Source organism: Bradyrhizobium sp. SZCCHNRI3052, from assembly GCF_032484895.1.
Classification (GTDB): Bacteria; Pseudomonadota; Alphaproteobacteria; order Rhizobiales; family Xanthobacteraceae; genus Bradyrhizobium.
This window is the reverse complement of sequence record NZ_JAUETW010000008.1, coordinates 285,476-339,052: the sequence shown is the minus strand read 5'-3', so window position 1 is coordinate 339,052 and position 53,577 is coordinate 285,476. Positions and strand designations below refer to the sequence as shown.

The following is a 53,577-nucleotide window of genomic DNA, read 5'->3' as shown; positions in this document are numbered from 1 at the left end:
GACGTGGTCGGGCAGCGCGAGACCGTTGGTCGACAGGCAGAGCTTGATGTCCGGGGCGGTCCGGGCGATCAGCTCGAAGGTCTTGAACGTCTTCTCGGGATTGGCGAGCGGATCGCCAGGGCCGGCAATGCCCAGCACGGTCATCTGCGGAATGGTCGAGGCGACGGCGAGCACCTTCTTGGCGGCCTGCTCCGGCGTCAGCTTCTCGCTGACCACGCCCGGACGCGACTCGTTGGCGCAGTCATATTTGCGGTTGCAGTAGTTGCACTGGATGTTGCAGGCGGGCGCGACGGCGACGTGCATGCGCGCGTAGTGATGATGCGCCTCCTCGCTGTAGCAGGGATGGTTCTTCACCTTCTCCCAGATCTCCGGCGGCAGGTCGTTCTCGCCGGCGCCCGAGCCGCAGCTCGCCTTGCCGCTGCCGCCCGAGGTGCCGCAGCCCTTGTGCTCCGCGATGGTCTGCATCACCGAGCTCAGCTTGTCGCCGTCCGGTATCGTCGCCTGTTCGTGCTGCACTGACGCGTCCATGTCCGCTCCTTAACGTTGCTGGCGAGCCGCAAACCGCCTTGGGCTAGGGTTCAGCAACTCGCGTGCCACGCCGCGGACAAGATCATTTCGTCAGACTATCAACGCCTTAGCCAAATCATCGCGCCTGTCGCCTTGCCAACATGCGAAAGGCTCTCGTTTCGGGCGTTGTTAGAAATGTTACAGACTCGAATTGGGACACAGGACGAACGGCAAAGCAGCGCAGCTTGCGGCCGCGCTGTTCGATTTCCGGTGTCGTGGTTTCGCTCAGCCGCCGATGATGATCTCGCTCGCGCGGGCCAGCGGAATCGCGATCGGCGTCAACCGCTCGGCGATGAAGAACTTCAGCTCGTTCTTCGACAATGAGTCGGGCTCGACCAGGACGTAGTGATCGGCGCCGGAGCGCTTGATGACCTGGCGGCCATAGGTGCGCAGCAACTGGTCGTTGAAGCGGCAGCCGATGAACAGGAAGCTGCGGTCGGTGCGCCGGTCCTTGACCGTGTCGGGTATCGGTGTCTGGATGTCGATGTCGGTCAGCACCTCGACATAGTCGGCATCGGTGATCAGGAAGTTCCTGGCCGGTGTGATCCCGCCATGCGGCTTGTAGAGCAGCGTAGTCCAGCTTGCGGCCTTCTCGCGATCGCTCTCGGCGCCCGCGGCGTCGTAGAAGCGATACCAGCGGTCCTCGCCGATTCCGGCCCGCGTGATGCCCTGCACCTCGCCCCAATCGTCGCGCCCGGCGAGCGCGGTTCGCATTGCGCCGTCATACCAACTGTCGACGATCATCGGCAACGGCAGCGACGCCAGATGCTGCTGCAGCGGTGTCGGTGCAACGGGCGCGGCAAAGGCTTCGGCCATCAGCGCGGTCACCGTCGAGCGGTGGCGCGTGCTCTCGATGTGCTGGGCTGAAGCCCACGCATTGCCCTTGGCTCGGCGCGGCAGCGCCACCTTGGTGCCGAAGAACGCAGCCAGCGCTTCAGGATTCATCGGCACCGTGGCGCCGGACTGCTCGGACACGGCGGGACCGAGGAACGGGACGACCTTGCCGGCCTTCAGTCCGGCGACGACGTCCTTGAGCAGGGCCTCGGCATCGGCCTGCTTGACGATGTCGATATGAGGAAGCGGCGCATTCATCACTCGTCCCCTTCGCCACCGCGCTTGCGCGCATTGATCGTGATCGGCAGCCGCGTGTCGGCAGCCATCTGCGGCAGTTCGAGGACCCATCCGTTGGCGATGCGGATCCAGCCGCCCCACAAGGACTCGTGCTCCGACTCGACGATGGGCTCCTCGAGATCCTTCTTGGGGACGTAGATCGACAGGCCCGTTTCCGGCGAGCGGCGGATCATGACTTTCATTGCGTGAGCTCCGTAGGGCGAAGGGCGTCCGCCGATGGCGATTGACGATGCTGCAGCCAGGCCGGCGAGGTCTCGCGGAGCCGGCCGACGATGTCGGGCAGGATCTGCAGCACGCGATCGATGTCGTCGTCCGTGGTGTCGCGCGACAGCGAGAATCGGACAGCCCCGCGCAGCAGATCCGGCGGCGCGTTCATCGCGCGGAGCACGTGCGACGGCTCCATCGAGCCCGAGGCGCAGGCCGAGCCGAGCGAGGCGGCGATACCGGCTTGGTTCAGCCGCATGACGATCGGCTCGCCCTCGAGATGCCGGAAGGCGATGTTGGAGGTGTTCGGCAGCCGCGCAGCGAGGTCGCCGAGCACGACGCAATGGCCGACGCTCTGGAGGATGCCCTGCTCCAGCCGGTCGCGCAGCGCGCGAACGCGGCCCTGCTCGTCCGTGAGATGCTTTGCCGCGAGCTCGGCCGCCTTGCCGAGCCCGATGATGCCCGGCACGTTCTCGGTGCCGCCGCGCCGGCGGCGCTCCTGCGGGCCGCCGCGCAGCAGCGGCGCGAACGGTGTGCCCTTCCGAACATAAAGCGCACCGATGCCCTTGGGGCCGTGCAGCTTGTGGCCGGACAACGACAGCATGTCGACGCCAGCGGATTTCAGATCGATCGCGATCTTGCCGGCCGCCTGCACGGCGTCGGTGTGGAACAACGCGCCGGCCTCATGCGCGAGCCTGGCCAGATCGGACACCGGAAACAGCGTGCCGGTTTCGTTGTTGGCCCACATCACCGAGGCGATCGCCGTGCGCGGGCCGAGCGCGCGCTTGTAAGCCTCGAGATCGAGCCGGCCGGCCGCATCGACGCCGATCAGATGCACCGCGACGCCGCGCTTGTCCATGAGGTATTCGACGAGCGACAGGATCGCGGGGTGCTCCACCGCCGTCGTGACGATCTCGTCGCGGCCCTCCTGCGTCTCCAGCGCCGACAGGATCGCGGTATTGTCGGATTCCGTTCCGCCCGAGGTGAAGACGATTTCGTGATCGAAGACGGCACCGAGCAGCGCCTGCAGGCTCTTGCGCGCCTGCCTCACGGCCCCGGCGACCTCGCTGCCGAAGGCATGCGAGGATGAAGCATTGCCGAACTGGTCCGTAAAGAACGGCAACATCGCCGCGACGACCTCGGGATCGGCTCGTGTCGTCGCGTTGTTGTCGAGATAGACCGGACGCAAGGCCGCTCCTTAATGCCGCGCCTTGGCTGCGCCGGCCACCGGAACGAGGCGGACGAATTCGCCGAGCTTCTCGATCATGCGCGCCTGGATGCCCTCCAGCGTCGCGCTGGCGAGCTTGCAGAAGATGCAGGCGCCGGCGAGCTTGACCATGATCTTGTTGCCGTCAATCTCGACGAGCTCGCAATCGCCGCCGTCGCGCTTGAGGTTCGGACGAACCTCCTCGATCACGGCCCGGATGATCCGCTCGCGCTCGCTCATCTGCGACGGCGCTTCGACGATGCCCTGGGATTCGACCAGCATGGTTTCACTTCTCGCGTGTTGGATGATCGAGCGAAGACTCAAGCGAACGACTTGCCGCAGCCGCAGCTCGACTTGGCATTCGGGTTCTCGAAGGTGAAGCCGGAGCCCTCCAGCGCGATGACGAAATCGATCGTCGTGCCTTCGAGATATTCGAGGCTCTTGTGATCGACGAGCACGCGTACGCCCTCGCGCTCGATCACGGTGTCCTCCGGCTCGCTGCCGCTGACGAGGCCCATGTTGTATTTCAGCCCGGCGCAGCCGCCGGCTTCGACCATGATCCTGAGGCCGTCGACCGGCTTGTCGGAGGTCGTGATCGCGTTGCGGACCGCATTGATGGCGCTGTCGGTCAGGTTGATCATCATCGTCTCGCCTTTCCCATTCGGCTGTTGTGAACGGAATTGGCAAGTCTCATGCCATGCAGCAATCGCCTGAAAGACCTCAACTTTTCATGTTGTCGCTGTGGCGTTTCCGACGCGTGTCGGCTTTCCGACAGGCGCTGTTCACGCCGTGTCGCGCGGGCGTCGGCGCGATGTCGGGGCGCAAACCCGACAATCGACTGGCGCGAGAGGCAAAAGAACCAAGCAAATCAAGCCGCAGCACACACCGGCAGACAATTTGCATCACGCCCCTTTCGACCGCGCCGTGCGGCGAACGGCTGACAAGGACATGCGAGGGGATTGCTGATGACGACATTGGAGAAGACGGTTGCGATCGAGATCACCGCGCTCGCGCAGCTCGACAAGGAAGGGCGGCTGCTGAACGCCGTTCTCAAGGCGCCGACCACCAAGCCGGGACGGTTCGGCTTCCGCGGCGATATCGCGCTGAAGTTCCAGACCCAGGTTGCGGACGAGAAGCGTCCGCCGGACTTCTCGATCGAGCAGGTGCTGACGATCGCGCAGGACGGCGCATCGACGATCCCGGTGCTCGCCGGCTACATCCACTCGCTGGCCTATCTCGAGACCGCGGCCGAGGTGCTCAAGGGCCTGCTGACGCCGGACGGCAAGTACTTCATGTTCTGCAACAACATCGATCTGCTGGCGAAGTACCGCATCAAGATCGACGACATCACCTTCTACGTGCTGCCTTGCGACGAATCCACGGTCTGGAAGGAGATGCTGGAGCTGCTGTCGATCGACAAGAACGACATCAAGAAGCTCGATACCGCCGGCAAGCTCGATTACGTGCTCGACGCCGCCAAGGACTTCAGCGAGAACTACGATCTCGTGCCCTACGCGGATGCACTGGCCAGGATGGAGCCGGTCAAGAACCGCAACGAGAACCGGCCAGTCTGAGACCGTTCGTTTCTTCAAATTCAGGATGAAGTCCCGGCAGTTTCCGTCGGGACTTCACCGCGATCGCCGCCTCAGCCTTCCTCACACTGCAGGCCGGTCTCACCCTCTTCCTCGTCATCCTCGACCAGGGTCACGCCGGTCACGCAGATGTCGCCATCCAGCACGCTCAGCGCGACCGGCGTCAGGCTCTCGCCCCTGCACGGGCCATCGACGCAGAGCCCGGTACCGATCTCGAACAGCGAGCCGTGCTTGCCGCAGAGGATGCGAAGGCCGTTGCCGTCCAGGAACTGATTGCGCTCCCAGTCGAGATTGACCTTGTCGTGCGGGCACATGTTAAGATAGCCGAACACCTGCTTGCCCCAGCGGATCACGAAGATCGGCCACGGGCGGTGGCTGCCGTCCTCCGCGACGATCATGAGCTGGAAGCCGATGGCGCGGCGGCTCGGAATGTCGTTGAAGCTGCAGATGGCGTAGGCGACGTCGGTCGTCATGTCGGGCCTCATCGATGTCTGGCGCATCTCCGACACGGCCGCTTCGGCGCAGCAGGAGCGGCGGTCGGCTCGCTTGCGGGCCGCGTTGCAAGATTCGCGCAACTCCGCCTGTCCGCCTCGCCTTCTTTGCTACTGCGATAGACTGGCACAGAACTTGAAAATTTCTCCTGCAAAGGCGCCTCTTTGTAAGGAGATCGACATGAACGTGGCACTGGAATTCGTCGAGAGCTCGCTCGACGACATCAAGGCGGCATTGGAGGGCGGGACGCTGACGGTCTACTCGGTGGCGCGTCCGATCACAGCGGACAAGCCGGTCGACCGCAGCGGCGTGCTCGCGACCTTCACGTTCGGCTCGCCCGCCTTCGGCGCCGCGGTGGATGGCCTCGAGCAGCCGAACTTCGTCGCGACGTCCGTGCCGGCGGCCACCGTCGGCACGCCCGGCTTTGCGCGGGCGCGCAAGGCGGACGGCACTACCGTCGCCGATTTCTCCGCCGGCCCAGGCGAGCGCGAAATCAAGTTCACCGAAGTGTCGTGCTCGCCCGGCGCGCCGGTCACGGTCGCGACCTTCAAGATCGTCGCCGAAGGCGGCTGGCCGGAGCGTCCCGAATATTACGACAGCCATCCGCGCCCGGGCTATCCGATGCCGAAGACGCTCTGACGCCCGCAAGCGCGTCAGTCATCCTGTTGGCTCTTCAAACGCGAGCGCATGCATGAGCACGGATCCCTCGAGCACCCTGGTCAGCTCCGACTGGCTGGCACAACATCTTTCCGATCCCGCCACCAAGATCCTCGACTGCACCTGGCACCATCCGAGCACCAACCTGGACGGCCGTACGCAATACCGCGGCCGGCACCTGCCGGGCTCGGTGCATTTCGATATCGACCAGGTCGCCGACAAGTCGAACCCGCTGCCGCACATGCTGCCGTCAGCGGGCGATTTCGCCCACAAGGTCGGGCTGCTCGGCATCAGCAATGCCGATCGCGTCGTCGTCTACGACCGTCATTATGGCGGCTCGGCCGCGGGCCGCGTGTGGTGGATGTTCCGCGTATTCGGGCACGACAACGTCGCGCTGCTCGACGGCGGCTTCGGCAAATGGACCAAGGAGAAGCGGCCTGCGGAGATGACGCCGGTGCGCCCGGAACCCGCGAGCTTCACGGCCAGCTTCCAGCCCGGCCTGGTCGCGACCTCGGCCGACGTGCGTAGCCTGCTGCAGGCCGGCGGCCAACTCATCGATGCGCGCGGGCCCGGCAAGTTCGACGGCACGCAGGCAGACGTGTTCACCTTCAAGCGCCAGGGCCACATTCCAGGTGCCATCAACCTGCCCTGGGCCGATCTGGTCGATCCGGACTCCGGCGTGCTGCTGGCGCCCGACGCGCTCACCGCACGCTTTACGGCCGCGGGCGTCGATCTGAACAAGCCGATCGTTACCACCTGCGCCTCGGGCATCACCTCCTGCATGCTGGCGTTGGCGCTCTACCGGCTCGGCATTCCGAACGCCGCCGTCTACGACGGCGCTTGGGCGGAATGGAGCCAGCTCGACAACACGCCGGTCGCGGCGTGATTTGAGCAAACGAACGACGGGAGCACGAGCATGGCAAAGACTCTGGTCAAGACCACGCAGGACGGCCGCAAGGTCGAGGTGATTGGCCTCGCCATATGCCTCGAAGGCGAGCTCGAGGCGTTCGAGCTGGTCGAGGTCAAGCTGCATCCGAACCGGCGCAAGATCTGGGAGGCCGCGCCCGACGCGACTCACATGGCCGGCCGCATCACCTTGACCAAGGACGAGGCAGCGATCGTCGAGAGCGCGTTCGCCGCCGCCCAGGCCGAGATCCTCGCCAACCCCGCCGCGATCAACGAGCGCTTCCGGATCGCGGCGATGTGGAAGGCCAGGGAACAGGGGATCGAGTAAAAGTCCCCGCTTTCGGCTGGCCCTCATCTCTCGACCGTCATTCCGGGGCGCGCGAAGCGCGAGCCCGGAATCCGTAGCCACAGGCGGTTGTGAGGCGCGAGATGCCTGTGGCGCTCTACTTAGAAGACAATGCCCGTTCGTGGTTATGGATTCCGGGCTCGCGCCTCGCGTGCCCCGGAATGACGAGCGGATAGATCGTGGCCAACACAAGTCTCCGTCATCGCGAACGCAGCGACGCGATCCAGGGCGGCACAAGGAACTCTGGATTGCTTCGTCGCCTGCGGCTCCTCGCAATGACGGCAGTGGCAAGATCTACTGAAAGATCCGCCCGCGGTAGCGATAGCTGCCCTCATCGTCGACATCGAACAGTTCGCCGATATCGGGATGCTTCACCGGCTCCCCGGAAGCGTCCGCCACCAGGTTCTGCTCAGGCACATAGGCGATGTAGCTGCTCTCGCCGCATTCGGCGAGCAGATAGTAGAATGGCTGCTCCTTGTCGAGCCTAGCGTCCATGGTGATGGCGCGCCAGCCCTCTTCCTCGGAGAACGACAGGTCGACATCGAACACGACGCCGCGCAGATCGTAGACGCGGTGCCGGGTCACCTGGCCGATCGTGAATTTCGCCTCCATCCGCATCATGGCAGCACGCTCGACAATCTCAGGCCGCCGGCGAATGGGTCTGGCAGTTGGTCGGGCAGACCCGGGCGCAGGCGCCGCAGCCGATGCAGGCGCCGGTGTCGTTCATGACCATGATCTTCTTCTCGACCTCATCATCCTCGTCGTCGTCGAGCTCGACGAACTCGCCCTCGTCGTTGATGCCCTTCAGGGTCATGACCTCGCGGCCACACACCTTGTAGCAGCGGCCGCAGCCGATGCACTTGGCCGGATCGATGGCGACCAGATAGTCCGGCCGCCAGTCGCGACCGTCACGGGTTGCGTTGGACATGATGACGGATCCTCAAATCGGGCTTACGCGGTTTCGAGCTTCTTCAGCTCGGCCCGCTTCTTCTCCAGCTCGGCGAACGCGTCATGCGCCTTCTGCGCCGTCGGCAGGATCTGGTCCCAGTTGATGGGCAGTTCCTCCGACAGGTCGTGCAGGTTCATCTTGGCATCCATGGCGCGTGCCGACAGCTTCTTGATCTCGGCCTTCAGGGTATCCAGGTCGCTCATCTCTCTCATCCTCGCCGTTCAGTAGTTCGCGACGTCCTTGAACTTCTCGATCATCTCGACGCCGGCCTTGACGAACTTGTCGCCTTCGTCGGCCAGCTTGCCGAGATTGTCGAAGCCGAACCGGTGCACGTCCCGCAGCTGCTTGTTGACGACGATCAGCCGGCCGCCGATCAGCACCATGCGGCCGAAGCCCTCGTGACTCATCTTCAGCATCGGCGAGATCATGACGCCGGTGGCCTTCTCGATCGACAGCGCGACCGCATTGAAGAACAGCTCCAGCCGCCAGATCGTCTCCGGATCGGGATCGCCGATGATCGGCAGCGCCCGCCGCTTCTCCTTGTCCAGGATGTAGGGCTCGAGCAGGTCGATGTCCTTCTTGCCCTCCCATGCGCCATGGGTGTCCTGGGCCCGCCACACCTTGATCAGCTCCTTGACGAAGGGCCGCTGCTCGGCGGGGATGGTTTCGACGGCTACCGCGGTATCGGACATGATGGTTTCCTCATTCCTCGAAATCGAGCGCGCGTTCCTGGCCCTTGGCCAGCGCCTTGCGCAGCCAGGGCGGCGGCGTGCCCTTGAGCACCGCCTGCAGCTTGCCGAGCAGATCGGTGATCTCCTCGGGCTGGGTGACCTTCATCGGATGGATGTTGTTGGCGACGACGCGCGCTGCGCCGGAGCCGCCGATCGCGGCGACATAGAGGATCGCGCAATCCTTGATCGCCTCGATCTTCGGCGCCAGCTTGTCCTCGTTGCCATCCTCCTTGAGATCGCCGTCGAACTCGACCTTCTCGATGAAGCGGTAGCCCTCGGGATCGAGATCGTAGATCGCGATGTTCTTGGCCCAGCCGAAATGGGCGTCGACGCGCTTCAGATCCTGGGTAGCGAATGCGACTTTCATGTCGTCGGTCCTTTCTCCTGAAACGTCAATGCAGTGGCGCCACGACGGCGGTGTCGATCGATGCCTGTTCGAGGTCCTTCCAGGGATCGAGCCAGGTGTCGGGCGTCGGCTGATGGTTGTCCTCGCGATCGGCGATGATCAGATTGGCGAGCGCAAAGATCAGATCGCGCGTGCCGCGATAGCCGACCGTCAGGAGATGCCCTGCCCCGAGCCGGTCGAACATCGGAAAGCCGATCCGGTAGAACGGGATCTTGAGGCGGGCGGCGGCTTGGCGGCCGTGCGAATGCGTGAGCATCAAGCCGCAGTCGCGCTCCTTTGCCAGGTTTTCGAGATCCTCGAGATCGCCGATCAGCACTTCATCGCAGGGCATCCGCTCGAGCACCGGCGACTGCGTCGTGGTGACCGCCACCGACACATGCGCGCCCATGTCGTGCAGCATGCTCGCGACGTCGAACAACAGATCCGGCTCGGCGCCAACAGCGAGCTTGCGGCCGCCAATGTGGAAATGCGCATCCAGCATCGCGTCTGCGAGCTGGCCGCGCTGCCGGCGATATTTCGCCGGCACCGGGCGTCCCGAGATCTCGCTGAGGAACGTCATGAACTCGTCGTTCGGCAGCAGCCCGCAGAGCCGCTCGAACAGCCGATACGGCACGCCGGTCCTGGCCTGCATCGCTTCCGCCGCTCGCTTCATTTGCGCCCCGATCGCGATCGTCCAGGACGCGCTGCCCATGGTCGCAATCTCTTCCAGGCCGATGCCGCCGATCGTTGTCGGCGTGAACTCGTCGGGGATGTGGCCGTCGAGCGAGCCGCCGATATCCGGCAGGAACGATGGCTCCAGACCGAAATCCTCGATGATGGTGCGCAGCTCCTCGATATCCCCCGGCGTCAGATGGCAGCCCGGCAGCACGTTGACCCGCGCCGGGTCGCGACGGGTCGAGGTCGGCTTGTCGACGAGCACCTCGACCATCTTGGCGACGGTCTTGTCCCAACCGTCCTGGAACGCGTCCTTGAAGTCCGGCGTCGAGACATAGACCAGCGGATAATTCGCGAGTTCCGGATGTCTCTCGCGGATCAGCCTGATGTAGCCGTCGACGTCGTCGCCCTTGGTCTCGGTGACGCCGGTCGAGCAGATGCCGATGATCTCCGGCTTTTGTCGCTTGTAGATGTTGAGGATCGCCTGCTCGACATTCTCATAGCCGCCGAGCACGGTGGCGACCTCGCTCATCGCCGTCGTCTGCATCGGCACCGCTTCCTTGAAGTGGCGCACGAACAAGGTCAAGCCGAACGAGGTGCAGCCTTGCGAGCCGTGCAGCAGCGGCATCGCGCCGCGCAGGCCGAGGAAGGCGAAGCAGCCGCCGATCGGCTGGCTCATCTTGAGCGGATTGACCGCGCAGGCCTTCTTTCCAATGGTGACCTTGGCCATGAGCGCCGCCCTACTCCGCCGCCTGCAGCAGCTCGGCCGGCGCCTTGAACGTCGCCAGGATGTCCTCGACCCGGCCGGCGCAGGCGCCGCAGCCGCCCGAGGCGTTGGTGTGCTCGCGAACGCCGGCGACATCGGCGAGGCCATGGGCCTTGATCGCGTCCTCGATGGTGCCGAGATCGACCGACTTGCAGTGGCAGATCTTCTTGGCGCGTCGCGCGGCTTCCGCGGCGACCGGATCGGCCGCCAGCGCCGCCGCTTCTGCATTGACCTGGGCAATCGCCCTGGCCTGCCAGTTGCTGTCGGCCTGCTCCCAGGGCGCCCGCTTGCGCAGCTGCTCCCACATCGGGTTGTAGATCGCCTTGTCGATCTCCGCGACCAGCTTCACCATCCCGATATAGCCCATAAAGGCGTGGGAGCGCTCCTGGTTGATGTCGAGCCAGGGCATCGCCGCCTTCAGCGCCACGAATTGCGACTTGCCGCCCGAGAGCATGATGTCGGCCTTGGCGTCCTTGAGCATCTTGTACATTTCGCGCGGCGCCATATCGTCGATCATGTGCGCGTCCTGGCCCATCAGCTCCTTGATGCGCTCCTTGTCCTCCTTGGTGGACTTCTTGACGGAGGTGCCGACCAGCTCCATGCCGGCCTCCTGCAGCGCCGCTACGACTGACCACGACTTCACGCCGCCGGTGATCAGCAGCACCTTCTTGCCGGTGAGCCGCTTCTTGAACGGCTCGATCGCCGCCCAGGCCTTGGCCTCCTCGCGCGCGATCACCGCCTCGGTGCGGTCCAGCAGATCGGCCGGCGCGCCGCGCTCGACCAGGAGGCGCGCGATCTCGCGCAACGAGTCCGAGGAGTCTTGGATGCCGTAGAACGATCCCTCGAAGAACGGAATGCCGTAGCGTTCCTCCATCTTGCGGGCGACGTTGATCATCGCCTTGGAGCACACCATCATCGCGGCGCGGGCGCGGTGCGACGAGGCGACGTCCTTGTAGCGGCCGTCGCCGGAGATGCAGGCGGAGATGCGGATGCCGAGTTCGTCGAACAGCGGCTTCACCTGCCAGAGCTCGCCGGAGAGATTGTATTCGCCGATGATGTTGAGGTCGTAGGGCGTCGTGACCTCCGGCTCGACGGTGCCGATGACGTGGTCGAGCAGCGCCTCGCCGGCGAGCTTGTTGCCGAGATTCTTCGGGCCGACGAAGCCGGGCGAGTTGACGGGGATACAGGGCTTGCCAAATTTGGCCGAGGCCGCCTTGCAGACGGCATTGATGTCGTCGCCGGTCATGGCGGGCACGCAGGTCTGGTAGACGAAGACCGCCGGCGGATCGTACTTCTCGATGATTTCCTTGATCGCCTTGTACAGCCGCTTCTCGCCGCCGAACACGACGTCGGTCTCGTTGATGTCGGTCGTGAAACCGGTGCGCCAGATCTGCGAGCCAGACGAGGCCGCGCCGCGGTTGTCCCAGGAATTCCCCTCGCAGCCGATCGGTCCGTGCACGAGGTGCGCGACGTCGGTCAGCGGCTGCAAGGCGACCTTGGCGCCATCGAACGCGCACCCGCCCGCCGCACCGCCCGGCTGCAGCTGCTTGGTACAGCCCTTCTTGCGCTCGGCCTCGGACTTGTTGGCGTTCTTGCCGCAACCCGGCTCGTTGAAGACGTTCTGGATCGTGGCAGACAGCGAGCTCATTGGCTTCTCCTGTTGGCGGACCTTCTGCGCGTCTTTTGGCCGAGGAGGCTCAGGCTTTCAGTGCCTTCCCCATGAGCCTCGTCGTCCAGATCGAGACGCGGCGGCCCTTAACGGACCGCCGCGCGCCGTGTCTTAGCGGATGATGTCGAAGCTATAGTCCGACTTGGCGGGCACGTTGGTGTTGCGGTCGATCTCGTCGAAGATCTTGTCGAGGATCGTGACCAGCACGTTGAGGCCGCCCTGATAGCCCCACACCGGGTAGCGGTGCTTGTGGTGGCGATCGAAGATCGGGAAGCCGATGCGGATCAGCGGCGTGCCGGTGTCGCGCTCAAGATACTTGCCGTAGGTGTTGCCGATCAGGAAATCGACCGGCTCGGTGAACAGCAGCGAGCGCATGTGCCAGAGATCCTTGCCGGGATACACTTGGCAGTTCTTGCCGAACGGCGAGGAGTCGAACACGGCCTGGACCTTCTCGGCCCAGTCCTTGTTGCCGTTGGTGGCGAGCACGTGGGTCGGCTCGGCGCCGAGCTCGAGCAGGAACGCGGCGAGGCCGAGGCAGAGATCCGGATCGCCGTAGATCGCGAACTTCTTGCCGTGGATGTGGGCGCTGGAGTCGGCGATCGCGTCGACCAGGCGGCCGCGCTCGAGCGCGAGCTGCTCCGGAATCTCCTTGCCGGTGATGCGTGACAGCGCCATCACGAAGGCGTCGGTGCCGGTCACGCCGACCGGATGGTTGAAGGAGACGACCTCCTGGCCGTGGTTCTTGATGAACGGCAGGGTCTTCTCGGTGCAGAAGTGCTGCATCGAGATCGTCGCCTTGGCGTGAATCGCGTTGGCCGCGTCCTCCAGCGTGGTGCCGCCATCATACATACGGAACTCGCCGTCGGTCGGCGTGTCGAACACGTTCGAATTGTCGCCGAGGATCGTGTACTCGATCCCCATCGCCTCGAAGATGTGCTTCACTTCCTTGATGTTGCCGACGGTGTAGCCATCGAAACCGCCGATGAAGTTGATCTTCTCGTTGGGAACGCGCTCCAGCTTCGGCGCGGTGCCGGCCTTGCCGTCCCAGAAGTGCTCGAGAATGCCCTTCATTGCATTGTCGTAGCCGGTGACATGGCTGCCGACGAAGGCAGGCGTATGGGCGAAAGGCACATCGAACTCGGCGGGAACCGAGCCCTTCTCCTTGGAGGTCTTGATGAAGGCGTTGAGGTCGTCGCCGATGACTTCCGCCATGCAGGTGGTGGAGACCGCGATCATCGACGGCTTGTACATGTTGTAGGCGTTGGCGAGGCCGTCGATCATGTTGTTGAGGCCGCCGAAGACGGCTGCGTCCTCGGTCATCGACGACGACACGCAGGAGCTCGGCTCCTTGAAGTGGCGCGACAGATGGCTGCGATAGTAGGCAACGCAGCCCTGCGAGCCGTGCACGAACGGCAGCGTCTTTTCGAAGCCGACGGCAACGAACACGGCGCCGAGCGGCTGGCAAGCCTTCGCCGGGTTGACGGTCAGCGCCTCGCGGGCGAAATTCTTCTCGCGATATTCGGGTGTCTTGGCCCATTCGCGGATGCGCTCGACCTCGGCGGGATCGCGCGGATTCTCGAACATCTTCTTCTTGTTCGCCAGCATCTGCTGGTATTCGGGACCACGGAAAAGCTCGAAGTGATCGAGCACATGTTCGGCACTCTGCGTCATGGGATAACCCTCTCTATGTTCCTGTGTCGATCAGGGAGCACTGGCTCTCCGCCGAAGGAGAGCCAGGCCGTGGGCGGTGGTGCTTACTCGGCTGCCTGAAGCAACGGCTTGGGCGCCTGCTTCCAGGGCGCCTTGGCCATCTTCCAGACCGGCGAGTTGATGGCCATGTCCATGTCGCGGGCGAAGATCGCGAACCCGTCATAGCCATGGTAGGGACCCGAGTAGTCCCAGGAATGCATCTGGCGGAACGGTACGCCCATCTTCTGGAACACGTACTTTTCCTTGATGCCCGAGCCGACCAGGTCCGGCTGGACCTTCTCGACGAACTTCTCGAACTCGTAGCCGGTGACGTCGTCGTAGATCAGCGTGCCGTCCTTGACGTAGTGCTGAGCGGTGCGCTGATAGTCGTCGTTGTGGCCGAACTCATAGCCTGTGCCGACGACCTCCATGCCGAGATCCTCGTAGGCGCCGATCACGTGGCGCGGACGCAGACCGCCGACGAACAGCATCACGGTCTTGCCTTCGAGGCGCGGCCGGTACTTGGCGATCACGGCGTCCATCAGGGGCTGGTACTTGGCGATGACTCGCTCGGCACCTTCCTTGATCTTGTCGTCGAAATAGCTGGCGATCTTACGCAGCGATTCGGCGATCTTGCTCGGTCCGAAGAAGTTGTATTCGCACCACGGAATACCGTACTTCTCTTCCATGTGGCGCGAGATGTAGTTCATCGAGCGGTAGCAATGCAGCACGTTGAGCTTCGCCTTCGGCGTCGCCTCGAGCTCTGCCAGCGAGCCGTCGCCCGACCACTGGGCGATCACGCGCAGGCCCATCTCCTCGAGCAGGATGCGGGACGACCAGGCGTCGCCACCGATGTTGTAGTCGCCGATGATCGCGACGTCGTAGGCCGACGGCTCGAAGCGCGGCGCGGCATCGGCCGGGAGCTTGTCGAACACCCAGTCCCGGATCGCGTCGTTGGCGATATGGTGACCCAAGGACTGGGAGACGCCGCGGAAGCCTTCGCAACGCACGGGGACGATGGTCTTGCCGTCATACTCCTTCGACTTGACCTTGGAGACGGCCTCGATGTCGTCGCCGATCAGGCCGATCGGGCATTCCGACTGCACGGTGATGCCGTTGTTCAGCGGGAACAGCTCCTGGATCTCGTCCATGATCTTGGCGAGCTTCTTGTCACCGCCGAAGACGATGTCCTTCTCCTGGAAGTCGGAGGTGAACTGCATCGTCACGAAGGTGTCGATGCCGGTCGTCCCGATGTAGTAGTTGCGGCGCGCCGCCCAGGAGTACTGGCCGCAGCCGACCGGGCCATGGCTGATGTGGATCATGTCCTTGATTGGGCCCCACACCACGCCCTTCGAGCCGGCGTAGGCGCAACCGCGGATGGTCATGACGCCGGGGATCGACTTGATGTTCGACTTGACGCCGCAATCCGACTTGCCGTTCTCATGCACGTTGAGATGCTTGGCGCGGCGCTTGGCGGTCTTTTCCGGATAGACCTTCAGGACCTCGGCGATCAGTTCCTTGTTGCGCGCCTTGATCTCGGCGACGCTTTGTTTCTCGGTGACGCTCATCTGGCTTTCCTCGATGATCGGTTGCGGAGGTGATCCGGCCCTTGGAGATGAAGGGCCGGAGCACCGGTGGCGGTTACGCCGTTGCGGCGAGTTCGGCGGCAGTCTTTCCGATCTGGGTTTCGTCGACGGCCTTCATGATGCCGTGCTCCATCAGCATGTCCTCGAGCTCGTCCATCGTGATCGGGGTCGGGATGATGCCCTTGCCGCCGTTGTTGTGGATCTTCTGCGCCAGCGAGCGGTAGTGCCCGGCCTGGACCGAATCCGGCGCATATTCCAGCACGGTCATGCGGCGCAGCTCGGCGTGCTGCACGATGTTGTCGCGCGGCACGAAGTAGATCAGCTGGGTGCCGAGCTTCTTGGCGAGAGCCTCCGCCAGCTCCAGCTCCTTGTCGGTCTGACGCTCGTTGCAGACCAGGCCGCCCAGGCGCACGCCGCCGGAATTCGCATATTTCAGGATGCCCTTGGAGATGTTGTTGGCGGCATACATCGCCATCATCTCGCCGGACATCACGATGTAGATTTCCTGCGCCTTGTTCTCGCGGATCGGCATCGCGAAGCCGCCGCACACGACGTCGCCGAGCACGTCGTAGGACACGTAGTCGATGTCCTCATAGGCGCCGTTCTCTTCCAGGAAGTTGATCGAGGTGATGACGCCGCGGCCGGCGCAGCCGACGCCCGGCTCCGGACCGCCGGACTCGACGCAGCGGATGTCGCGATAGCCGACCTTCATGACCTCCTCGATCTCGAGGTCCTCGACGCTGCCGGCGGCAGCAGCCAGGCTCAGGATCGTGTCCTGCGCCTTGGCGTGCAGGATCAGGCGGGTCGAATCCGCCTTGGGGTCGCAGCCGACGATCAGGATCCGATGACCCATCTCGGCGAGCGCCGCGAGCGTGTTCTGCGACGTCGTCGATTTGCCGATGCCGCCCTTGCCGTAGAATGCGATTTGTCGAAGTGATGACATTCTGCTCTCCATCAACCGATTGCCAATGTCCCGCATGCGCCTTGCATCGCGAGACCGCGTCCTCTCTCCAGAACCGGCAGACGGGTTATTGGGAAGGAGAGCATCGCTCGTCCGAAGCGTCGGCGTGCACTCAGCCCTCAACCATTGCCTGAGCCCAGTTTTGCAACGGCTGTGCCAGAGCTTTGGAATCGTTAAAAAGGCCATGTTTTGAAAGAGATGCGGCCAAGCTCGGCGCTAGGATGGACTTGTTGCAAATCCGACATCGGGGGTTTTCACCCGACGCTCCCGCGCCGTGCTGTCCGAAACGACACATGCCGCCGCGGCTCCGAGCGGCGCTTCCGTAGAGAACACCGCGGAGCGCTCGCGGGGGGCCGGTCAGGAGCGGCGGTACGGAGTTTGCTTGATGCAGATCAAACCCGCTTTCGAACGGGCCAGCAGGAGTACTTTTGATGGCGAGCAAGGCGCGCGTCTTTGTCATTGAAGCCGATCAGGTGATCCGCTCGGCGCTCGGCTACATTCTCAGTGAGCGTCACGAGACCTTCACCTTCGCGGAGACCGCCGACGCTTTGACCAAGGCGGCACGGACCTCGCCCGACGCCGTCCTCATCGGGATGAGCATCCTGGAGGACGACGGCGCCGAGACGGTCGGCATGCTCGCCCGGAAGATGCATCAGGCCGGCATCATCGTGGTCGCGGGATCGCCCCGGTCGCCGCTCGCGCTGGCCGGCCTGCGGCAGGGCGCGGAAGCCATCATCGCCAAGCCGATCACCTTCGACGGGGTCACGCACGCGGTCGATTCCGTGCTGGCGCGGCGCGGCAGCGAGCCTGACATGACGGCATAGCTGGCCCCGCATCTACGGAGATCGGCCGATGACGAGGAGAGGATGATGTTGAGGATGACCCAGACTGCGACGCCGGGGATACCGGACATCGAGGACATCGTCGAGAATTTCGCGCTGCTCGACGACTGGGACGACCGCTACCGCTACGTGATCGAGCTCGGCCGCGGCCTGCCGCCGCTGCCTGACGCCGACCGCAATGATGGCAACAAGGTGCAGGGCTGCACCAGCCAGGTCTGGCTCGCCACCGCCGTGCGGCACGACGCCGCCGCGCCCGTGCTGCATTTCGTCGGCGACAGCGACGCGCACATCGTGCGTGGCCTGGTCGCGATCCTCCTGGCGATGGTCTCCGGCCGCACCGCGCCGGACGTTCTCGCCGCCGATCCGATCGCCCTGTTCGAGAAGCTGGGCCTGCGCGAGCATCTCACGCCCCAGCGCTCCAACGGCTTCCGCTCGATGGTCAGCCGCATCAAGGCCGATGCGCAGGCGGCGATGGCTGCGGCGGCGTAGGTTTTGATTTGTTGCTTTGATGAAGCCGCTATAGCGCGGCACATTCAGTCTTCGCCTCTCCCCGCGTGCGGGGAGAGGCCGGATTGCATCGAAGATGCAATCCGGGTGAGGGGGACTCTCCGCGAGTCTGGTGCGTGTGGAGAGTCCCCCTCACCCCAACCCTCTCCCCGCAAGCGGGGCGAGGGAGCGCACCGCCAGCTTGGCGAATGCTCGATTCCAACTCGCCAGATGCGAGTCAGTAGGAACTCTGCCAGGACAGAGCGAGTGCTCTTAAGAGAAAAACTCCTGTGCCTTCTTCAGCGCACGGACCAGCACATCCACCTCTTCGCGCGTGTTGTACATCGCGAACGACGCGCGGCAGGTTGCGGTGACGCCAAAACGCTCCAGCAGCGGCATGGCGCAATGGGTGCCGGCGCGGACCGCGACGCCGGAGCGGTCGATGACGGTGGCGAAGTCGTGGGCGTGGGCGCCCTGCATCTCGAACGAGACGATCGCGCCCTTGTCGGCGGCGTTGCCGATGATGCGCAGCGAGTTGATTTCGCGCAGCTGCTCGGTGGCGTAGGTGACGAGATCATGCTCATGCGCCGCGATGCGCTGCTTGCCGATCGAGGCAACGTAGTCGATCGCGGCGCCGAGCCCGGCGGCCTCCACGATCGGCGGCGTGCCCGCCTCGAAGCGGTGCGGCGGATCGCCATAGGTGACCCGGTCCCGCGACACCTCGCGGATCATCTCGCCGCCGCCGTTGAACGGCGGCATCGCCGCCAGCAGCTCACGCTTGCCGTAGAGCGCGCCGATGCCGGTCGGGCCATAGATCTTGTGCCCGGTGATGCAGTAGAAGTCCGCGTCGAGATCCCTGACGTCGACCTCCATGTGCACGGCGGCCTGGGAGCCGTCGATCAGCACCGGAATGCCGCGGTCATGCGCGATGCGGATGACCTCCTTGACCGGGACCACCGTGCCGAGCACGTTCGACATCTGCGTCATCGCCACCATCCTGGTGCGCGGCGTCAGCAGCTTCTCGAATTCGTCGAGCAGGAAGTTGCCGTCGCCGTCGACGGGAGCCCATTTGATCACGGCGCCCTGCCGCTCCCGGAGGAAATGCCAGGGGATGATGTTGGCGTGGTGCTCCATGATCGACAGCACGATCTCGTCGCCCGGCCCGATCCGCTCGCGCCCGAAGGTCTGCGCCACCAGATTGACCGCCTCGGTGGCGCCGCGCGTGAAGATGATCTGCTCCGGACTTTCGGCATTGAGGAACGCCGCGACCTTGGCGCGGGCGCCCTCGTAGGCCTCGGTGGCGGCGTTCGCGAGATAATGCAGGCCGCGATGCACGTTGGCGTATTCGGACGTGTAGACCTGGTTCATCCGGTCAAGCACCGCCTGCGGCTTCTGCGCTGACGCGGCGTTGTCGAGATAGACCAGCGGCTTGCCGTGGACCTGCATGCCGAGGATCGGGAAATCCGCGCGGATGCGGCCAACGTCGTAGCCGCTTCCCTGCACCGCTGCATGCATCACCTACTCCCGTTGTCCGAGCCAGCCCAGCATCGCCTCCGTCAGCGCCGCCCGCACGCTCTCATTGGCAGCGCCCTCGATGATCTCGCCGACGAAGGCCTGGATCAGCAGCGCCTTGGCTTCCTTCGGCGGAATGCCGCGCGCCATCAGATAGAACAGCAGCTCGTCATCGATCGCGCCGGTCGTGGTGCCGTGGCCGCATTGCACATCGTCGGCGAAGATTTCGAGCTCCGGCTTGCTGTCGGCTTCGGCCTCGTCGGACAACAGCAGCGCCCGTGACATCATCTTGGCGTCGGTCTTCTGCGCGCCGGGGCTGACCGTGATCTTGCCCTGGAACACCGCGCGCGCGGTGTCGCCGACGACAGCCTTGAAGGTCTCGCGGCTCTGGCAGTTCTCGGCGGCATGCTCGATCGCCAAGGTCGTGTCGGCATGCTGGGCGCCGGACAGCAGCGATCCGCCGCGGATGTCGGCTACGGTGCCCTCGCCCGCGATGTGCACGAACAGCTGGCTGCGCACCAGGCTGCCACCGGCGACGAAGCCGAGCTGATTGAAGGTCGCGCGCGCGCCGATATTGGCGAGCAGCGAGGAGATGTGCAGCGCGCTGTTGCCCTCCCGGGTCACCTTGACATGGTCGATCCGCGCCTCGTCGCCGACGACGAGCTGCATCGCGGTGTTGACCTGATATTCGCTGCCGTCGGGCCCCTGATGCGACTCGACGATGGTGGCGCTGGCCCCAGTTCCGATATTGACCAGCGACCGCGTGTACATCGAGGTTGCGACCCAGTTCGTCGTGACGAACGCGACGTGGATTGGCCGGCTCAGCGCCGTGCCCGGCGCCACCAGGATCACGACGCCATTGGCAGCCAGCGCGGTGTTGAGCGCCAGCGCCGGATCGTCGTCCGGCACGACCGGACCGAGCCGCTGCGACAGCAGCGGCTTGTCGGCCGCGAGCGCGTCGGCCATCGGCTGGATGGTGAGGCCGGGCCCGAGATCGGCGAGGTCGGACAGCTCGGGCACGAAGGCACCGTCAACGATCATCAGCTTGCGGAAGCCAGTGCCCGCGAACAGGTCGCTCGCCTCGCGCGCCTTGGTCTTGGCGGCGTCATCGGGCAGCGAGGCCAGCCGCTTGGCCTCCTTCATCTGCGTGCGCAGATCGGTGTAGCGCCACGCCTCGACGCGCCGATGCGGCAGGCCGACCGCGTTGAAGCGGTCAAAAGCGGCGGCGCGCACCGCCGTGATCTCCTCGCCGCCCGGCAGATAACGGCGGGCGCCCTGGTACAGATCGGCCAGCCCGAGCTCGGCCTTGGTCTTGCGGATCGCGACGCCCATGCTCGTGCTCCGCCCTACGCCGCTTCGCTCTGATACTGGGCGTAACCGGTCGCCTCGAGCTCGCGCGCGAGGTCCGCGGTCCCGGTGCGGACGATGCGGCCCGCCGCGAAGACGTGAACGATGTCGGGCACGATGTAGTCGAGCAGCCGCTGATAGTGGGTGATGACGATCATGCCCCGCTCGGCCGAGCGCAGCGCATTGACGCCGCTGGCGACGACCTTCAGCGCGTCGATGTCGAGACCGGAATCGGTCTCGTCGAGCACGCAGAGCGAGGGCTGCAGCAGCGCCATCTGCAGGGTCTCGTTGCGCTTCTTCTCGCCGCCGGAGAAGCCGACATTGAGCGGCCGCTTCAGCATGTCGGCGTCGATGTTGAGCGTCTTGGCGATCTCGCGCACGCGCTTGATAAGATCCGGCGACGACAGCTCCTCTTCGCCGCGCGCCTTGCGCTGGGCGTTGAAGGCGGCCCGCAGGAACGTCAAGGTCGCGACACCCGGGATCTCCAGCGGATATTGGAACGCCAGGAACACGCCCTTGGCGGCGCGCTCATCGGCCTCCATTGCCAAGAGGTCCTCGCCGTTGAGATAGACCTCACCGGCGGTGACCTCGTAGCCGGGCTTGCCGGCGAGCACGTAGGACAGCGTCGACTTGCCGGCACCGTTCGGCCCCATGATGGCGTGGATCTCGCCCTTGTTCACGGTCAGGTCCAGGCCCTGGATGATCTTCCGTCCGCCGGCGATCTCGGCATGGAGCCCCTTGATTTCGAGCAAGGCCGTCATCGAACACTCCTTGTGATGTTGTCGCCGCGCGACGCCGTCATCCAACCGAACCTTCCAGCGAGATCGAGATCAGCTTCTGCGCCTCGACCGCGAACTCCATCGGCAGCTGCTGCAGCACGTCCTTGACGAAGCCGTTGACGACGAGCCCAACCGCCTCTTCCTGCGACAGACCGCGCTGGATGCAGTAGAACAGCACGTCCTCAGAGATCTTGGACGTCGTCGCCTCGTGCTCGAACACCGCCGACGAGTTCTTGGCCTCGATGTAGGGTACGGTGTGCGCGCCGCATTTGTCGCCGATCAGCAGCGAATCGCAGGCGGTGAAGTTGCGGGCGCCAGAGGCCTTGCGATGGGCGCTGACGAGGCCGCGATAGGTGTTCTGCGACTTTCCGGCGGCGATGCCCTTGGAGATGATCCGGCTCGACGTGTTCTTGCCGAGATGGATCATTTTGGTGCCGCTGTCGACCTGCTGGAAGCCGTTGGAGATCGCGATCGAGTAGAACTCGCCGCTGGAATTGTCGCCGCGCAGGATGCAGCTCGGATATTTCCACGTGATCGCCGATCCCGTCTCGACCTGGGTCCAGGAGATCTTGGAATTGGTGCCGCGGCAGTCGCCGCGCTTGGTGACGAAATTATAGATGCCGCCGACGCCCTCCGAATTGCCAGGGTACCAGTTCTGCACCGTCGAGTACTTGATCTCGGCATCATCCAGCGCGACCAGCTCGACCACGGCGGCGTGCAGCTGGTTCTCGTCGCGCTGGGGTGCCGTGCAGCCCTCGAGATAGGAGACGTAGGCACCCTTGTCGGCGATGATCAGCGTGCGCTCGAACTGGCCGGTGTTGCGCTCGTTGATGCGGAAATACGTGGACAGCTCCATCGGGCAGCGCACGCCCGGCGGGATGTAGACGAACGAACCGTCGGAGAACACCGCCGAGTTGAGCGTCGCGAAATAATTGTCGGTCGTCGGCACGACCGTTCCGAGATATTTCTGCACCAGGTCCGGATGCTCGCGCAGCGCCTCGGAGATTGGCATGAAGATCACGCCGGCCTTCTTCAGCTCCTCCTTGAAGGTCGTCGCCACCGAGACCGAATCGAACACGGCATCGACCGCGATCTTGCTGCGCGGCGTGGCCGCCTCGCCATCGGCGTCGGCTTCCGCGCCTCCAGCCGGGCGCTCGACGCCTTCGAGGATCTCGACCTCGCGCAGGGGAATGCCGAGCTTCTCGTAGGTCTTGAGGATCTCCGGGTCGATCTCGTCGAGCGAGGCCACCTTCTTCTTCGGCTTCGGCGCCGCGTAGTAATAGAGATCCTGATAGTCGATCTTCGGGTATCCGACACGCGCCCAGCTCGGCTCCGTCATGGTCAGCCAGCGGCGATACGCCTCCAGCCGCCATTCCAGCATCCAGGCCGGCTCGTTCTTCTTGGCCGAGATGAAGCGGATGGTGTCTTCCGACAGCCCCTTCGGAGCCTTCTCGGATTCGATGACGGTCTCGAACCCGTAGCGATATTGATCGACGTCGATGCCCTTGACCCGATCAATGGTCTCCTGAACCGCTGCCATCTCTCACTCCGCTTGCAATGTTTCCGCCGCGGCCCGCGTCAAGCGGGGACGCAGGTGTCCGGCACCGGACAGACGGCGGCGCATTGCGGCGCATCGAAGTGGCCCTCGCACTCCGTGCACTTCTTCGGATCGATGATGTACATGTCGTTCTTGAGCCGAATGGCCGCATTCGGGCACTCGAACTCGCAGGCCCCGCAGACCGTGCATTGTGAGGCGATGATCTTGTAGGCCATGTGCAGCTCCCCGCGATCCGTGCGACATCGAGCGATGTCATTCGCGCGATATCTTTCAAGCGCCGTGCCAGAGAGCATTTGGTTGATTTCTAAGGAGGATTCTAAACGTCGCAGGTCGCGGCGAGCTGTCGCTCTCCCGACAGCATGTCGCAAGTGCGACAGGGCGGGAGCAGCGTGTCGTCGGAGTCGAGGTCTCACTGCGCAATTGTCCGATGTCACCTCGCGCGCGAACGCCGGTCGTGACCCAGGTCGCTCCTCCGTCATTCCGGGGCGTGCGCAGCACGAGCCCGGAATCCACCGTGCGGCAGATCGCGCGGCGAAATGGATTCCGGCTCGTCGCGCTTCGCGCGCGTCGCCCCGGAATGACGGAGGAGATTGGGGCAACGCCGGAGCGTCAAAGTCCAAACGAAGAAGGGCGCGCTACCGCGCGCCCTTCGATCCCATCAAGCCGCCACCGCTCAGAACCGCTTGACCTCGATGTTGTGCTTCTTCAGCGCGTAACCGATCTGACGCGGCGTGAGGCCGAGCAGGCGGGCGGCCTTGGCCTGGACCCAGCCGGACCGCTCCATCGCCTGCACGATTCGGTCGCGCTCCGGCACGGCGCCGCCCTCCGAACTATCGGAATACTCGCCGTCATCGGCATCGATCGCCGGCAACTCGACGGGAGCCTCGACCGGCGCCGAGGTCCGCGGCAGGATCGGCAGCGGCACGATCGGCTGGCCGCGCGGCGGCGGCGGGGTCACCGTGTTGCCCTTCCACAGGATCGCCGACATGCACTCGTTGCGGCTGCAGGCGAAGTCGTCCATACCGATCGCCGAGCCCGTCGCCATGGTCGCGGTCCGTTGCACGCAGTTCTCCAGCTCGCGCACGTTGCCGGGGAAGCCGCAATGCATCAGCACCTCGATCGCGCTGACGTCGAACGTCAGATCGCGCTCGTTCTCGCAATTGAAGCGGCGCAGGAACTCGCGCGCCAGCTGCGGAATGTCGCTGCGACGCTCGCGCAGCGGCGGCAGTTTGATGGGCACCACGCTGATCCGGTAGTAGAGGTCGGCGCGGAACTCGTTGCGCGACACCGCCTCCTCGAGGTTGCGGTTGGTGGCGGTGACGATGCGGACATCGACCTTGATGGTCTGGTTGCCGCCGACGCGCTCGAACTCCTGCTCCTGCAACACCCGCAAGAGCTTGGCCTGGAACGCCGGCGAGATCTCGCCGATCTCGTCGAGGAACAAGGTGCCCTTGTCGGCCAGCTCGAAGCGGCCTTTGCGCGCGTTGATCGCACCGGTGAAGGCGCCCTTCTCGTGGCCGAACAGCTCCGACTCCAGCACCGTCTCCGGCAATGCGGCGCAGTTGATCTTGATGAACGGCCGCTTCGCGCGATTGGACAGTTCATGGATCGCCTTCGCCACCAGCTCCTTGCCGGTGCCGGATTCGCCCCGCAACAGCACCGGCGCATTCGACTTGGCGACGACGTTGATCTTTTCCAACAGTGCGCGCAGCGCCGGGCTGTCGCCGACGATGCCGTCGACCAGCACCTTCTTGCGATCCTTCGGCGCCGGCTTCAGCTCCGACAGCTCCTTCTGCAGCCGGTGGCTTTCCGCCATCAGCCGCTCGCGGTCCCGCGCGACGACCCGATGAAGCTTGATGGTCTGGCCGATCAGGTTGGCGACCATGGTCAGAAAGCGGACGTCGGAATCGAGCCGGAACACGGCGCGGCCGTCCCAGACACGGTCGATCGTCAGCGTGCCGACGACGCGCTGGTCGATGCGGATGGGAACGCCGAGGAAGGAGACGCGGGTGTCGGCGCAGGCGCCGAGCGTGACCGCGTCGGCGGCGCTGAAGGCGGGATGATCGGCGACGTTCTCCGCGATCAGCGGCACGGCGGTGGCGACGATCTGGTCGATCGCCTTCTGCGGCAGACGTTCGCGATAGCGCTGATCGCTGCCTTCGCTCCACCCGGCCCCGACTGCGAGATCGGGAATGCCGTCATCGGCGAGCAGCGACACCACGCCGTGGCGCATCTGCATGAAGGACTGCAGCAGGTTGACGACGTTGGCGAGGGTGATCTCCAGCCGCGTCGGCGCGGCGAGGATTTTCGAGATTTCGAAAATTCCGGTCAGCGCGATCTCGCTGAGCGGGATCGGCACGGCGTTGGACCTGACGTCCTGAGCTTCGACCTGACGTGTTTCCGTTTGGACCATGGTCGCTTCTCTGATCGTCACGAACGCCTTGGTGAAGCCGCCCGTGATTGTAGGTGTTCTAACATCCTCCCTTAACTGCAGATGATTGTCGTGCCTAACTTTGCTGCATTGCCGCAGAAGTAGTGTGCAACGGACAGGCCAGAAAAGCTGCAGGCTTTCATGATGTTAACAAATTAGTTTACACCCGTCGCGATGCGTGCATTGCACGTCCGCACGGGCGGCAAAACGGTGCGCCTGACGATTTCGCGTTGTCTACTCGACACCTGATAGCTGCGCATCCGCCGGCCTGTTTGCGACCGGATCGCAACGGACGACACCTGAACACCAACTTTCCACTTGCGGCCCGCCGCTCGTCTCCTTGCGGCCAGCCACGGCATGACGCGTTCACATCCGCGTGTCGGCCGCGCGCGGCGGTGATCAACCTAGAGGTGCTGCCCCCCATTGATCTGAATCTCCTCGCCGGTCACGTAGCTCGCCGCATCCGAGCACAGGAAGAACAGCACCTTGGCGACCTCTTCCGGCGCGCCGATCCGGCGCATCGGAATCAGCGGCGAGAACCGCGCCTCGGTCTCCGGCGACACCATCTCGGTCTTGATCTCGCCTGGGGCGATGGCGTTGACGCGGATGCCATGCGGCGCGAAATCGTGCGCCATCTCGCGGGTCAGGCAGGCGAGCGCCGCCTTCGAGGTCGCATAGGCAGTGCCCGCAAACGGATGGACGCGGGTGCCGACGATCGACGTCACGTTGACGACCGCGCCCTGCCCGCGCTTCAGCTCCTCGAACAGCCCGCGCGCGAGCAGGATCGGTCCGAGAAAGTTGACGTGAAAGACGGTCATCCAGGTCTCGACCGAGGTCGCGAGCGAATCCAGCCGGCCACCGTCCTCGGCCTTCGGCGAGATCGCCGCATTGTTGATCAAGGCATGCAGCGGCGCGCCGTCGAGCCGCTGCTTGATGTCGACAATCGCACGCGGGATCGCCTTGCGATCGCTGAGATCGACCTGGACGTGGTTGTCGGGACCGGCGTCCCACGGACAGCGGCCGCCGTCGAACGGCTGGCGCGAGCAGGTGATGATGCGCCAGCCGGCGTCGGAGAAAAGCTTTGCGGTCGCATGACCGATGCCGCGCGAGCCGCCGGTCAGCACGAGCGTTTTCTGCTCGGCGCGCGCGGGCCGCTCGGCGGCCGCCACGTCTCGATGGAACGGGCACGCCGCGATGGTCTGAGCCGCCTCCATGACGGGTTCGCGGACGTCCTGGTCGAGATCGAGGCTCACCTCATCCGTCCTGATCCTGCGCCGCAACGCCACCAGGACGCCGGCTGCCAAGCTTCGGCTGCTGCCTTTACCTCAGACGTGATCTGGGCGCAGGCTCCGTAACGATCGGAAATACCAGGGGTATCGCCATGCGCCGGTTGTGCAGATTCCGGGCCAGCGAAAACGGCGGGCAAAGCAGCTTTTCCTGTCGGGTTCGCGACAGATTGGCGGGTTCTGGACACATCCAGCGTCGGCTTTTGTGCCGCGTCCTTTGCAGGACCTTCACAGAGCGATCGTTTTCAGAACGATGCCTGATGGTCCAACTCTTGCTCGACGGATCTGATCATTCGAACTGGAAGACCGCTTGTCAGTCGCACGACCGACAGCCACGAGACGCCAACACCGTATGGACCAGGACATGGGGACGAATGCAGTGCGCTTCGCCGTGGTCCTCGGGACCAACGATGTCGCGTCGGCGATCGGCGTGCATCTGCATCGTGCGGGCTTCTGCGTGGTGCTGTCGCATGATCCCAATCCGCCGGTCATGCGCCGTAAGATGGCGTTTCACGACGCCCTGTTCGGCGACACGGTCCGCATCGAGAACGTGACGGGCGAGCGCATCGAGAGCACGATGGAGGTGTTCAAGGCGCTCGGCAATCCCCGGCACGTCCTTGTCACTCCACTCGGGTTGCTCGATCTCCTGCCGGTCCGTACCATCGACGTCCTGATCGACGCGCGGATGCAGAGGCGCGCGGTGACCCCGAATTTGCGCGGCATGACGCGGCTCTCGATCGGCATCGGTCCGGGCTTCTCGCCATCAGCCAATTGCGATATCGTAATCGAGACTCGGCCGGGCCGGCTCGGCCAGATCGTGCGCGAGGGCTGGACGCTGGCAACGGATGACGTCGGCGCGCTCGTCGGTGTCGAGCGCCTGGTGCATTCGCCGCATGAGGGCCGATGGCATACCCCGATCGAGATCGGCACGCGCATCTACAAGGGCTTCGTGATCGGCCATCTCTCCGGCGCACCGGTCACGGCCCCCTATGACGGCATCCTGCGCGGCATCGTCCGCGACGGCAGCGACGTGCCGGCCGGCGTCGCGCTCGCCGAGATCGATTCCCGCGGCCGTCATGCGCAGTGGACCGGGATCGATGCGCAGGGACAGGCGCTCGCCCAGGCGACGTTGGCCGCAATACGGCTGCACGCCGCGAACCGCATCGGGACGACCGCAAGCGTGCCCGCGCATCAGGTCGCTTCGAACGATTCTGACTAGCCCGCGCCGTGCGCGCCGACCTTGGCATCCCGGTTGCTTATCGTTTGCAGGAGCGAGCAACAGCCATGATCATCTGTTCCTGCAACGTCATCAGCGACACGGCCATTCGCGACATCGTCACGGCGGCCGACATCGTCTTCGGCTCGCCGGCGCAAGTGTATGATTGTCTCGGCTGCACGGTCCAATGCGGCCTCTGCTCGCGCTCGGTGAAGCGGATTCTCGACGAGCGGCAGGGTGATACGGCCGCTGCGGCGGTGTGGCCGGTGCAGGCCGAGCCCGCGCCGTGCGCGATGATGTCCGCCGCGTAGCACCGGCATGCGTATGACGTGCCGACGCACGGACTTGTCGGATATCGGACAAATGCGACAGCAGACGACGTGCACTGGTCCTCAGATGAACGGCTTGCCGCCGGTGACGGCGACCGTCGTCCGCCGGGGCGGCGTTCCTGCCGCCGCGGCGCGCGGATCGCGCGGAACGTGAGCACACCGCGCGCATTGCCCTGATGCGAACAGCGAGAGGATCAGGCGATGGCAAAAGACCTCCCCATCAACGGACGCGAGCCCGACCGCTCGGAGGACGACATCCAGCGCGATCAGCTCGGCCCGCGCGGCGTGCCGGGCGCGAAGGATCCGGCGAAGATGACGCCGCAGCGCGACAAGAAGACGCCGGATGATGTCGATCCGGGTCACACCGCGTGACGGCACGGGTCCCCGTCAACGGAGAGACGCCTTCATCTCGGCGTTGTTCATCTCATCCTTGCTGAGGCGATACGGACCATGGTCCCGGCTGCGGCCGGCCCCTCCCTCCTTCCCTTGAAGGGCAGAGAGAGGCAGCGCTGCGGCTCGCAACGACGGCCGGGTTGAACGAGGCCTTCCTCGACACTGCCGGAGTTCATCGATCGCGCGAGAGCGGCCACCTCCGCCCACCTCAATGCGTTTTGCTCTCGCCCCACTTCTCGAGGTCCTTCGCCGCTTCCGAGCGCTGCTCCTTCTCGGGCTTCTCGGCCCAGGGCTTGTCGGTCTGCTTCATCGAGCCCCAGTCGCTTTCCTGGCGCGGATCGTCCTTCGGCGTTTCCTTGCTCATCAGTTCGTCCTTTTTTCTGCTCGCACTCACCCCGGCAGGATCGTCGGCGGCGGCGCCGTCGCCTCGTCGTGAAGCTCGCTCATCTCGCCGATCTCACGCTCGGCCTGATACCAGAACTCATCCTCGCGGCCGTCAGGCCGGCCGGCCTGCTCCCAGAGCTGGTGAGCGCGCCTGCGAATCCTCTCCTGAAGTTCAGTGTCGCTGGTCCGGTCCATGGTTCTCCCTCGCATGAGGCTGCGTCGGCGGCGTGACCTTGCGTGGCAATCATCCGAACGAGACGAAGTTCCAAGGCACGGCGCGCACGGGCGATCCGCCGCAGCGGCGCGGCGAGAGAACGCGGCGCACCGCCTCTTCAGCTCAGATTGCCCGGCATGAAGCAGCGGATGGAAGTGCCGAGCGATCCCTTGATCGGCCACACCATGGTGCGCCCGGCACGGTTGGGCTCCGTGATGACGGCATCGTCCGGCACGACGATCCATTGACCGTCGAGCCGCACCCGGTAATGCGTGCCTTCGAGGTCCCAATCCGGATCGGACACCGCGAAGCCGTCGGCGTCCGAACAGCACGGGCCGCGACCGCTTCTGAGGCTGTCGAACCAGCCCTTGAGCGGCGAGTTGGCGTAGCGGCCGTCGTCACGCGCGACGGCATTGTGGAACGACAGCGCGGCCAGCAGGGCTGCGCCGCTCAGCACAGGCAAGGTTCTGGACATCTGATCACCGCGAGCTGCCGGCGCGTGCTCCGGATTGCGGCTCACGCCCATCGCAAGTAGCTCGTTGAATGCGCCGTCCGATCGTTGGTTCCTAGCCCACGGCTCACGCTGCGTCCGCCGGCACCATGGCCTCGATCGTGACGCCCGTGCCGGTAGAAGCCACCGTCAGCGTGCCGCCGAGCGCCAGCAGCCGCTCGCGCATGCCGGTGAGGCCGAATCCGAGCTTGTGCTCCGGGCTGAACCCGCGGCCGTCGTCGCGGACGCGCACCCGCGTGTAGCTGCGGCGATGACCGGCCGTGGTCTGCTGCAGCGGCTCGATGGTGACGTCGACCGTGGTGGCCTCGGCGTGGCGGAACACGTTGGTCAGCGCTTCCTGCACCACCCGGTAGATCGTCAGCTCCGCCGTCTCATTGCTGCGCGCGACCGTTTCGGTGAACTTGGTCTCGATCGCGACCTCGGGCCGCGACTCCCGCCACAGCCGCACCAATGCGCCGAGCGCTTCGCGCAGGCCCAGCTCGGCGAGACCGACGGGCCGCAGCCGCTCGAGGATGCGGCGGTTGAACTGCTGCACGGCGTTGACCTGGTCGAGGATCGCCTGGCCGTGCCGGCGCATCGCCGCGACGTCGAGCGTCGCAGCGTCCGGCAAGCGCATCAGCGCGCTGGCATGGGCGCGCAGCGCGAACAGATGCGGCCCGAACTCGTCGTGCAGCTCGCGCGCGATCTCCTTGCGCTCGTGGTCCTGCAGCGACACCGTGCGCTCGGCCAGGCGACGCTTCTCCTCCACCGCCTCACCGAGCGCGCCGGCGAGATGGTTGAGCTTGGCGCAGAGCGCCGCGAGCTCGGGCGCGCCGCCCGGCTTGACGCGGGTATCGTAGGCGCCGGCCTCGATCTGGCTCATCGCGTCCGACAGATCCGAAAGCGGCGCCAGCGCGCGACCCACCACGAGCATGGTGATCGCAAACAACGCCAGCCCGACCAGCGAGCCGACGACGAGCTGGGTGACGATGCCGTCCCAGATCTCCGCGATCTCGTCGTCGGGGTGCGACGTGATCACCAACGTTTCGCTCCGCCCCGCGACGATGACCGGCATGCTCACCGAGGTCTTGTCGGGATGCACCAGTGCGATGAACCATGCCGGCGCCGCGCGGCCGACGCCCGGAGAGGGCGGCGTCTGCGCCGGCATGCCCTGCCGCCTCACGCTGACGTGACGAAGCTGTCGGAGATCGCCGACGATCCGATCGAGGCGCGCGCTCGGATCCGGCGCGTCGTTGACCTCGTCCATGATGGTCTCGACGAAGGCCCGCGTCAGGCGGATGACGCTCTGGTCCTCCGCCAGCACGCGCGGCGCCGCCTCCAGCACGAGACGGCCGATGTTGATGGCGAGGCCCAGCGTCAGCAGCAGCGCCAGCAGCACGTTGATGCGGGTCCGCAACGACCAATTCTGCCACATTCTCTCCGCCCCACGGCCACCGTGTTTCATACGCACTCACATTGACAGACAAATCCGCCGGCGATCTAATTGCAACATCATGCAATATCGCGCAGCATGCATCCATGATGCATCGCAACAATGACGCGAGTTGGAAGTCCGGGACCCCAAGGCCATGCGCGTACTGATCGTCGATGACCATCCCATTGTGGCATCAGGCTGCCGGGCCCTGCTCTCGACCGATCCGGACCTCGAGCTGCTCGAAGCCGCCGATGCCGAGAGCGGCGAAGCCAGCTTCATCGCGCGCCGGCCGGACGTCTGCGTCGTCGACATCAACCTGCCGACCGTCTCCGGCTTCGAGCTCGCGCGGCGCATCCTCGCCCACGATGCCAATGCCCGGTTGATCATGTTCAGCATGAACGACGATCCGGTGTTCGCCGCGCGCGCCATCGACATCGGCGCCAAGGGCTACGTCTCGAAGAGCGGCGATCCGAACGATCTCGCCGAGGCGATCCGCGAGGTCGCCCGCGGCGGCAGCTATCTGCCGCCTGCGATCGCGCGCAGCATCGCCTTCGCGGGCGCCGCGGTCGCGCAGAGCCCGCTGGCGAAACTGACCTCGCGGGAGCTCGAGATCCTTCGCCTGCTCAGCGCCGGCAAGAGCCTGTCGGAGATTGCCTGGCTGATCCACTCGTCCTACAAGACCGTCGCCAACACCTCCTCGATCATCCGCCAGAAGCTCGGCGTGCGAACATCCGGCGAGTTGGTGCGTTTGGCGATCGAGAACGGCGTCGCTTGACTCGTCCCGATTGAACGACGCAGCCTGACACGCGTTGGCGGCACGCGCGCCAGCGGCCCGACATCATTGCCGAACAGGTGATCCCATGACCCTCACGACCGTCTCCCAGAACAAGTCCCATGGCGGCGTCCAGGGCGTCTACCGCCACGCCAGCCAGGAGACCAAGACCGAGATGACGTTCTCGGTGTTCGTGCCGCCGCATGCCGACGGCGCGAAGCTGCCGGTCGTCTGGTATCTCTCCGGCCTGACCTGCACCCACGCCAACGTCACCGAGAAGGGCGAGTTTCGTGCCGCCTGCGCCGAGCTCGGCCTGGTCTTCGTGGCGCCCGACACCTCGCCGCGCGGCGACGGCGTGCCGGGCGATCCCAACAATGCCTATGATTTCGGCCTCGGTGCCGGCTTCTATGTCGACGCGACCGAGGCGCCGTTCGCGAAGAACTACCGGATGTGGAGCTACGTCACCGAGGAGCTGCCGAGCGTGGTCGCGGCGAACTTCCCGGTCGATCCGCGCCGCCAGTCGGTGATGGGCCACTCGATGGGCGGCCATGGCGCGCTCACGGTGGCGCTGCGCAACCCGGACCGCTACCGCGCGGCCAGCGCGTTCTCGCCGATCGTCGCGCCCTCGCAGGTGCCGTGGGGCGAGAAGGCCTTGGGCGGCTATCTCGGCGCCGACAAGGCGGCGTGGCGCAAGCACGACGCGGTGGCGCTGATCGAGGACGGCGCGCGCGTCTCCGACCTGCTGGTCGATGTCGGCACCGCCGATCAGTTCCTGACGCAGCAGTTGCGCCCGGAGCTGCTCAAGGCGGCCTGCGACAAGGCCCACATCCCGCTGCTGCTGCGCAAGCAGGAGGGCTACGACCACAGCTACTACTTCATCTCGACCTATATGGCCGATCATCTGCGCTGGCACGCGGCGCGGCTCGCACGCTGATATCAGCCGCGGCCGTGATTTGCCCGACGGGTGCGATGACGCGCCCGTCGAGGCGATCTTGTCGTGCCCGGTGCCCGGATTCCACGTGCGCGACGACGGGGATTTCGCTCGGCGCCACAAGGCGATCCCAGTGTCCAGCCCGGCGGCGACAAAAATTTCACTTTCGTTTTTCCGGAAATCGTGATTGTCTAGCGCCATCCCGCCTCGTCGAGAGGGCGTATCGCGGTCGTCACGAACGTGGAGGTGGGATGCGGTGGACGCCGGCGGCGCGCAGCATGCTCAGGGCATCACATGCCCCGTGAGAGCGTGCGGACGAACGCGTCACGGCGTACGGCCAAGTCGCGTGGTCCTGGCATCCCGATGCCGATGCCCCCGCGGCGGCGCGCTCACAGCGTGTCGTCGCGCACGGTGACCAGAACGCCCGGCGCACCGGGGAGAACGCGAAGCAACCGTTAAGACCATCCGCGCAGGGAGGGCCGGGATGTCCCAGCCGAACCTGTGGTACCTGCCGCCTGCATTTCTTGTCGCAGGCGGGCCATGGGGGCGGCAGGCTCCCGGCCTTCCCTGCGCCTCTTGTTTTCCAAGGGGCGACCGGCACGCAAAGCTCGGGCGTCATCCGCCGCGAGAATGCACCGTCATATCTCGTCGGCTACTGCGCCTGCGGCGCGCCGTAGTTCGGCGCCAGCAGGCGGTTGCGGACCAGCCAAGCCATGGTGCGCGTCCAGGATTCGTCGGTGTTGCCGCGCATATCCGCAGTCATCGCCGCGACCGGCTTGCCGGTGTGAACGTCGCGCAGATAGATGTTCATGTTGAGGATGAGATTGGAGACCTTCTGCACCGTCCCGGTGATGGCGAGATCGGCGCCGATGTCGCCCGCGAGCTTGACGTCGCAGCCGCCGCAAGCCTGCAGATTGCTGTGGTGCGCCGCATCGTTGACGGGAGCGATGTCGAGCACGCGAAAACGTCCGGAGTCCTGCAGCGCCGCGCGCAGTTGCTCCGCCGCATGCGCCAGCCTGTTCTGCTCGTCCTGGCGCGGGCCCTGCACCTCGCCCTGCAGGCTCGTGTCGATCAGCTCGAAGTCGAACACCGCCACCTTGGTCGGCTCGGCATGCACTGATGTCGCAGACATCAGGATCAGGAACGCGGGGAGAACGGCAGGTTTCAAGGTCGTGATCCGAAATGACGCGACAGCGGCCAAAAGTGGGGTTGAAAGCTAGGCCAATTCGTTCATCTTGCAAGGCGAAACCTCGCCGGACAAGGACGAGGGAACAATGGGAGGACGTGTGGTCCTGGGAGTTCTGGCCCGATCTCTGATGGGCGCGATCGGCCTCATCGCCGCCGCAACCGCCGCCAGCGCGGCGGATCCGGTCGACATCGCGATCGGCTATCTCGGCCGCGCGAGCGTGCCGCAGACCTTGTCGCCGCTCGACCAGCCTGCGGCCGATGATGGCGTGGCCGGCGCGAGGCTCGCGATCGAGGACAACAACACCACCGGCAAGTTCCTCAACCAGCGCTTCACTTTGATCGACCGCCGCGTAAAGGATGACGAGGACGCCGCGCAGGCCGCCAATGAGCTCGCCGGCAAGACGGGATTCGTCCTCGTGGACCTGCCGGCGGATGCGGTGCTGAAGGTCGCAGATGCGTTGCGGGGCCGCGGCGTCACCCTGCTCAATGTCGGCGCCACCGACGACCGCCTGCGTGAGCAGGACTGCCGCGCCAACGTCATCCATGTCGCACCGACGCGCTCGATGCTGGCCGACGGCCTGGCGCAATATCTGGTCTGGAAGCAGTGGAAGCGCTGGCTGCTCGTCACCGGCTCGCACGACAGCGACAGACTGTTCGCCGACGCGCTGCGCCGCGCCGCCACCCGCTTCGGCGCCAAGATCGTCGAGGAGCGGACCTTCGAGGACACCGGCGGCGCGCGCCGCACCGACAGCGGCGTGACCTTGATCCAGCGCCAGATGCCGGTGTTCACGCAGAAGGCGCCGGCCTATGACGTGCTGGTCACCGCCGACGAGAGCGAGGTGTTCGCCAACTATCTGCCCTACCGCACCTGGGATCCGCGCCCCGTCGCGGGCTCCGCCGGCCTGCGGCCGACGAGTTGGGATCCGGCGCAGGACCAGTGGGGGGCGACGCAGTTGCAGAACCGCTTCATGAAGCTCGCCTCGCGCCGCATGGACGCCTTGGACATGCAGGCCTGGATGGCCGTGCGCATGGTCGGCGAGGCCGCCTCGCGCACCAACTCCGGCGACGCCAAGACGATGACCGACTACCTCAAGGGCCCGAACTTCACCATCGCCGCCTTCAAGGGCACCCGCCTCTCCCTGCGCGACTGGAACCTGCAGCTCCGCCAGCCGATCCTGCTGGCCGACGGCCGCATGATCGTCTCGGTCTCCCCGCAGGAGGGCTTCCTGCACCAGGTCTCCGAACTCGACACCCTCGGTGTCGACCGCCCCGAAACCAAGTGCAAGCTGCAATGATGTCGGATCGAACCATGCTGATGAGAATGCCTAGTCCGACATGCCGGGCCGACATGCGTGCTGGTGTGGAGCCTTCCGCACACGCGCGTCCCGAAGGGCGATCGCAGCTTTGCAAGCGCTTCGGCACAGCAGTCAGCCTGCTCATCGCCGCACTCGTCATGGCCCATGCAGCCCCCGCCTCCGCCTACGTCGCCTTCGTCTCCAACGAGAAGGGCAACACCGTCTCCGTCATCGACACCGACACCTGGACGGTCACCAAGACCATCAAGGTCGGCCAGCGGCCGCGCGGCATCGCGTTCACGCGCGACGGCAAGTTCGTGATGGTGGCGGTCGGCGACGACGACACCATCCAGGTGATCGATGCCAAGAAGATGGAGGTGGTGGATACCCTGCCCTCCGGCCCCGATCCCGAATTGTTCGCGCAGGACGCCGCCGGCAAGACGCTCTATGTCGCCAACGAGAACGACAACACGGTCACGGTGCTCGACCTCGAGAAGCGCGTCCGCATCGGCGACGTCCAGGTCGGCGTCGAGCCCGAGGGCATGATGCTCAGCCCGGACGGCAAGATCCTGATCTGCACCTCCGAAACCACCAACATGGCGCATTTCATCGACACGGCGACCCGCAAGATCGTCGCCAACGTGCTGGTCGATGCGCGGCCGCGCTTTGCCGAGTTCAAGAGCGACGGCTCGGAGCTGTGGGTCTCGGCCGAGATTGGCGGCACCGTCTCGATCATCGACCCCGCCAAGCGCGAGGTCACCGGCAAGATCAAGTTCGCCGTGCCCGGCCTGCGCAGCGAGGCGATCCAGCCGGTCGGAATCGCCCTGACCAAGGACGGCAAGACCGGCTTCGTCGCGCTCGGCCCCGCCAATCGCGTCGCCATCGTCGACGGCACCACCCACGAGGTGAAGAAATATCTCCTGGTCGGCCAGCGCGTCTGGCACATGGAGTTCACGCCGGATGAGAAATATCTTCTGGTCACCAACGGCGTCTCCAACGATGTCTCGGTGATCGACGTCGCCGCGCAGAAGGTGATCAAGACCATCCAGGTCGGCGAGCTGCCCTGGGGCATCACGATTGCACAGCCATGACGACGCAGAACGCACCCGCTCTCGACGCCACAGGCGCCACCCCGCAGCCGGCCTCCGACCAAGTGCCGGCGCTGTCGGTCGCCGGCGTCAGCCATTCCTACGGCGCACGCAAGGCGCTCAACGACGTCAGCTTCGCCGTCCAGCCTGCGAGCTTCACCGCCCTGCTCGGTCTCAACGGCGCCGGCAAGAGCACGCTGTTCTCGCTCATCACCCGACTGTTCGCGGTGCAGACCGGCCAGATCGGCATTTTCGGCCATGACATCGGCCGCACGCCGGGCGAGGCGCTGCGGCTGCTCGGCGTCGTGTTCCAGCCGCGCACGCTCGACCTCGATCTGTCGCTGACGCAGAACCTGCTCTACCACGCCGCGCTGCACGGCATCTCGCGCCGCGAGGCCCGCGCGCGCAGCGAGGAGCTGCTGGCGCGCATCGGCCTCGCCGACCGCGCCGGCAGCAAGGTGCGCGACCTCTCCGGCGGCCAGATGCGCCGGCTGGAGATTGCTCGCGCCCTGCTGCACCGGCCGCGCCTCTTGCTGCTCGACGAGGCCACCGTCGGCCTCGACGTCAAGGCCCGCGCCGACATCGTCGGTCACGTCCGTCAGCTCGTCGCCGAGCAAGGCATCGGCGTGCTCTGGGCGACGCATCTGTTCGACGAGATCGCGGCGACCGACGATCTCGTCGTGCTGCATCAGGGCCGCGTGCTGGCGCGCGGGCCCGTCCCGCAGGTCATCGCCGAGGCCGGTGCGACCGACGTCAACGCGGCGTTCGCGCGGCTGACGACCCAGGCCAGTCCGGCGCGGAGCTCCGAGCCATGACCGTCACCACCGTGCACGCGCCCACACCCACACGCAGCGGCTTTTCGGCCGGCGAATACATCACCTGCCTCACCGGCATCGTCTGGCGCGAGGGCCTGCGCTTCCTGCATCAGCGCGAGCGCTTCGTCTCGGCGCTGGTACGGCCGCTGGTCTGGCTGTTCATCTTCGCCGCCGGCTTCCGCCAGGTGCTGGGCATCTCGATCATCCCGCCCTACGAGACCTATATCCCCTACGAGGTCTATATCGCGCCCGGCCTGATGGCGATGATCCAGTTGTTCAACGGCATGCAGTCGTCGCTGTCGATGGTCTACGACCGCGAGATGGGCAACATGCGCACCTTGCTGGTGAGCCCGCTGCCGCGCGGCTATCTGCTGTTCTGCAAGCTGCTCGCCGGCACCGCCGTCTCGGTGCTGCAAGTCTATGCGTTTCTCGCCATCGCCTGGTTCTGGGACATCACCCCGCCGCCGATGGGCTATCTGACGGTGCTGCCGGCGCTGATCCTGTCCGGCCTGATGCTCGGCGCGCTGGGCATGCTGATTTCCTCCGGCATCAAGCAGCTCGAGAATTTCGCCGGCGTCATGAACTTCGTGATCTTCCCGATGTTCTTCGCCTCATCGGCGCTCTACCCGCTCTGGCGGGTCGAGGAAGGCAGTCCCTGGCTGGCTTATCTCTGCGAAGCCAATCCCTTCACCCACGCGGTCGAGCTCATCCGCTTCGCGCTATATGGCAAGCTGAACTGGGTTTCGCTCGCGGTGGTCGGCGGCTGCACCGCCGTCTTCATGATCGGCGCGATCCTGGCCTACGATCCGTCGCGGGGGTTTGTCAGGCGCGGTCCCGGAGGCGAGGCATGAGGTTCAGAACGACACTGGCGGCCGTCGCCATCGCTGCGTCGGCAGGTGCTGCGCAGGCCGCCGATCCGCGCTATCCGGATTGGCCCTGCCCGCAGGCCAAGGTGCCGGAGATCTCGATCGCCGCCGTGTGGTCCGGCCCGCCGATCGACGATGTCGGCGCGAGCTGGAAGGAGGATGCGAAGGTGGCCGAGCTCGTCGCCAAGCTTGCCGCGCGCCGTATCCCGCTGGAGCAGGCCCAGAAGGACGTCGCCGATTTCCTCACCGGTACGGCCGAGGAGAAGACACGCAAGGGCAAGCTGCTGTTCGCGGGGCTGTTCGACACGCTGAACGCGCAGCGGACATCGGTGATGAACGGCCTCGAGCGCGTCATGCGCAAGCAGCGCGAGGCGGTCGACAAGGTGCGCGGCGACACCATCGCGCTGCAGGAGATGCACAGCGGCCCCAACCCGGATCAGGCCAAGGTCGAGGAGATGACCAACCAGTTGAACTGGGAGACGCGCATCTTCGAGGACCGGCGTCGCGTGATGAAGTTCGTCTGCGAGGTCCCGACCGCGATCGACCAGCGCCTGTTCGCCCTGGCGCGCGAGATCCAGCAGGACATGGAGTAGCTGATTTGATGCGCTACCGCCGCCCTCTCCGCTCACTCCTCAGGCCGCGGCTCGGGCTGCGTCTGCTGCAGCGGCAGGTCGGCGCGGCTCCAGGCGTCGGTCCCGTCCGGATACCACGCGACGTTGCGGTAGCCATAGGTCAGCGCGCGCTTGGCGGCATTCCACGACATCCAGCAGTCCTCGAGGCAGTAGAACACGAGCAGACGACTCAAATCGCCCTCGGAAGCGCGGGCAAGGCCGCGCTTCAGATAGTCCTCGGTCTGGGGCGCCAGCACCCCGTAGCCGGTGTCGGGCAGCCAGATGCTGCCGGGAATGTCCAGGCGCGGCTGATCGCGCCACACCGTCCCGGCCGGCAGGTTCTTCGGCTTGGGCGGCCGCGGCAACACATCGACGAAGACGGCGGACTTCGCGCGCCAGATCGCCTCGGTCTCCCGCGTCGACAGCACGCGCGCTCCGCTCAGGGTCGTCGGCACCGGCGCGCGATAGTTCTCGGTGCGATAGCTGTCCGGCTCCGGCACGAGATCATCGGCCCGCACCGCCACGGCGATCAGCAGCACGCCTGCCAATGCCGCAGCGCTGAGCCGACCGATCATGGCTTCGCCGCAGCCTCGGCGGTGATCAGATGATTGCTCTCGTCCAGCAGCGGCACCCCGAAGTCCAGCAGGATCTTGTTGATCTCCCCCTGGTTCTCCTGGATCAGCTTGTTGAGCTGACGGCGCCAGTTCTGGTCCGCGCCACGAACACCCATGGCGATGCGATAGATCAGCTTCGGCCCGCTGGTCTCCTTCACCAGCGGCGTGACATGCAGTTGCGGGCTCGCCTGCTTGGCATAGTAGCCGGCCATCGGCCCCCACAGCACGCCGGCATCGATCTCGCCGGACTTCAGATCGTTGATCATCGCCTCTGCCGAGGAATCGACGCGGGTGTCGATCATCAGCGGATAGGGCTTTGCGGTCGGCATCAGCCCGGCCAGCGCCATGTTGGTTGCCGGCGGCGTGCCCGCCACGATGCCGATGTGCTTGCCCTTGAGCTTGGCATCCTCCAGCGTCGTCACATCGGCAAGATCGGAGCCCGGCTTGGTCACGATCGCATAGGCCGTCCGGTAATAGGGACTGGTGCTCTGCACCAGGTCGTCCCCTTGGGGAAAGCCCATGATCACGTCGCAACGGTGCGAGCCGAGCGTCATGCGCACGAATCCGGTGGCCTGCGGGAAGAACGTGTAGTCCACCTTCTTCTGCAGCTTGGCGGCAAAGAGCTCGGCCAGCTTGTTCTCGAAGCCGTCGCCCTTCTCGTTCGAGAACGGCAGGTTGCGCGGATCGGCGCAGACCCTGAGCACCTTGGGATCGACCAGCTCGATCGACAGGTCCAGGCCATCATTGCTCTGCGCGAAAGCGGCGGCCGGCCCGAGCAGAGTGAGCCCCGCGGCAACGGCCAGCGAGCAGGCAAGGTTGTGACGCTTCGTCATCCGTATTTCCATCCCTATCGAACGCATTGTGGTACTTTTGAAAATGCTAGGCCGCCGGCCGCTCCGGTGCAACAGCCGGCGTCATCGCGAAGAGTTGACCCATTGCTGCACCGCAACGTCCATCGCCTGACGCTCACCTCTCACGCGAGCAAGGCAAGCCGATGGTGAGACAACTGATCATCGCGATCACCGCCTGGGGGGCGCTGGCGCTCGGCAGCGCCGCTCTTGCCATGCCGCCGGAACTCGAGGTCAGCGAGATCGCGCCCGGCGTGTTCGTTCACGTCGGCCAGACCGCGCTGATGAACGCGGCGAACGAGGGCGCCATCGCCAATGTCGGTTTCATCGTCGGCAACGACGCGGTCGCCGTGATCGACACCGGCGGCAGCGTCCGCGAAGGCCGCGCGCTGCTGGCAGCGGTCCGCGCCCGTACCGCCAAGCCCGTGCGCTACGTCATCAACACCCACGCCCACCCGGATCACGCATTCGGCAACGCGGCATTCGAGGGCGACGGCACGCGCTTCGTCGGCGCCAAGAACCTGCCGCGCGCGCTTGCCTTGCGCGGACCGCACTACATCGAGGCGTTCCGGCGCCTGATGGGCGCCGAGCTGATCGACGAGGTCCGTCTCGTCGCCCCGTCGATCCTCGTGGACGACGAGATGATGCTCGACCTCGGCGGCCGTACCCTCACGCTCAAGGCCTGGAGCACCGCGCATAGCGACTGCGACCTGTCCGTCTATGATGACCGGAGCCGGGTCTTGTTCGCCGGCGATCTCGTATTCCTGCGTCACATCCCGGTGATGGATGGCAGCCTGCGCGGCTGGATCGCCGACATGGCCGCGCTCGCGACCATCCCGGCCGAGCGCGTCGTTCCCGGCCATGGCCCTGTCAGCCCGTGGCCACTGGCGCTCAGTGACGAGCGTCGCTACCTCGACACATTGGCCCACGACGTTCGCGGGCTGATCAAGGCAGGCAGGCCGATCGCGGACGCCGCTGGGGCGGCAGGATCGGAGCGCGGCAAATGGGAGCTGTTCGACGACTACAATGCCCGCAACGCAACGGCGGCGTTCTCGGAAATGGAATGGGAATGAGGGCGGCGACGCGCTATGATCGTTAATTCACCCGACTGCCCGAGGAGGAATGCGCCATGATCCGGCTCCACCTGCCGTCCACCCTGCTTCTCGGGGCATGCCTCGCGCTTGCCTTCGCACCTGCGAAGGCCGCTGATGGTTACGATCCCTGGCCGGGACTGGTCCAGGACATCTTCAACAACAAGGCGATGCAGGACGGCACCAATGTGCTGTCGATCGAGATGCCGACGCGCGCCGAGGATGCCTCGGTCGTTCCGGTCACCCTGCGCAGCAAGCTGTCGCCCGCCGACGAGCGCCGTATCAAGACCATCACGCTGGTGATCGACCAGAATCCCGCGCCGATGGCGGCCAAGTTCACGCTCGGCGCGGACGCCAATGTGACCGCGATCTCGACGCGGGTCCGCGTCAACAACTACACGGATGTGCATGCCGTGGCCGAGCTGACGGATGGTCAGCTCTATGTGGTCAAGACCTTCGTCAAGGCGTCCGGAGGCTGTTCGGCGCCGGCGGCGAAGAATCCGGACGAGGCCAAGGCGCGCATCGGCCAGATGCGCTACCGGCAGTTCACGCAGAGCAGCGACGGCGCCACGAGCGGCATCCGCGAAGCGCAGGTCATGGTCGGGCATCCCAACAATTCCGGGCTCCAGATGGATCAGGTGACGCAGCTCTACATTCCGGCCTTCTTCATCGACCGGCTGACGCTGTCGCAGGACGGCAGTCTGGTGCTGTCGGTCGAAGGAGGCATCTCGATCTCTGAGGATCCCAACATCCGCTTCACCTACGTGTCGAACGGCGCCAAGCAATTCCATGCGGAGGCAAAGGATACGCAGGGCCACGTGTTCGAGCACGATTGGCCGGCCGACGGTTCAGGAACTTGATGCGGCAGAGCGGCAGCGCTTCAGAAGCATCTCACTTCGGCTTCGGCCTGCGCCCGGCGGAGATCGTTCAGCGCGTTGGCGGCCTGCTCGGACGTGCGGAACTGGGTGCCGAGATTGCTGTGCACCTGGGACATGCTGAGGACGGTCTCGGCCGTGACGTAGCGCTCATAGGGAATGATCGAAGCGATCACGTCGATCGAGCAGGAGCACTGCGCGATCGCCTCCCTGGTCTCGCCATTCGCCTTCATGCAGCCGAACACATATTCGGCCCGCGCCGAGGTCGGATAGTCGTTGAGCTCCTCGGCACGAGCCGGCCCGCACAGCGCAATCGTGGCAATGAGAGTGGCGACAATCGGTCCTACCGGAACAGCACTACGCATCACAGTCCTCCGCGGCATCGCAGCCGAAGCTATGCTAAGGGAATGAGGCTGAAAAGAACACCTCTCGAGGAAACGCAGACAGGCTCATGACGCAGATCGGTCGTTTGTTGATGGCGATTGTCGCCTGCGCCCTGCTGCCGGTCACGGCATGCTGCGCCGCCGAGACCGTCAAGGTTGCGGTGCAAAAGACCGGCACCTTCGCCTGGGAGCTGGCCGTGATCCGCGCCCGCCAGCTCGACAAGCAGGCGGATATCGCGATCGATGCGGTCGAGCTCGCGAGCCCGGAGGCCGGCAAGATCGCGCTGCGGGCCGGCAACGCCGACATCATGGTGTCGGACTGGCTGTGGGTGTCGCGCGAGCGTGCGCTCGGCGCCAAGCTCACCTTCTATCCCTATTCGAGCGCGCTCGGCGCCGTGATGGTGCCGGCGACCTCGCCGATCAAGACCCTTGCCGATCTGAAGGGACGCAAGCTCGCGGTGGCCGGCGGCCCGCTCGACAAGAGCTGGCTGCTGCTGCAGGCCACGCTCAAGCGCGACGGCGTCGATCTGAAATCGCAGGCGACGATCACCTACGGCGCGCCGCCGCTGCTGGCCGCCAAGCTGGCCGACGGCGAGATGGATGCGGGCTTGAACTACTGGAATTTCTGCGCGGCGCTGGAAGCCAAGGGCTTCCGCCGGCTTGCCGGCGTCGAGGACCTGCTGCCGCCGTTCGGCGCCAAGGGCCGCACCGCGATGATCGGCTATGTCTTCGACGAGGACTGGGCCGCCAAGCATCGCGATCTCGTCGCACGCTTCCTAACCGTCACGGCCAAGGCCAAGGAGATCCTGGCGACTTCCGACGCCGACTGGCAAACGATCGCCCCGCTGACCGGCGCACAGGACGACGCCACCTTGCGCGTCTATCGCGACCGCTATCGCGAAGGTATTCCGCGCCGGCCGGTGGCCGAGGAAGAGGCCGACGCCCGCGTTCTCTACGGCGTGCTCGCCTCGATCGGCGGCCGCGATCTGGTCGGCCCCGCGGCTGAGCTCAGTCCCGGCACCTACTACAGGGCGGATGCGAGGGATTAGTGCTGCGGCTGTTGTCCTTTGCGCTTCTGCTCGCCACCTGGTGGATTGCCGCGGCTGTCGCCGGCAGCGCCAAGCTGCCATTGCCATCGGCCGTGCTCGCGGTTGCGGTGGCGGAAGCGCGGTCCGGCGCGCTGTTTCTGCATCTCGGCGCAACGCTCGCCCGCGTCGCCCTCGCTTTCACTCTGTCAATGGCACTCGGCTCGGCGATCGGCTTTCTGATGGGGCGCAGCCAGCTCGCCAACCGCCTCGGCGATCCCTGGCTGATCCTGCTGCTCAATCTGCCCGCGCTGGTGGTGATCGTGCTCGCCTATATCTGGGCTGGTCTCACCGAGGTCGCTGCGATCGCGGCGATCGCGATCAACAAGCTGCCGACCGCCGTCGTCACCTTGCGCGAAGGCGCCCGCGCGCTCGATCCATCGCTCGACGAGATGGCCAAGGTGTTTGCCTTTTCGCGCGGACGCATCCTCCGCCACGTCCTGCTGCCGCAGCTTGCGCCCTATATTGCGGCGGCCGCGCGCTCCGGCCTGTCATTGGTGTGGAAGATCGTGCTGGTCGCCGAGTTGCTCGGGAGGCCCAACGGCATCGGCTTCGAGATCGGCGTCGCCTTCCAGCTGTTCGACATTCCGCTGCTGCTCGCCTACTCGCTCAGCTTTGCTGCCGTGGTGCTGGTGATCGAGGCCGTTATCGTCCAGCCGTTCGAGCAGCGTGCATCGAGGTGGCGGCTCCGTGCGGCTTGAGGTCGATATCAGGTCCAAGAGCTACACCAGCGCCGCCAATGGCAAGCGCCAGGAGGTGATTGCTGGCATTGCCTTTTCGCTGGAGCGGGGCGAGGTCGGCGTCGTCGTCGGCCCCTCCGGCTGCGGCAAGAGCACGATGCTGCGGATCCTCGCCGGTCTGGACAACGACTATCAGGGCCATGTATCGCGGCCCGAGGGAGCCCGGCTGGCAATGGTGTTCCAGGAGCCGCGGCTGCTGCCGTGGCGATCCGTCGAGGCCAACGTCCGGCTGGCAGCGCCCGGTGTCGCGGAGGACAGGCTGGCCGCCATCTTCGGCGTGCTCGAGCTCGAGGGACATCGCAGCCATTTTCCAGGCGAGTTGTCGCTCGGCCTCGCCCGCCGTGTCGCGCTGGCGCGCGCCTTTGCGGTCGAGCCGGATTTCCTGATTCTCGACGAGCCGCTGGCTTCGCTCGACGACGCGCTCGCCGCGCGGCTGCGCGAGGAGATCGCGACGCTCGTGGCCTCGCGCCCCATGATCACGCTGCTGGTCACCCACAGCATGGACGACGCGGCACGGCTCGGCGACCGGATCTTCCTGCTGTCCTCACGCCCTGCCCGTCTGCTTCATTCAGTCCCGATCGACCTGCCGCGCGCGCAGCGCAACAACGACGTGGTCGCGGTAATCAAGGCCGATGTGGCGCGACTGGATTTTTCCGTGTCATAGTCATGGCAAAGGACATCGGACCCCAGGGAAAACGCCATGAGACGCGCATCCGCCGTGACGGCGATCATTCTGTTCGGCATCCCGCTCGCGGCCGCCGCACAAAGCAAAGGCATCCGGCTCTGGAATCTGACCACCGCAACGATGACCGGCTTTCAGCTCTCGCCGGCCGGCCAGAACAATTGGGGACCGAATCAGATGCTGAACGACAAGGACAAGGAGCTCGATCACGACGAACGGCTGAAGCTCACTGGAGTCGAGCCTGGGCGCTACGACGCCAAGGTGAGCTATGCCGGCGAGCGGCAGTGCATTGTTCGCGGCCTCGAGATCAAGGCCGACGCCGTAGTTTCGGTCGCCGACAAGGACCTCAAGGAGTGCACGAAGTAAGCAGCCAGCGTGCCGACGGCCAAGCCGGCCTCAGGCCTTGTCGTTGCTGTGGGGATATTCGCAGCGCCATCGCACTGCAGTCCATTTCGGGTGCTCGCCGATCCACTGGGCGATGTAGGGCGGCGCCTTCATCGCGCATTGCTGCAGCGAGGCACCGCCATCCGCGAAAACGAGATGCTGCTCCTCGCAGGTGGCCGGAGACAGGACTGCGCAGACGGTGATGACGAGATCGATGGAGCTCATGGCTCGTTGTCCTTCGATAAGCCTGAAACAGCTTATCTGAAACTACGACATCCGGCTGCATCAGTTTCTCCTCGCGCAACAAATTATGCAGCGGAACCAAGGCTGGAACGACTATCCCTGGGCGAAGCCGCCCCTGACGCTTGATCCGAACCGGCAGATCGGCTGCAATGGAAGCGGTCGATCGACCTCAAAAGAGCGAATGCGGAGGAAGCAGATGCCCAAGGTTCTCGTACTCTACAAGACCCCCAAGAGCGCCGAGGCGTTCGACAAACACTATATGAACGTCCATGTGCCGCTGGCGAAGAAGATTCCCGGTCTGAAGAGCTACGATATCAGCCGGGGCCCGGTGAATGGGCCGGCGGGAGCCACCAACATCCACCTCGTTGCCACCCTGATATTCGATTCGATGCAGGCGCTGCAGGCGGGAATGGGCTCTGCCGAAGGCAAGGCGGCGGCGGGCGATCTGCCCAACTTCGCCGATGGCGGCGTCGACCTGTATATCTTCGACACGCAGGACGTTTGATCGTCACCAACGTTCGGCGGTGTGCCCGTCATACCCGATCGGCCGAGAGGCCGGTCGCCGGGACGATCTCGCGGACCGTCCATCGAATGGATCCGCCAAGCCAGTCAGAAGCGAATTGCGCTCCTCGTGGCTTGGCAGATCGCTACGCGTTACTTGCGCGCAGCACAGGCGTACATGTTGATTTCCATGCCAACCGGCACTTCGACGATCTTCGGTGTCTTCCAGGCCATTTCAAGCTCCCAAGTTCGACTATCATTGACTGACGCATTGCTCGCGCCAACATCGAAGCTAGGACCGCATCGGGGGGAACGCAAGGCTCCACAACCGTGGAGCATTTCCCCAGCGGTTGTCGATCGATTGAATGAAACAAAATCCAGCCGCCTGGCTGGACGCCGTTCCGCCTCAATCCTCGTAGGACGTTGCCCCTGAGCGGGACGGCATCTTCCCTCACGCACCGCCCGGCTGCACGTAGCAGAACACATACCGATTGCGGCTTAGGAAGATGATGCCGTGCCCCGTCGGATTTCCCCTGTCCCACTTCAGCTTGTGATCGGGGACCTCGATCTCGGTACCGACATCGATATGCGGGCGGCCACGCGGCTCATCGGGACGGTCATCGGTAATGATGACATAGGTCTTGCCGTCGCGGACATGGATCTCATCGGCAAAGTAGGCGTCGGCCTCACCGCAGCACGATGCCGTCGGCACGTCAGGCTGCATCAGCGCCTCGTACCATTGACGCAATGCAGGATCGACCGCTCCCCACTGACCGAGATCACGCGCACTCGCACTCACCCAAAGGCAACAAAGCATGCCGAGCCAAAGGATGGTTCGTCTCATCCGCCTACTCCTCTGTTATCCCGGCATGATGCGGCGAAGCAATGTTTGTGCCGCAACGCAACATCGGAGCGGTGCGATCATGCCGACCCAGATCCGCGAGCAGAGACAACGGGGATCGGCTGCTCTGTCCCGATCGAACGAGGACGGCTTCCCGATGCGCAGAGGGCGGTTGCCACCTTTTCGTATTGACGGTTCCCGATTTCGAGCGGAGTGTTGTGCCCGCAGCGTCAGGATAGGCGCGCATAAAAATCTCGGAGGAAATGAATGAAGCGGATCGCGCTGGCCGCAGGCCTCGCTATTTTTGCATCACATGGTGCAAGCGCGCAGAGCGCCGATCAGTTGGTCAAGGGTGCAACTGATACGGCGAACGTTCTCAACTACGGCATGGGCTACAATCTGCAGCGGTTCAGCCCGCTCACCCAGATCAACAAGGACAACGCCAAGAACCTGGTGCCGGTCTGGAACTACAGTTTCGCCGATGACCGCAGTGAGGAGTCGCAGCCGCTGGTGTACCAGGGCGTGCTCTACGTCACGACCCACAATGCGACGATGGCCGTCGACGCCAAGACCGGCAAGCAGATCTGGAAAAGCAAGATCGACTATCCCGCCGAGACGCCGCGCGTGGTCTGTTGCGGCATCATCAATCGCGGCGCCGCGCTGTACGACGGCAAGGTGTTCCGGACCACGCTCGATGCCAACGTGATTGCGCTCGATGCCAAGACCGGCAAGGAGCTGTGGCGTCAGAAGGCCGCTGACATCAAGGAAGGCTACTCGATGACCGTCGCGCCGCTGGTCGCCGACGGCGTCGTACTGACTGGCATCTCCGGCGCCGAGTTCGGCACCCGCGGCTTCATCGATGGTTGGGATCCGGCGACGGGCAAGCATTTGTGGCGCACACACACGGTCCCAAGCCCGGATGAACCCGGCGGCGACACCTGGAAGGGCGACACCTGGAAGCTGGGCGGCGGCTCGACCTGGATCACCGGCTCCTACGATCCCGAGCAGAACACCGTGTTCTGGGGCGTCGGTAATCCCGGACCGTTCAACGCGGCGGTGCGCCCGGGCGACAACCTCTACACCTGCTCGGTGCTCGCGCTCGATCCGAAGACCGGCAAGATGAAGTGGCACTTCCAGTTCTCGCCGAACAATCCGTTCGACTACGACGCGGTCGCGGAGATGGTGCTCGCCGACATGAACGTCGAGGGTAAGCAGACCAAGGTGCTGATGAACGCCAACCGCAATGGCTTCTTCTATGTGCTCGATCGCACCAATGGGAAGCTGCTCGCGGCCAACCCCTATGTGAAGGTGAACTGGGCCTCCAGCATCGACCTGAAGACGGGCAAGCCCGTCGAGACCGATGTGACGCGCGATGCCCGCGAGGGCAAGAAGGTCACGGTCTATCCGTCGATTCTCGGCGGCAAGAACTGGGAGCCGATGTCGTTCAATCCGCAAACCGGGTTGGCCTACGCCAACACGCTCGTGTTCGGCGGCCACTACAAGACCGAGCCTGCGACCTACAAGGCCGGCGAGTGGTACCTGGGCATGGACCTGACGGATCTGTGGGATTGGCCGGAAGGGCCACGCGGTCAGCTCAAGGCCATCGATCCGATGACCGGCAAGACCAAGTGGGAGCAGCCGAGCGACATCCCGCGCTTCTCCGGCGTGCTGTCCACGGCAGGCGGCGTGGTGTTCTCGGGCAAGCTGACCGGCGAGTTCGAGGCTTTCGACGCCGACAGCGGCAAGAAGCTGTGGCAGTTCCAGACCGGCTCCGGCATCGAAGGCCAGCCCGTCACTTGGCAGCAGGATGGCGTGCAGTATGTCGCCGTCACCTCAGGCTACGGCGGCGTCTACTCACTGTTCTCCGGTGACGAGCGCCTCGCCAACGTTCCGGCAGGCGGCTCGCTGTGGGTCTTCGCGGTCAAGAACTGAGTGCGGATTGCCCGTGAGACAGAACATGTTCATGAAAGCGGCGGCGGCCTTCGCCGCCGTCGTGGCGATGTCGGCCGTCCTGTCGACGACTGCCCTCGCCCAACAACAAGATGGCAGCGCCGCACATAGCCAGGTGGACATCGGCAAGACGACGTTCGCTCAGAAGTGCTCGCACTGCCACGGCCCCAACATGGTGAACTCCGGCACGGTGACGCCCGACCTGCGTCGGTTTCCCGATGACCAGCCTCGTTTCGTCACCACGGTGAAGCAGGGCAAGAACGGTCGCATGCCGCCCTGGGGCGACATTCTCAGCGATGACGAGATCACCGCGCTGTGGGCCTATGTCTCGAGCCGGAGAGCGCAGTGATGCGCCATCTCTGCCGTTGGCTGACTGCCTTGATGATCTCGACAGTGTCGTCAGCCGCCTTAGCCGCTGACGACGTGCTGCGCATCTGCCTTGACGAAAATCTTCCGCCGCTCTCGGTCCATCATCGTGGCAAGCCCGGCAACGGTTTCGACGTCCTGCTCGGTCAGGCAATCGCCGACCGCCTTGGCAGAAAGCTCGAGATCCAGTGGTACGAAAGCAAATTGGACGAAGATTCCAGTCCAGCGCTGGAGGCGAACGCACTGCTCTCGGACGGACGCTGCTCGCTGCTCGGCAGCTATGCGTTCACCCAGGACGGATTGGTCGCGCCCGGCGTCAAGACAGCCAAGCTGCCGGACTTCGATGGCGCCACCCGCGACGACCGCCGCCGCCGCGTTCCGCTCGGCACGCTGATGCCGAGCAAGCCGTACATGTTCTCAACACTGACCGTCGTTCTCGGACCTTCCGCGAAACAGCGCCCGATTACCGACATCGGCGACCTGGCAGGGCTGCGGCTGGCAATCGAGAGCGGTACGTTGGCGGATGCAATCCTGATGACGTTCGACAAGGGACGGCTGATCGACGACATCACGCATTTGATTCCCACGCGGGATGATCTGCTCGGGGCGCTCGAACAGGGCAAGTTCGATGCGACCCTGCTCGATGGCAGACGTTTCGATGCGTATCGGGCGGCTCATCCCGACACCAGGCTCGGCGGGTCGGGCTACAGCTATCCGATCGGCGTGAACCGCGGTTATGTCGGGCTGACCAGTTCGGCCGAACTCATCGCATCGGTCGACAAGGCCTTGACGGAACTCGACGCCTCCGGGGCCCTGCCTAATCTCGGTCGGTCCGCCGGACTGACCTATCTTCCACCGCGCGAGCCGGTGATTCTCGGTGATGCATTCCAGAGGATCATCCGGAGCGGCGCACGCTAGCGCGGCTACCTCACGACCGCTCAGCGGGCCGCAGTCTTATGAACCGACGACGGCACGACGCCGAAATATTTGCGGAAGACACGGCTGAAGTGCGACGAACTCGAAAAACCCCACGAGAACGCGACATCAGTGATGGTCTTGCCGCTCTGCGTCTCCAGCTCCTGCCGGCAATGCTGAAGCCGGGCCCGCCAGATGTAGTCGCTGACCGTCATGCCACGATCGCTGAACACCATGTGAAGGTAGCGCTTGGTGCACCCCAGAGCCGCCGAAATCTGATCGATGCACAGATCGGGATCGCGCAGATGCTCGCGGATGAAGGCTTGAGCGCGGATATAGACCGCCTCGGGTCCCGCCCGATCCAGCATTCGATCGGCTTCACGCAGCGGCAACAGCAACAGATCGATGAGCGATTCGGCGACGCTGACAGCCGAGTTGGGCGAAAGCCGGGTCGCCTCATCGAACGCGGCATGGGTGACGTCATGCGCAATCCGACCGGTCCCGCTCCGCGCAGACAGCTTGTATGCAGGCATCTTTTCCGACCGGAAGCCGCGTTCCTGCAATAGCTCCTTCGGCACGATCACGACGTCATGGCGGGTCAGCGCGGGGCTGATGATGGTGTGCGGTAACGAGACGTCATAGGCGAGACAATCGCCCGGGCCGATCTCGATCTGGCGGCCATCCTGCTCGAAATAAGACGTTCCATAGGTCTGGAACAAGATCTTGATGTAGGGATGTGCGGCCTTTTGCGCACGCGCATAGGTATGCGCAATACGGTGCTGGCTGGCCTCGATCTGGCAGAGCTTCAGGCGCGACACCGTCGTGAAATTGATGCGCCCCTCGAATGAGGCGCCCTCCAGCGGATCGACATCGAAACGTCCGCACAGGTCGGTCAGTGCATCTGACCAACGCTGGATCTGGCTCTTCGGTGAGAATCCCGAAGTATTAAGCGAGCGGGTCGTGTCGGACATGTTTCATCCACCGATTCATGATCGAAACGCAACGGGTCCGCCGCCGGACGGCGAGCAAGACTGTAGCAAGATTGCTCCCATTTTAAGGCCGCGGCTTTCGCGGCGCACTTCGTTCCATAACTTCCCCCGCATGATCCTCCGCCTTCGTCTCTGTAAGGTCAAGGGAAACGTCAACCTTCGGTGGAACCGCGGTGCTGCAAATTGATGCTCCGCAGCAAGAATGGCGCTCATGTTGCGGACCAGCAAAGCAAAATCTCCTTCAAAAACTTCTATTCGCTTCACTCTTGAGCAAGCTCTTTTCTCTTTTGGGCAAGTTTCCCGGTCGAGAAGTGGATATTCAATGATGCCGAAAACGAATACTGGGCCGCGTGCTGCGGAACCTCAGTTGAACCCGGGAGGAAAGACGATGCGAAGAGTGCTACTCGCAACATGTCTGACGTCAGTCGCGGCGCTTGCCGCGGGTGGCGCGTGGGCCAGCGAAGAGCTGGTCAAGATGTCGGCCAACCCGAAGGACTGGGTGATGCCGGCGGGAGACTACGCCAATACGCGTTACTCCAAGCTCAATCAGATCAACGCTCAGAACGTCGGCAAGCTGCAGGTCGCGTGGACCTTCTCCACCGGCGTGCTGCGCGGCCACGAAGGCGGACCGCTCATCATCGGCAACTTGATGTATGTGCATACGCCGTTCCCGAACAAGGTGTATGCGCTCGATCTCGCGCAGGACAACAAGATCGTCTGGAAGTACGAGCCCAAGCAGGATCCGAACGTCATTCCGGTGATGTGCTGCGACACCGTCAACCGCGGCGTCGCCTATGGGGACGGCAAGATCTTCCTGCATCAGGCCGACGACAAGCTGGTGGCGATCGACGCCAAGACCGGCCAGCACGTCTGGACCGCCGTCAATGGCGATCCGAGCAAGGGACAGACCGGAACCTCGGCTCCGCTCGTGGTGAAGGACAAGGTGTTGGTCGGCACGTCCGGCGGCGAGTTCGGCGTCCAGTGCAGCATGACCGCTTACGATATCAAGAGCGGCAAGCAGGTCTGGAAGGCGTACTCCGAAGGTCCGGATGACCAGATCCTGTTCGACGCCAACACCACGGCGCTCGGCAAGCCGGTCGGCAAGGACTCGAGCCTGAAGACCTGGCAAGGCGATCAGTGGAAGACCGGCGGCGGCTGCACCTGGGGCTGGATCTCCTACGATCCGCAGCTCGACATGGTCTATTACGGGTCGGGCAATCCCTCGACCTGGAATCCGAAGCAGCGTCCCGGCGACAACAAGTGGTCGATGACAATCTTCGCCCGCCATGCCGACACCGGCGTCGCGAAGTGGGTCTATCAGATGACGCCCCACGACGAGTGGGACTATGACGGCGTCAACGAGATGATCCTGTCCGACCAGTCCATCAACGGCCAACCGCGCAAGCTGCTCACGCACTTCGATCGTAACGGCCTCGGCTATACGCTCGACCGTGCCACGGGCGAGTTGCTCGTTGCCGAGAAGTTCGACCCGAAGGTGAACTGGACCACCGGCGTCGACATGGACAAGAACTCTGCGACCTACGGCCGTCCCAAGGTCGTCGATCAGTACTCGACCGACAAGCAGGGTGAGGACGTCAACACCAAGGGCATCTGCCCGGCGGCGCTGGGCACCAAGGACGAGCAGCCGGCGGCCTACTCGCCGGACACGCAACTGTTCTACGTGCCCACCAACCATGTCTGCATGGACTACGAGCCCTTCAAGGTGAGCTACACCGCAGGTCAGCCCTATGTCGGCGCAACCCTGTCGATGTATCCGCCGGCGGGTGAGACCCATATGGGCAACTTCATCGCCTGGGACGGCAAGACCGGCAAGATCGCCTGGTCGAACAAGGAGCCGTTCTCGGTGTGGTCGGGTGCGCTCGCGACGGCCGGCGGCGTGGTGTTCTACGGAACGCTCGAAGGCTACCTCAAGGCGGTCGATGCCAAGACGGGCAAGGAGCTCTACAAGTTCAAGACCCCGTCCGGCATCATCGGCAACGTCACGACCTACGAGGCGAACGGCAAGCAGTACGTCGCCGTCCTCTCGGGTGTCGGTGGCTGGGCCGGCATTGGTCTCGCGGCGGGTCTGACCGATCCGACTGCCGGTCTCGGTGCCGTCGGCGGCTATGCCGCGCTGAGCAACTACACCGCTCTCGGCGGCGCGCTCACCGTGTTCTCGCTGCCGCAGTAAGCCAGGTACCTGCCTCCGGCGCATGGATCTCGTCCATGCGCCGGTTCGCCTGTTCCAAAAAATTATGGGAAAACGCCCTTGCGTAGAATCTGGTTTGC

Annotated in this window: 63 protein-coding genes (1 of these 63 running past the window's edge); 27 read left to right on the top strand and 36 right to left on the bottom strand. The window is 64.9% G+C overall.

Annotated elements, in window-relative coordinates:
- The 6 genes from nifB to QW887_RS22785 form a co-directional block, all read right to left on the bottom strand.
- Positions 1-528: the start of a nitrogenase cofactor biosynthesis protein NifB gene (nifB, locus tag QW887_RS22810; RefSeq protein WP_316195018.1), read on the bottom strand. 1,035 nt of this gene lie to the left of the window's left edge; 528 of the gene's 1,563 nt are visible here — the first part of the coding sequence; the start codon lies at positions 526-528; its stop codon lies beyond the left edge, outside the window.
- A gap of 264 nt (positions 529-792) precedes the next feature.
- On the bottom strand, positions 793-1,659 hold the full coding sequence (locus QW887_RS22805) for an SIR2 family protein (RefSeq protein ID WP_316183900.1): 867 nt from the start codon (positions 1,657-1,659) through the stop codon (positions 793-795).
- Positions 1,659-1,880, bottom strand: a complete 222-nt coding sequence (gene nifT / locus QW887_RS22800) for a putative nitrogen fixation protein NifT (RefSeq protein ID WP_315713133.1) — start codon at positions 1,878-1,880, stop codon at positions 1,659-1,661. Before nifT ends, QW887_RS22805 begins: the two co-directional genes overlap by 1 nt.
- Positions 1,877-3,091 (bottom strand): cysteine desulfurase NifS, encoded by a 1,215-nt coding sequence (gene nifS / locus QW887_RS22795; protein ID WP_316183901.1) that lies wholly within the window; start codon positions 3,089-3,091, stop codon positions 1,877-1,879. Before nifS ends, nifT begins: the two co-directional genes overlap by 4 nt.
- A 9-nt stretch (positions 3,092-3,100) precedes the next feature.
- A complete protein-coding gene (locus QW887_RS22790; protein ID WP_315713137.1) occupies positions 3,101-3,391 on the bottom strand; it encodes a NifU family protein in 291 nt (96 codons plus the stop codon).
- 38 nt (positions 3,392-3,429) lie between these two features.
- Positions 3,430-3,750 carry a HesB/IscA family protein gene (locus tag QW887_RS22785; RefSeq protein WP_257170758.1) on the bottom strand — a complete coding sequence of 107 codons (321 nt, stop codon included), beginning with the start codon at positions 3,748-3,750 and terminating at the stop codon, positions 3,430-3,432.
- A 324-nt stretch (positions 3,751-4,074) separates the two neighbouring features.
- On the opposite strand from QW887_RS22785, the gene QW887_RS22780 reads away from it, so the two are divergent.
- Positions 4,075-4,683 (top strand): hypothetical protein, encoded by a 609-nt coding sequence (locus QW887_RS22780; protein WP_316183902.1) that lies wholly within the window; start codon positions 4,075-4,077, stop codon positions 4,681-4,683.
- Positions 4,684-4,754: 71 nt separating this feature from the next.
- Here QW887_RS22780 and QW887_RS22775 read toward each other — a convergent pair whose 3' ends face one another.
- Positions 4,755-5,174 carry a Rieske (2Fe-2S) protein gene (locus QW887_RS22775; protein WP_316183903.1) on the bottom strand — a complete coding sequence of 140 codons (420 nt, stop codon included), beginning with the start codon at positions 5,172-5,174 and terminating at the stop codon, positions 4,755-4,757.
- Between the two features lie 199 nt (positions 5,175-5,373).
- Here QW887_RS22775 and QW887_RS22770 point away from each other — a divergent pair, with 199 nt between their 5' ends.
- From QW887_RS22770 to QW887_RS22760, 3 genes are read left to right on the top strand one after another with little or no spacing between them, the layout of a single operon-like run.
- Entirely contained in the window at positions 5,374-5,832 is a 459-nt protein-coding gene (locus QW887_RS22770) for a hypothetical protein (RefSeq protein ID WP_316183904.1), read from the top strand.
- A 52-nt stretch (positions 5,833-5,884) separates the two neighbouring features.
- Positions 5,885-6,736 carry a sulfurtransferase gene (locus QW887_RS22765; RefSeq protein ID WP_316183905.1) on the top strand — a complete coding sequence of 284 codons (852 nt, stop codon included), beginning with the start codon at positions 5,885-5,887 and terminating at the stop codon, positions 6,734-6,736.
- A 30-nt stretch (positions 6,737-6,766) separates the two neighbouring features.
- Positions 6,767-7,084 carry a hypothetical protein gene (locus QW887_RS22760; RefSeq protein ID WP_315713146.1) on the top strand — a complete coding sequence of 106 codons (318 nt, stop codon included), beginning with the start codon at positions 6,767-6,769 and terminating at the stop codon, positions 7,082-7,084.
- 312 nt (positions 7,085-7,396) lie between these two features.
- Here QW887_RS22760 and hspQ read toward each other — a convergent pair whose 3' ends face one another.
- The 10 genes from hspQ to nifH all read right to left on the bottom strand — a co-directional run bounded on the left by hspQ (position 7,397) and on the right by nifH (position 16,495).
- A complete protein-coding gene (gene hspQ, locus QW887_RS22755; RefSeq protein WP_315752839.1) occupies positions 7,397-7,723 on the bottom strand; it encodes a heat shock protein HspQ in 327 nt (108 codons plus the stop codon).
- A gap of 19 nt (positions 7,724-7,742) precedes the next feature.
- The gene (gene fdxB, locus QW887_RS22750) at positions 7,743-8,030 is read right to left on the bottom strand and encodes a ferredoxin III, nif-specific (protein ID WP_315713149.1); all 288 of its coding nucleotides are present in this window, start codon (positions 8,028-8,030) and stop codon (positions 7,743-7,745) included.
- Positions 8,031-8,053: 23 nt separating this feature from the next.
- Positions 8,054-8,254 carry a CCE_0567 family metalloprotein gene (locus tag QW887_RS22745; protein ID WP_315713150.1) on the bottom strand — a complete coding sequence of 67 codons (201 nt, stop codon included), beginning with the start codon at positions 8,252-8,254 and terminating at the stop codon, positions 8,054-8,056.
- An 18-nt stretch (positions 8,255-8,272) separates the two neighbouring features.
- Positions 8,273-8,743 (bottom strand): NifX-associated nitrogen fixation protein, encoded by a 471-nt coding sequence (locus QW887_RS22740; RefSeq protein ID WP_315752838.1) that lies wholly within the window; start codon positions 8,741-8,743, stop codon positions 8,273-8,275.
- Positions 8,744-8,753: 10 nt separating this feature from the next.
- Positions 8,754-9,149: a nitrogen fixation protein NifX gene (gene nifX / locus QW887_RS22735; protein WP_315713153.1), complete on the bottom strand. Its 396-nt coding sequence runs from the start codon at positions 9,147-9,149 to the stop codon at positions 8,754-8,756.
- A 25-nt stretch (positions 9,150-9,174) separates the two neighbouring features.
- Positions 9,175-10,572, bottom strand: coding sequence for a nitrogenase iron-molybdenum cofactor biosynthesis protein NifN (nifN, locus tag QW887_RS22730; RefSeq protein WP_316195015.1), 1,398 nt, complete (start codon positions 10,570-10,572; stop codon positions 9,175-9,177).
- A 10-nt stretch (positions 10,573-10,582) separates the two neighbouring features.
- Positions 10,583-12,256 (bottom strand): nitrogenase iron-molybdenum cofactor biosynthesis protein NifE, encoded by a 1,674-nt coding sequence (gene nifE / locus QW887_RS22725; protein ID WP_316183907.1) that lies wholly within the window; start codon positions 12,254-12,256, stop codon positions 10,583-10,585.
- A gap of 132 nt (positions 12,257-12,388) precedes the next feature.
- Complete coding sequence (nifK, locus tag QW887_RS22720; RefSeq protein WP_315713159.1) at positions 12,389-13,948, bottom strand: nitrogenase molybdenum-iron protein subunit beta; 1,560 nt, start codon at positions 13,946-13,948, stop codon at positions 12,389-12,391.
- A gap of 83 nt (positions 13,949-14,031) precedes the next feature.
- Positions 14,032-15,534 carry a nitrogenase molybdenum-iron protein alpha chain gene (nifD, locus tag QW887_RS22715; RefSeq protein WP_315713160.1) on the bottom strand — a complete coding sequence of 501 codons (1,503 nt, stop codon included), beginning with the start codon at positions 15,532-15,534 and terminating at the stop codon, positions 14,032-14,034.
- Between the two features lie 73 nt (positions 15,535-15,607).
- Positions 15,608-16,495, bottom strand: a complete 888-nt coding sequence (gene nifH, locus QW887_RS22710) for a nitrogenase iron protein (protein ID WP_315713086.1) — start codon at positions 16,493-16,495, stop codon at positions 15,608-15,610.
- Between the two features lie 449 nt (positions 16,496-16,944).
- On the opposite strand from nifH, the gene QW887_RS22705 reads away from it, so the two are divergent.
- Both QW887_RS22705 and QW887_RS22700 read left to right on the top strand, forming a co-directional pair.
- Entirely contained in the window at positions 16,945-17,337 is a 393-nt protein-coding gene (locus QW887_RS22705; RefSeq protein ID WP_315752834.1) for a response regulator, read from the top strand.
- Between the two features lie 45 nt (positions 17,338-17,382).
- Positions 17,383-17,844, top strand: a complete 462-nt coding sequence (locus tag QW887_RS22700) for a SufE family protein (protein WP_315752833.1) — start codon at positions 17,383-17,385, stop codon at positions 17,842-17,844.
- Between the two features lie 270 nt (positions 17,845-18,114).
- On the opposite strand, the gene QW887_RS22695 is transcribed toward QW887_RS22700, so the two are convergent.
- From QW887_RS22695 to QW887_RS22665, 7 genes are all read right to left on the bottom strand, one after another.
- Entirely contained in the window at positions 18,115-19,356 is a 1,242-nt protein-coding gene (locus QW887_RS22695; RefSeq protein ID WP_316183908.1) for a cysteine desulfurase, read from the bottom strand.
- 3 nt (positions 19,357-19,359) lie between these two features.
- Positions 19,360-20,685, bottom strand: a complete 1,326-nt coding sequence (sufD, locus tag QW887_RS22690; RefSeq protein WP_316183909.1) for a Fe-S cluster assembly protein SufD — start codon at positions 20,683-20,685, stop codon at positions 19,360-19,362.
- Between the two features lie 14 nt (positions 20,686-20,699).
- Positions 20,700-21,461, bottom strand: coding sequence for a Fe-S cluster assembly ATPase SufC (gene sufC, locus QW887_RS22685; protein ID WP_315752830.1), 762 nt, complete (start codon positions 21,459-21,461; stop codon positions 20,700-20,702).
- 37 nt (positions 21,462-21,498) lie between these two features.
- Entirely contained in the window at positions 21,499-23,019 is a 1,521-nt protein-coding gene (sufB, locus tag QW887_RS22680; protein WP_315768880.1) for a Fe-S cluster assembly protein SufB, read from the bottom strand.
- Positions 23,020-23,057: 38 nt separating this feature from the next.
- A complete protein-coding gene (locus QW887_RS22675) occupies positions 23,058-23,252 on the bottom strand; it encodes a 4Fe-4S dicluster domain-containing protein (RefSeq protein WP_008961670.1) in 195 nt (64 codons plus the stop codon).
- Between the two features lie 458 nt (positions 23,253-23,710).
- Positions 23,711-25,450, bottom strand: coding sequence for a nif-specific transcriptional activator NifA (gene nifA / locus QW887_RS22670; RefSeq protein ID WP_315752828.1), 1,740 nt, complete (start codon positions 25,448-25,450; stop codon positions 23,711-23,713).
- A gap of 422 nt (positions 25,451-25,872) precedes the next feature.
- Positions 25,873-26,721, bottom strand: coding sequence for an SDR family oxidoreductase (locus tag QW887_RS22665; RefSeq protein ID WP_316184299.1), 849 nt, complete (start codon positions 26,719-26,721; stop codon positions 25,873-25,875).
- A gap of 397 nt (positions 26,722-27,118) precedes the next feature.
- Between QW887_RS22665 and QW887_RS22660 the strand changes: the two genes are divergently transcribed.
- The 3 genes from QW887_RS22660 to QW887_RS22650 all read left to right on the top strand — a co-directional run bounded on the left by QW887_RS22660 (position 27,119) and on the right by QW887_RS22650 (position 28,671).
- Entirely contained in the window at positions 27,119-27,973 is an 855-nt protein-coding gene (locus QW887_RS22660; protein ID WP_316195013.1) for a xanthine dehydrogenase, read from the top strand.
- 65 nt (positions 27,974-28,038) lie between these two features.
- Positions 28,039-28,281, top strand: a complete 243-nt coding sequence (locus QW887_RS22655) for a bacterioferritin-associated ferredoxin (protein WP_315752825.1) — start codon at positions 28,039-28,041, stop codon at positions 28,279-28,281.
- 219 nt (positions 28,282-28,500) lie between these two features.
- Positions 28,501-28,671 (top strand): hypothetical protein, encoded by a 171-nt coding sequence (locus tag QW887_RS22650; RefSeq protein WP_315713176.1) that lies wholly within the window; start codon positions 28,501-28,503, stop codon positions 28,669-28,671.
- A gap of 229 nt (positions 28,672-28,900) precedes the next feature.
- Here the strand turns inward: QW887_RS22650 and QW887_RS22645 are convergent, their stop codons facing one another.
- From QW887_RS22645 to QW887_RS22630, 4 genes are all read right to left on the bottom strand, one after another.
- Positions 28,901-29,056, bottom strand: coding sequence for a hypothetical protein (locus tag QW887_RS22645; RefSeq protein ID WP_008961662.1), 156 nt, complete (start codon positions 29,054-29,056; stop codon positions 28,901-28,903).
- A gap of 26 nt (positions 29,057-29,082) precedes the next feature.
- Positions 29,083-29,271: a DUF2934 domain-containing protein gene (locus QW887_RS22640; RefSeq protein ID WP_315713177.1), complete on the bottom strand. Its 189-nt coding sequence runs from the start codon at positions 29,269-29,271 to the stop codon at positions 29,083-29,085.
- A gap of 137 nt (positions 29,272-29,408) precedes the next feature.
- Positions 29,409-29,765, bottom strand: a complete 357-nt coding sequence (locus QW887_RS22635; RefSeq protein ID WP_315713178.1) for a hypothetical protein — start codon at positions 29,763-29,765, stop codon at positions 29,409-29,411.
- A gap of 103 nt (positions 29,766-29,868) precedes the next feature.
- Positions 29,869-31,215 (bottom strand): ATP-binding protein, encoded by a 1,347-nt coding sequence (locus tag QW887_RS22630; protein WP_315768888.1) that lies wholly within the window; start codon positions 31,213-31,215, stop codon positions 29,869-29,871.
- Positions 31,216-31,369: 154 nt separating this feature from the next.
- On the opposite strand from QW887_RS22630, the gene QW887_RS22625 reads away from it, so the two are divergent.
- The gene (locus QW887_RS22625; RefSeq protein WP_315713180.1) at positions 31,370-31,990 is read left to right on the top strand and encodes a response regulator transcription factor; all 621 of its coding nucleotides are present in this window, start codon (positions 31,370-31,372) and stop codon (positions 31,988-31,990) included.
- Between the two features lie 85 nt (positions 31,991-32,075).
- On the top strand, positions 32,076-32,921 hold the full coding sequence (fghA, locus tag QW887_RS22620) for an S-formylglutathione hydrolase (RefSeq protein WP_315752820.1): 846 nt from the start codon (positions 32,076-32,078) through the stop codon (positions 32,919-32,921).
- Between the two features lie 649 nt (positions 32,922-33,570).
- On the opposite strand, the gene QW887_RS22615 is transcribed toward fghA, so the two are convergent.
- Entirely contained in the window at positions 33,571-34,050 is a 480-nt protein-coding gene (locus tag QW887_RS22615; protein ID WP_315752900.1) for a DUF3280 domain-containing protein, read from the bottom strand.
- A gap of 142 nt (positions 34,051-34,192) precedes the next feature.
- Here QW887_RS22615 and QW887_RS22610 point away from each other — a divergent pair, with 142 nt between their 5' ends.
- The 5 genes from QW887_RS22610 to QW887_RS22590 all read left to right on the top strand — a co-directional run bounded on the left by QW887_RS22610 (position 34,193) and on the right by QW887_RS22590 (position 38,763).
- Positions 34,193-35,401 carry an ABC transporter substrate-binding protein gene (locus QW887_RS22610; RefSeq protein WP_316195010.1) on the top strand — a complete coding sequence of 403 codons (1,209 nt, stop codon included), beginning with the start codon at positions 34,193-34,195 and terminating at the stop codon, positions 35,399-35,401.
- A 158-nt stretch (positions 35,402-35,559) separates the two neighbouring features.
- A complete protein-coding gene (locus QW887_RS22605; protein WP_316191423.1) occupies positions 35,560-36,492 on the top strand; it encodes a YVTN family beta-propeller repeat protein in 933 nt (310 codons plus the stop codon).
- Positions 36,489-37,304: an ABC transporter ATP-binding protein gene (locus tag QW887_RS22600; protein ID WP_315752817.1), complete on the top strand. Its 816-nt coding sequence runs from the start codon at positions 36,489-36,491 to the stop codon at positions 37,302-37,304. The genes QW887_RS22605 and QW887_RS22600 overlap by 4 nt, the downstream gene beginning before the upstream one ends.
- The gene (locus QW887_RS22595) at positions 37,301-38,155 is read left to right on the top strand and encodes an ABC transporter permease (protein ID WP_315825186.1); all 855 of its coding nucleotides are present in this window, start codon (positions 37,301-37,303) and stop codon (positions 38,153-38,155) included. Before QW887_RS22600 ends, QW887_RS22595 begins: the two co-directional genes overlap by 4 nt.
- Positions 38,152-38,763 (top strand): hypothetical protein, encoded by a 612-nt coding sequence (locus QW887_RS22590; protein ID WP_316195008.1) that lies wholly within the window; start codon positions 38,152-38,154, stop codon positions 38,761-38,763. Before QW887_RS22595 ends, QW887_RS22590 begins: the two co-directional genes overlap by 4 nt.
- 32 nt (positions 38,764-38,795) lie before the next feature.
- Here the strand turns inward: QW887_RS22590 and QW887_RS22585 are convergent, their stop codons facing one another.
- Positions 38,796-39,356 (bottom strand): PQQ-dependent catabolism-associated CXXCW motif protein, encoded by a 561-nt coding sequence (locus tag QW887_RS22585; protein WP_316195006.1) that lies wholly within the window; start codon positions 39,354-39,356, stop codon positions 38,796-38,798.
- Positions 39,353-40,228 carry a substrate-binding domain-containing protein gene (locus QW887_RS22580; RefSeq protein ID WP_315713192.1) on the bottom strand — a complete coding sequence of 292 codons (876 nt, stop codon included), beginning with the start codon at positions 40,226-40,228 and terminating at the stop codon, positions 39,353-39,355. Before QW887_RS22580 ends, QW887_RS22585 begins: the two co-directional genes overlap by 4 nt.
- 161 nt (positions 40,229-40,389) lie before the next feature.
- On the opposite strand from QW887_RS22580, the gene QW887_RS22575 reads away from it, so the two are divergent.
- Both QW887_RS22575 and QW887_RS22570 read left to right on the top strand, forming a co-directional pair.
- Positions 40,390-41,316 (top strand): quinoprotein relay system zinc metallohydrolase 2, encoded by a 927-nt coding sequence (locus tag QW887_RS22575; protein WP_316195004.1) that lies wholly within the window; start codon positions 40,390-40,392, stop codon positions 41,314-41,316.
- Between the two features lie 56 nt (positions 41,317-41,372).
- Positions 41,373-42,194 carry a quinoprotein dehydrogenase-associated SoxYZ-like carrier gene (locus QW887_RS22570; RefSeq protein WP_316166054.1) on the top strand — a complete coding sequence of 274 codons (822 nt, stop codon included), beginning with the start codon at positions 41,373-41,375 and terminating at the stop codon, positions 42,192-42,194.
- Positions 42,195-42,214: 20 nt separating this feature from the next.
- Here the strand turns inward: QW887_RS22570 and QW887_RS22565 are convergent, their stop codons facing one another.
- Complete coding sequence (locus QW887_RS22565) at positions 42,215-42,574, bottom strand: hypothetical protein (protein WP_315713197.1); 360 nt, start codon at positions 42,572-42,574, stop codon at positions 42,215-42,217.
- A gap of 86 nt (positions 42,575-42,660) precedes the next feature.
- Between QW887_RS22565 and QW887_RS22560 the strand changes: the two genes are divergently transcribed.
- Genes QW887_RS22560 through QW887_RS22545 form a run of 4 tightly spaced genes read left to right on the top strand, consistent with a single transcriptional unit; the run spans position 42,661 to position 45,465 of the window.
- Positions 42,661-43,641 (top strand): ABC transporter substrate-binding protein, encoded by a 981-nt coding sequence (locus QW887_RS22560; protein ID WP_315752810.1) that lies wholly within the window; start codon positions 42,661-42,663, stop codon positions 43,639-43,641.
- Positions 43,641-44,378, top strand: a complete 738-nt coding sequence (locus QW887_RS22555; RefSeq protein WP_315741273.1) for an ABC transporter permease — start codon at positions 43,641-43,643, stop codon at positions 44,376-44,378. Before QW887_RS22560 ends, QW887_RS22555 begins: the two co-directional genes overlap by 1 nt.
- Entirely contained in the window at positions 44,368-45,081 is a 714-nt protein-coding gene (locus tag QW887_RS22550; protein ID WP_315713203.1) for an ABC transporter ATP-binding protein, read from the top strand. Before QW887_RS22555 ends, QW887_RS22550 begins: the two co-directional genes overlap by 11 nt.
- Before the next feature lie 36 nt (positions 45,082-45,117).
- Entirely contained in the window at positions 45,118-45,465 is a 348-nt protein-coding gene (locus QW887_RS22545; RefSeq protein WP_316195002.1) for a hypothetical protein, read from the top strand.
- A 30-nt stretch (positions 45,466-45,495) separates the two neighbouring features.
- Here QW887_RS22545 and QW887_RS22540 read toward each other — a convergent pair whose 3' ends face one another.
- Entirely contained in the window at positions 45,496-45,708 is a 213-nt protein-coding gene (locus QW887_RS22540) for a hypothetical protein (protein ID WP_315713207.1), read from the bottom strand.
- Positions 45,709-45,922: 214 nt separating this feature from the next.
- Here QW887_RS22540 and QW887_RS22535 point away from each other — a divergent pair, with 214 nt between their 5' ends.
- Entirely contained in the window at positions 45,923-46,231 is a 309-nt protein-coding gene (locus QW887_RS22535) for an EthD family reductase (protein WP_315713209.1), read from the top strand.
- 149 nt (positions 46,232-46,380) lie between these two features.
- Here the strand turns inward: QW887_RS22535 and pqqA are convergent, their stop codons facing one another.
- A complete protein-coding gene (pqqA, locus tag QW887_RS22530; protein WP_009031067.1) occupies positions 46,381-46,461 on the bottom strand; it encodes a pyrroloquinoline quinone precursor peptide PqqA in 81 nt (26 codons plus the stop codon).
- Positions 46,462-46,678: 217 nt separating this feature from the next.
- On the bottom strand, positions 46,679-47,071 hold the full coding sequence (locus QW887_RS22525) for a hypothetical protein (protein WP_315713211.1): 393 nt from the start codon (positions 47,069-47,071) through the stop codon (positions 46,679-46,681).
- A 264-nt stretch (positions 47,072-47,335) separates the two neighbouring features.
- On the opposite strand from QW887_RS22525, the gene QW887_RS22520 reads away from it, so the two are divergent.
- The 3 genes from QW887_RS22520 to QW887_RS22510 are packed head-to-tail and all read left to right on the top strand — an operon-like array spanning position 47,336 to position 50,302.
- Positions 47,336-49,000, top strand: a complete 1,665-nt coding sequence (locus QW887_RS22520) for a methanol/ethanol family PQQ-dependent dehydrogenase (RefSeq protein WP_315752807.1) — start codon at positions 47,336-47,338, stop codon at positions 48,998-49,000.
- A 25-nt stretch (positions 49,001-49,025) separates the two neighbouring features.
- Positions 49,026-49,367: a cytochrome c gene (locus tag QW887_RS22515; protein WP_315825195.1), complete on the top strand. Its 342-nt coding sequence runs from the start codon at positions 49,026-49,028 to the stop codon at positions 49,365-49,367.
- Positions 49,367-50,302: a transporter substrate-binding domain-containing protein gene (locus tag QW887_RS22510; protein ID WP_316169867.1), complete on the top strand. Its 936-nt coding sequence runs from the start codon at positions 49,367-49,369 to the stop codon at positions 50,300-50,302. Before QW887_RS22515 ends, QW887_RS22510 begins: the two co-directional genes overlap by 1 nt.
- 20 nt (positions 50,303-50,322) lie before the next feature.
- On the opposite strand, the gene QW887_RS22505 is transcribed toward QW887_RS22510, so the two are convergent.
- Positions 50,323-51,270, bottom strand: coding sequence for a helix-turn-helix domain-containing protein (locus tag QW887_RS22505; RefSeq protein WP_316194999.1), 948 nt, complete (start codon positions 51,268-51,270; stop codon positions 50,323-50,325).
- Between the two features lie 406 nt (positions 51,271-51,676).
- Here QW887_RS22505 and xoxF5 point away from each other — a divergent pair, with 406 nt between their 5' ends.
- The gene (xoxF5, locus tag QW887_RS22500) at positions 51,677-53,479 is read left to right on the top strand and encodes a lanthanide-dependent methanol dehydrogenase XoxF5 (protein ID WP_316192880.1); all 1,803 of its coding nucleotides are present in this window, start codon (positions 51,677-51,679) and stop codon (positions 53,477-53,479) included.
- The last annotated feature ends 98 nt before the right edge of the window (positions 53,480-53,577 follow it).

Coding starts and splice junctions, on each gene's coding strand:
- nifE (WP_316183907.1), bottom strand. CDS start 12,256: ATGAGCTCGCTGTCTGCCACGATCCAGAACGTCTTCAACGAGCCGGGT.
- QW887_RS22775 (WP_316183903.1), bottom strand. CDS start 5,174: ATGACGACCGACGTCGCCTACGCCATCTGCAGCTTCAACGACATTCCG.
- QW887_RS22525 (WP_315713211.1), bottom strand. CDS start 47,071: ATGAGACGAACCATCCTTTGGCTCGGCATGCTTTGTTGCCTTTGGGTG.
- nifT (WP_315713133.1), bottom strand. CDS start 1,880: ATGAAAGTCATGATCCGCCGCTCGCCGGAAACGGGCCTGTCGATCTAC.
- QW887_RS22645 (WP_008961662.1), bottom strand. CDS start 29,056: ATGAGCAAGGAAACGCCGAAGGACGATCCGCGCCAGGAAAGCGACTGG.
- QW887_RS22770 (WP_316183904.1), top strand. CDS start 5,374: ATGAACGTGGCACTGGAATTCGTCGAGAGCTCGCTCGACGACATCAAG.
- hspQ (WP_315752839.1), bottom strand. CDS start 7,723: ATGATGCGGATGGAGGCGAAATTCACGATCGGCCAGGTGACCCGGCAC.
- sufC (WP_315752830.1), bottom strand. CDS start 21,461: ATGACGGCCTTGCTCGAAATCAAGGGGCTCCATGCCGAGATCGCCGGC.
- pqqA (WP_009031067.1), bottom strand. CDS start 46,461: ATGGCCTGGAAGACACCGAAGATCGTCGAAGTGCCGGTTGGCATGGAA.
- nifN (WP_316195015.1), bottom strand. CDS start 10,572: ATGGCCAAGGTCACCATTGGAAAGAAGGCCTGCGCGGTCAATCCGCTC.
- QW887_RS22650 (WP_315713176.1), top strand. CDS start 28,501: ATGGCAAAAGACCTCCCCATCAACGGACGCGAGCCCGACCGCTCGGAG.
- sufD (WP_316183909.1), bottom strand. CDS start 20,685: ATGGGCGTCGCGATCCGCAAGACCAAGGCCGAGCTCGGGCTGGCCGAT.
- QW887_RS22615 (WP_315752900.1), bottom strand. CDS start 34,050: ATGTCTGCGACATCAGTGCATGCCGAGCCGACCAAGGTGGCGGTGTTC.
- QW887_RS22570 (WP_316166054.1), top strand. CDS start 41,373: ATGATCCGGCTCCACCTGCCGTCCACCCTGCTTCTCGGGGCATGCCTC.
- QW887_RS22545 (WP_316195002.1), top strand. CDS start 45,118: ATGAGACGCGCATCCGCCGTGACGGCGATCATTCTGTTCGGCATCCCG.
- QW887_RS22520 (WP_315752807.1), top strand. CDS start 47,336: ATGAAGCGGATCGCGCTGGCCGCAGGCCTCGCTATTTTTGCATCACAT.
- QW887_RS22705 (WP_315752834.1), top strand. CDS start 16,945: ATGGCGAGCAAGGCGCGCGTCTTTGTCATTGAAGCCGATCAGGTGATC.
- QW887_RS22535 (WP_315713209.1), top strand. CDS start 45,923: ATGCCCAAGGTTCTCGTACTCTACAAGACCCCCAAGAGCGCCGAGGCG.
- QW887_RS22625 (WP_315713180.1), top strand. CDS start 31,370: ATGCGCGTACTGATCGTCGATGACCATCCCATTGTGGCATCAGGCTGC.
- QW887_RS22740 (WP_315752838.1), bottom strand. CDS start 8,743: ATGTCCGATACCGCGGTAGCCGTCGAAACCATCCCCGCCGAGCAGCGG.
- QW887_RS22675 (WP_008961670.1), bottom strand. CDS start 23,252: ATGGCCTACAAGATCATCGCCTCACAATGCACGGTCTGCGGGGCCTGC.
- QW887_RS22610 (WP_316195010.1), top strand. CDS start 34,193: ATGGGAGGACGTGTGGTCCTGGGAGTTCTGGCCCGATCTCTGATGGGC.
- QW887_RS22780 (WP_316183902.1), top strand. CDS start 4,075: ATGACGACATTGGAGAAGACGGTTGCGATCGAGATCACCGCGCTCGCG.
- QW887_RS22590 (WP_316195008.1), top strand. CDS start 38,152: ATGAGGTTCAGAACGACACTGGCGGCCGTCGCCATCGCTGCGTCGGCA.
- nifA (WP_315752828.1), bottom strand. CDS start 25,450: ATGGTCCAAACGGAAACACGTCAGGTCGAAGCTCAGGACGTCAGGTCC.
- xoxF5 (WP_316192880.1), top strand. CDS start 51,677: ATGCGAAGAGTGCTACTCGCAACATGTCTGACGTCAGTCGCGGCGCTT.
- QW887_RS22510 (WP_316169867.1), top strand. CDS start 49,367: ATGCGCCATCTCTGCCGTTGGCTGACTGCCTTGATGATCTCGACAGTG.
- QW887_RS22595 (WP_315825186.1), top strand. CDS start 37,301: ATGACCGTCACCACCGTGCACGCGCCCACACCCACACGCAGCGGCTTT.
- QW887_RS22540 (WP_315713207.1), bottom strand. CDS start 45,708: ATGAGCTCCATCGATCTCGTCATCACCGTCTGCGCAGTCCTGTCTCCG.
- nifK (WP_315713159.1), bottom strand. CDS start 13,948: ATGACGCAGAGTGCCGAACATGTGCTCGATCACTTCGAGCTTTTCCGT.
- QW887_RS22760 (WP_315713146.1), top strand. CDS start 6,767: ATGGCAAAGACTCTGGTCAAGACCACGCAGGACGGCCGCAAGGTCGAG.
- nifX (WP_315713153.1), bottom strand. CDS start 9,149: ATGAAAGTCGCATTCGCTACCCAGGATCTGAAGCGCGTCGACGCCCAT.
- sufB (WP_315768880.1), bottom strand. CDS start 23,019: ATGGCAGCGGTTCAGGAGACCATTGATCGGGTCAAGGGCATCGACGTC.
- QW887_RS22505 (WP_316194999.1), bottom strand. CDS start 51,270: ATGTCCGACACGACCCGCTCGCTTAATACTTCGGGATTCTCACCGAAG.
- fdxB (WP_315713149.1), bottom strand. CDS start 8,030: ATGTCCAACGCAACCCGTGACGGTCGCGACTGGCGGCCGGACTATCTG.
- nifH (WP_315713086.1), bottom strand. CDS start 16,495: ATGTCATCACTTCGACAAATCGCATTCTACGGCAAGGGCGGCATCGGC.
- QW887_RS22655 (WP_315752825.1), top strand. CDS start 28,039: ATGATCATCTGTTCCTGCAACGTCATCAGCGACACGGCCATTCGCGAC.
- QW887_RS22560 (WP_315752810.1), top strand. CDS start 42,661: ATGACGCAGATCGGTCGTTTGTTGATGGCGATTGTCGCCTGCGCCCTG.
- QW887_RS22695 (WP_316183908.1), bottom strand. CDS start 19,356: ATGCATGCAGCGGTGCAGGGAAGCGGCTACGACGTTGGCCGCATCCGC.
- QW887_RS22630 (WP_315768888.1), bottom strand. CDS start 31,215: ATGTGGCAGAATTGGTCGTTGCGGACCCGCATCAACGTGCTGCTGGCG.
- QW887_RS22700 (WP_315752833.1), top strand. CDS start 17,383: ATGTTGAGGATGACCCAGACTGCGACGCCGGGGATACCGGACATCGAG.
- nifD (WP_315713160.1), bottom strand. CDS start 15,534: ATGAGCGTCACCGAGAAACAAAGCGTCGCCGAGATCAAGGCGCGCAAC.
- QW887_RS22515 (WP_315825195.1), top strand. CDS start 49,026: ATGTTCATGAAAGCGGCGGCGGCCTTCGCCGCCGTCGTGGCGATGTCG.
- QW887_RS22600 (WP_315752817.1), top strand. CDS start 36,489: ATGACGACGCAGAACGCACCCGCTCTCGACGCCACAGGCGCCACCCCG.
- QW887_RS22565 (WP_315713197.1), bottom strand. CDS start 42,574: ATGCGTAGTGCTGTTCCGGTAGGACCGATTGTCGCCACTCTCATTGCC.
- QW887_RS22585 (WP_316195006.1), bottom strand. CDS start 39,356: ATGATCGGTCGGCTCAGCGCTGCGGCATTGGCAGGCGTGCTGCTGATC.
- QW887_RS22575 (WP_316195004.1), top strand. CDS start 40,390: ATGGTGAGACAACTGATCATCGCGATCACCGCCTGGGGGGCGCTGGCG.
- QW887_RS22640 (WP_315713177.1), bottom strand. CDS start 29,271: ATGGACCGGACCAGCGACACTGAACTTCAGGAGAGGATTCGCAGGCGC.
- QW887_RS22635 (WP_315713178.1), bottom strand. CDS start 29,765: ATGTCCAGAACCTTGCCTGTGCTGAGCGGCGCAGCCCTGCTGGCCGCG.
- QW887_RS22605 (WP_316191423.1), top strand. CDS start 35,560: ATGGCCCATGCAGCCCCCGCCTCCGCCTACGTCGCCTTCGTCTCCAAC.
- QW887_RS22745 (WP_315713150.1), bottom strand. CDS start 8,254: ATGAGCGACCTGGATACCCTGAAGGCCGAGATCAAGAAGCTGTCGGCA.
- QW887_RS22580 (WP_315713192.1), bottom strand. CDS start 40,228: ATGACGAAGCGTCACAACCTTGCCTGCTCGCTGGCCGTTGCCGCGGGG.
- QW887_RS22660 (WP_316195013.1), top strand. CDS start 27,119: ATGGGGACGAATGCAGTGCGCTTCGCCGTGGTCCTCGGGACCAACGAT.
- QW887_RS22765 (WP_316183905.1), top strand. CDS start 5,885: ATGAGCACGGATCCCTCGAGCACCCTGGTCAGCTCCGACTGGCTGGCA.
- QW887_RS22785 (WP_257170758.1), bottom strand. CDS start 3,750: ATGATCAACCTGACCGACAGCGCCATCAATGCGGTCCGCAACGCGATC.
- QW887_RS22790 (WP_315713137.1), bottom strand. CDS start 3,391: ATGCTGGTCGAATCCCAGGGCATCGTCGAAGCGCCGTCGCAGATGAGC.
- QW887_RS22805 (WP_316183900.1), bottom strand. CDS start 1,659: ATGAATGCGCCGCTTCCTCATATCGACATCGTCAAGCAGGCCGATGCC.
- fghA (WP_315752820.1), top strand. CDS start 32,076: ATGACCCTCACGACCGTCTCCCAGAACAAGTCCCATGGCGGCGTCCAG.